Origin of the sequence: Ruminococcus flavefaciens, from assembly GCF_900143025.1 — a bacterium.
GTDB classification, from domain to species: domain Bacteria; phylum Bacillota; class Clostridia; order Oscillospirales; family Ruminococcaceae; genus Ruminococcus; species Ruminococcus flavefaciens_I.
In genome coordinates, this window is the sequence record NZ_FRCT01000001.1 from 345,608 (window position 1) to 403,278 (window position 57,671).

Sequence of the window (57,671 nt, forward strand, 5' to 3'; positions counted from 1 at the left end):
TTGGCTATTTTACGCATTATATCTTCATTCTGTATCTGCTTATCCTCAAGTGCGCATACTCTTTTTATCAGGTCGTTGATATTCAGGGCGAGGAGCTCGTTGGCGGCGTTCTGTTTATCGCCGAATTCCGTAAGCTTTTCGCCTGCCTTGAAGGTACCTATCTTCTCGTGGCCCGAAAAGGTACGCATTTTCTCGTTAGTAAGCTTCATATCAGACAATTTGTTCACTCCTTATCTTAGGCTCTTTTGCTTTTATGGTTCTGTTCCGATAGAAGTACCATAGGACATGAGCTTTTTTCTCCAGTAGTCAAGAGTATCCTTTATAGTCTGCTCCATAGTTATTTCGGCGCACCAGCCTGTATCTGCATGAATGTGCGAAACATCGGGTTCTATAAGCGGTATATCCGAAGCTCTCATACGTGCAGGGTCACGTTTTACCTCTATAGGCTGGTTTGCGTAGGAAAGGGCGGTATCCAAGATATACTGTATCTCAACAGCCTTTCCTCTGCCTACGTTGTAAACGCTTCCGCTCACGCCCTTTTCGCCTAAAAGCCTGTAAGCTCTTACAACATCGCGGACATCTGTGAAATCGCGCTTTGCAGAGAGATTTCCAACACTTATGACAGGCTCTTTCATGCCCTTTTCTATCTCTGCTATCTGACGGCAGAAATCCGAGATAACGAAGATATTGCTCTGTGCAGGACCTGAGTGGTTGAAGGCGCGGACAAGTATGATATCCATTTTGTACGCACGGGCGTATATCTTGCCAAGCATATCCTGACAAGCCTTTGTAGCGGCGTAGATATTTCCCGGGTTAAGGGGCTCTGACTCCGAAAGGGGACAGGCTCCCTCGCGTATATAGCCGTATTCCTCGCCTGAGCCGATGAGAACAAGTCTCATATCCTTTCTTTCGGCATCGCGGACGGCTTCAAGTACATTTATCGAGCCGACTACGTTTATCTCAGCTGTGAGCTGAGGACGTTTCCACGAAACGGATACGGAGCTCTGAGCGGCAAGATGATACACCACATCGGGCTTGATATCGTCAAGGAGCGGCGATATATCTTCTTTTTTCAGTATATCAAGAGGGTATGTGAAACATTCCTCTTTTATTTCTTCATTTGGCAGACAGGTCGCGTGTACTTCCCAGCCTGCGGCTTTAAGCTCTCTTATGAGATATCCTCCCACAAAGCCTGCCGCACCTATTATAAGTGCTTTCATAAGTCCGCCTCCTTATTTTTTTCGTCTTTGGTACTATCCTTTAAGAATATCGTACAATCTTCCGATTATTGCTTTTTCGTTGAATTCGTTCTTTACGCGCTCTGCGGCAGCTCTGCCGTATTTTTCGCGGAGCTCTCTATCCTCGGCAAGGGTATTTATTGCCTGTGCCAGAGACTTTGGCGATGACGGGGGAACTGTCAGTCCTGTCTGTCCGTTTATGCTGACGTAGGGGACTCCTGATTTAAGAGCGGTATTTATTACGGGCTTGCCGTAGACCATAGCTTCAAGCTGTACTATGCCGAATGCCTCGCTTGGAGCAACCGACGGCAGTACGAAGATATCGCAGTCCGCATAAGCCTGTCGGAGTTCTTCGTCGGGGAGAAATCCGAGGAAATGGACTTTCTGCTCCATATTATGTGAGCTTACGAAGTTTCTGAGCTGGTCGCCAAGCTCTCCTGTACCTGCTATGAAAAGCTCGCAGTCCTTTACCTTTGTGAAGGCTTTGAGCAATACGTCTACGCCCTTATAATAGACAAGCCTTCCCGTGAAAAACACCTTTACACAGCTCTTGTCAGTGGCTTTTTCCGTGAGTATGCTGCGGCGCGGTACAGCGAGGTAGTCCTCGGGAGTTATGCCGTAGGGCAGAACCTTGCATTTATGGCTGTATTTATTGAGATAAAGGGAATGTTTAACGTGTCCCTCTGTAGCGGTCAGAATGACATCTGCTCTTTTCAGCAGGTAGCGCATGAAGGGCTTGTAGAAAAACATCAGCTTTTTCTGCTTTACTATGTCGCTGTGCCATGATACGACCACCTTGCCCTTGAAGCCCGACAGCAGAAGTGCTGCATCTGCAAGGGGGAATGGTACGTGGATATGCACAACATCGGCTTTTGCAGCCATTCTTCTGAAATGCTTTATAAATGAAATGGACAGGGGACATGAAAAGTAAGTGCCGAGGCTTCCTGCTCTCAGCAGCTCTACACCGTTCATTTTCTCCCTGATGGCCTTGCCCCTTCCGTCACGACAGACAAGAGCCTTCAGGCTTACATCGTCAAGCTTTGTAAGCTCCTCGGAATACTGCCTGATAAGGGTCTCGATACCGCCTGTATGGGGAAAATAAGCTTTATTGACTTCAAGAATTCGCAGTTTTTTACTCATTTTACAAGCTCCCTGTAGACTTCCATAAGCATTTCAGCCGAACGCTCCCATGTGAAGCCTTTTGCTCTTTCGAGACCTTTTTCGCTTAGCTCTTTTCTTAGCTTTTCATCGCTGTAGAGCCTGTAAAGTCCCTGTGCGATGCTTTTTACCGAATAAGCGTCGCATATTACGGCGCAGTCGCCTGTGACCTCGGGGAGAGAAGCTTCTCCCGAAGCAAGCACGGGTACACCGCAAGCCATCGCTTCAAGGGGAGGCATACCAAATCCCTCGTAGATAGACGGGAAAACGAATGCAAGTGCGCCGCACATCAGCGGATTCATGTCCTCTGAGGGGACGTATTTTGTGAAGATTATATTCTCTGTCATACCCAGTCTCTCTACGCGGCTGTATATGCCGTCATTGAGCCAGCCCTTGCCGCCTGCAAGCACCAGTTTGGGAGCTTTTTCGCCTACCTTCTTCGCAAAGGCGGCGTAGGCGGAAATGAGCCTTTCAAGGTTCTTTCGGGGCTCGATAGTGCCTAAATAGAGGAAATAATCTCCCTCTATCTCCAGTGACTTCTTCACCTCGGGTATGCGTTCGGGAGTCTCGCAGGGGTGAAACCTTTCAAGGTCAACACCGCAGGGAACTACCCTTATTTTATGTTCGTGCTGAGGAAAATATTTGATTATCTCAGCTTTTGAGAATTCGGAATCCGTAACGATAAGGTCTGCACGTTTCAATGAGCGTTTCAGTCCCGAGACAAGCATGAAGCGGGTACGTCCGCGGACTGTTTCGGGGAAAGCCTTGTAGACCATATCATGTACCGTGACCACCTTTTTTCCGTGTACAAACGGAGGCACGATGTAGTTGAAAAAGTGAGTTATATCTGATCTTCTGCCAAAAAAGAAAGAATAGGGGATAGGGAAGAACGTAGTAAGCAGACGGTAAAGATAGCCCGAAAAGCTTGTAGTATTGAGCTTTATCTGCTTTCCGCCGAAGTCTCTTACGCGCTTTTCGCGTTCCTTGTCGCCGCTTGTAAAGACACTGTATTCGTATCGGTTTTCGGGGTGGAGCTTTGCAAGAGTCCGGGTCTGTCCCACCTCGCACCAGCCTATTCCCGTTATTTTATCGCTGCATATCGGTACAGCATCGAAGGTGATATTCATAATAGCTCCTGTTTATCTGCTCAATATAAGCAGATATATCGTAAAAATAAGCATTCCTGCCAATAAAGCGAGGAATATGCAGAAATAAGAGATACAGCCTATAAGAGAATATTTCTGTACATAGACAGTGCTTGTGTCCTCCCTGTCATAGAGAAGAGTCAAAGGCTGTTTTTTCATTTTGCGTGAAGCCGCTGCAAAATCGCAGACAGATTCCTCATGGTACACTCCGTCCTCGGTGGTATAGCCGAATATAGCCTGAGAATTCCTGCCGTATATCTGCCACCGCAGGAACCTGCCCTCGGTGCGCAAGCCCTCTTTTTCCAGTTTTATGCATTTTTTCAGGCTGAAAAACGATGAAATCGTCATTGCCAGCATAAATCCGTTGAAAGCTGCGGCAATAGCTATAGCAGGGCTGAAAATAAAGCCTATGGCTGTAAGAAGTGCTGCGCAGCTAATGGTCAGCAGTACTATCTTCACCATTCTTTTGGGCTGTTTTACCGCGAAATATACCACAGGTATGCTGATAATGGCGAGCATGACTATATCTCCCCATATTTTGGGATCAATGAAAAATGCAGGTATGGTCAGTGCTGCGATAACTCCCAGCACGAGAAAAAGTGCGGAAAGTGCGCCCTTCGGATCATTTATTAGCAGCTTTATGTAACATCTCAAAAGAAAACCAATGAGCACTAAGCTCGGTATAGCAGCAAGTGCTATCAAGCCATAGTCCTCCACAGCTTCACTGAGCCATTCTCCAAAGCCTGATAAACAGATAAGAAACAGCATAGCTTTTAATTACAGCATTACCTTGTTTGCGATCTCTTTTTCAAGCTCTCTGATGTATTCGTCCACATCGCGTATGGAAAATCCCGATGCAGGCAGGAAAAGGCACTTTGCCTTTTTCATTGGCATATGTCTTATTTTCAGAAGCTCTGCGTTTATGGCTGCATCTGACATAATAGCACTGTCTATAGCTGTGATAAGACAGGTGTAAGCGTCGATTTTTGCAAGAACGTCATCCTTATTGTAACCGCCCAATGCGGTTTTGAAATAGATCTCATTTCCCATAAAAACGCTCCTTTCAGAAGGCGTCGTCTGTTTTTATTTGAATGCTTTTGCGATCCCCTTTTCCAGGTCTGCAATGTAGGCGTCGGTGTCCTCTATCGAGAAACCGATCTTGCCGAAAAATCCGCCCTTTTCCTTGAAAAGCGGCTGCTGGTGGATAAGCTCCAGTTCAGCCTTTGCCTTATCCTGCGGCAAACCGTTCTGCATTGCGGTTATAAGAATGTTGTAAGCGTCAAGTTTTTCAATGAAGGACTGCTTATTATAGCCGCCCTTCTGGTCTCTTAAAATATCAAGTTCCATATTATATTGTACTCCCTTTATCATATCTACAGCTTACCGAGCCCCCTGTCAAAAGCCGATATCACACGGCTTTTCGGTCAGCTGTTACTTTATGTGGTTATGTTTGCGGTATGTTGCTAAAAGGAAAAATTGCCAATAAATATAATTATTATTTGCCTTCAAGAGCAGTCATTATCTGTGCATCAAGCTTCTCTATGAGCCTGTCTACTTGTTCAACGGAATAGCCGTATTTGCTGAAGAAGCCGCCTTTAACTCTTTTGAGCGGAAGCTGCCTGAGCCTTTCAAGATGAGGCAGCATTTTTGCGGCGATAGTTTTCGGATCTTTTGCGAAATCTACGAACATATCATATGCTTCGAGCTTTCTTAAAACCGATCTTTCGGTATAGCCGCCCTCTTCCTTTTCAAGCGATTCCTTTATATTAGCAAACCGAATCTGCATTAGCCAAGTATTTCCTTGACCTTTATTTCGTTCTGAACAAGCTCAAGGTCGTTCTTTACCATGCGCTCTACAAGCTGTGAGAAGTCTATTTCACGCTTCCAGCCGAGAACCTTTTCAGCCTTTGAAGGATCGCCGAGAAGGATATCTACCTCAGCAGGACGGAAGAACTTCTTGTTTACCTTTACGATAGTCTTGCCGTTTGCCTTGTTTATACCTATTTCGTCAACACCTGTGCCCTTCCACTCAACTTCGATGCCAACGTGCTTGAATGCAGTCTCAACGAATTCGCGGACAGTTCTTGTCTCGTTTGTAGCGATTACATAGTCATCGGGCTTGTCCTGCTGGAGCATGAGCCACATAGCGCGTACATAGTCCTTTGAGTGGCCCCAGTCACGCTTTGAGTCCATATTTCCGAGCTCCATGTACTCCTGTACGCCCAGCTTGATACGTGCGGCAGCGTCTGTTATCTTACGTGTAACGAACTCGATGCCGCGGCGTTCAGACTCGTGGTTGAAGAGTATGCCAGAGCAGGCAAAAAGACCGTAGCTCTCGCGGTAGTTCTTTGTTATCCAGTGACCGTAGAGCTTAGCTACGCCGTATGGGCTTCTTGGGTAGAAAGGAGTTGTCTCCTTCTGAGGAGTTTCCTGTACAAGTCCGAACATTTCGGAAGTAGAAGCCTGATAGAAGCGAGCCTCGGGCTTTACGATGCGGATAGCCTCCAGCATATTTGTAACGCCGAGAGCGTCTATGTCAGCAGTGCCGAGAGGAGTATCCCAGCTTGTAGCTACGAAGGACTGAGCAGCAAGGTTGTAGACCTCGTCAGCCTGTGATATCTTCATAGCGGATATAAGTGAAACAGGGTCTGTCATATCTGCGTAGATAAGGTTGACCTTGTCCTTGAGGTGAGCGATGTTGCCGTAGTCAACGGTAGCCTTTCTTCTCCAGATACCGTATACATTATAGCCCTTTTCGAGAAGGAGCTCTGCAAGGTAAGAGCCGTCCTGACCTGTGATACCTGTTATAAGTGCGTTTTTCATTTATTATATCTCCTTTAAACTAATTCGTTCCTGTTCTGCTCTTTGAGCTGTGCGATGACCTTTTTAACGTCCTGAGTATTGTTCTTTGAGCATACCAGCAGTACATCGTCAGTATCAACGATGATAAGGTCTCTTGTGCCTACAGCGGCAACAAGGCGTTTTCCGCCGCATACAGTTGTACGCTTTGAATCTATGGTGATTACATCGCCGTCGATGTAGTTGTTTTCGTCATCGGTCTCGTTTATACGTTCAACAGCCAGCCAGCTTCCAACGTCGTCCCAGCCGAAGCTTCCGGGGATAGTGTAGATATGCTTTGCCTTCTCCATAATGCCGAAGTCTACTGACTCGCTTCTGAAGGCTGTAAATTCCTTTACGAGGACTTCGTTGAACTCAGGTGTGCCGTAAGCCTGTCCTATGCGGACTGCGCCCTCATAGATATCGGGCATGAGAGACTGCATATTGAACATGATAGAGGAGAGCTTCCATACGAACATACCGCTGTTCCAGAGGTACTTGCCTGATGCAAGGTACTCCTTTGCAGTCGCAAGGTCGGGCTTTTCCACAAAACGCTCAACGGCGTATACATCGCCCTTTTCTTCACCGAAATTGATGTAGCCGTAGCCTGTTTCGGGATATTCGGGGGTGATGCCGATAGTAACAAGACGCTTGCCTTTTTCGGCAGCCCTGATAGCTTTTTTAAGTGTATTTATATAGATATCCTCATAACCGATGAGGTGGTCTGAGGGCAGTACAAGCATTACTGCGTCCTCGTATTTTCTGTTTATTACAGCTGCTGCAAAGGCGATGCAGGGAGCTGTATTTCTTGCGCAGGGCTCTGCGAGTATATTTTCACGCGGTATATTCGGGAGCTGTTCCAGTACAAGGTCGATGTAAGCTGCATTTGTAACGATATAGATATCCTCAGCCTCAACTATTGGTGCAAGTCTTTTTACAGTTTTCTGTATCATGGTCTCGCCGTCTCTTGTCAGTGAGAGGAACTGCTTTGGACAAGCATTGCGGCTTTTCGGCCAGAAGCGTTCTCCTCTTCCGCCTGCCATGATAACTGCGGTGGTTTTCATTTTGTGTCCTCCTTTTGGGTTATGTTCTTCGGCATGAGAAGGTTTTCCGCAGTTTCTGCGTTATTCTTCGGAGGGAAGAACATTGTCTTTATAGTCATAAGTATTATCTGAAGGTCAAGACGTATTGAGTAGTTTTCAATGTACATCAGATCCATTTTCAGCTTGTCATATGGAGTTGTATCGTATGCGCCCGTGACCTGTGCATAGCCTGTGAGACCTGCCTTGACTTTGAGTCTGAAGCCGAATTCGGGCATTTCCTTTTTGTATTCCTCGGTAAGCTCGGGACGCTCGGGGCGCGGTCCTACAACGGACATATCACCCTTGAGGATATTGAGGAGCTGAGGGAACTCGTCGATACGGAATTTTCTCAGTATCTTGCCCACAGGGGTTATACGGTCGTCCTCCTCGGAAGCAAGGCGGGGCTTGCCGTCCTTTTCTGCGTCAACTATCATGCTGCGGAATTTATACACATAGAATTCCTTGCCGTTAAGGGTAAGACGCTTCTGCTTGTAGAATACAGGACCTCTGTCGTAGAGCTTTACGGCGATTGCCGATATGAGCATGAACGGAGCAGCAGGTATCAGCGCAACAAGGGAGAATAAAATGTCGAAAATGCGCTTTACAAGCTGCTGCTCGAAGTCGAGGCCGTAATTGCGGCAGAGCATGAGAGGAGTATCGAAAAGACGTATATCGTCTGCTCCTCTTATTATAATATCTGAGATTTTCGGTGCTATATACGCACGTTTTGAGTGCTCGAAGCAGAATTTAAGGTAGTCGTTGCGCTGTTCGGCAGGGATATCGCAGACGATAGCTCCCTCGTACTTCATAATGAGCTCCTTGACTTTTTCTTCGGGCTCGTTTATGCTTATAGACTCGCAAATCATGTACTTGTCCACGCGCTGACTCATTTTGAGCACAAGTGAAGCCGCCTGATGACTGCCGTAGATGATGACCAGCTTTCGGGGAGGATACATCATAAAATATATCTTTCCCGCCAGAAGCGTCCATATGGCTATCGCGCCCAGATCGACGCAGGTCATATACACCACGGGTGGGACGGGCATGAAGCGTCGTCCTATAAGGCTGATGACGAAATACGACACCACATTAACGCATATCATGGATATCATTTGTGAGTACAGCATATCGGTCTTTTTCAGGTAGCCAAGCTTGAAGCCGCCGTAGGCTCTGAAAAAGAGCCATACCAGCAGGCAGTATATGGCGATTAGCACCCAGTTTCCTCGCCTGTAGTAAGGCAGTACTATCTGCTCGCTGTAGTGTCTGTACCATACAAAGGCAAATATCCCTGTGATTATGCACAGCAGGAACATTGCCGAGATGAAAGTTACAAATCTTTTATATAAGTCTCTGTTTTTGTTCATAATCCTTTATCCGTCAGTTATCGGACATGAGTCTCCTTCGGGTTTGTTTTTTATATTTCTTAATAATATGCCGTTTTTAACGACACAAAATCATTATAGCAAATCGTCAGAGTTATGTCAATACGAATTGACGGATTTGGCAAAAAACGACCGACTTTTATGGCTTTTTGCACAATAAATATCAGCACTCGGCAATGGTGCAGTCGGGGTAGTAATGAGCGATGATGTCGCGCCAGCTTTTTCCTTCCTCCGCCATAGCGTTTGCACCGTACTGGCTCATTCCTACGCCGTGACCGTAGCCTTTGGTGGTGAAAATCGCGGTATCGCCTTCAATACGTACATCAAAGCTTGCAGAGCGAAGGGAAAGGGCGTTCCTTATATCGTTTCCCGTAACGGATTTTCCGCCTGCTTCGGCTGAAAGGACTGTACCTGCGTCGGAGGTGGTCTTTATCTGTATCCATTCCGACATATCATCACCGAGGGATATGTCCTCAAAGGCAGATTCAATGGCATTTTTCAGCTCGTCCCGTGAAAGCTTCTTTTCTTCGCGGAATTTTGGTGCGGTCAGGTCGGAGCGGCTGTCAACTTCAACGAGGTAGTCAACATGAGTGCCCCATATGTTTTCTGCGCTTTCCGTATAGCCTGCCGACATGGAGTGGAAAGCGGCTATGATAGGTGCATCATCATATGTGATTATGTACGGCAGCACCTCGTCTACAGCGGCGGATATTTTGCTGTAGCTTTCCTCGAATTTGCCGCCGAAACGCTCACGAGCCTGTTCCTTTGTGAAAAAGCCCTGATATACTGCGGTATCATTGGAGAAATCGGCTCCTTTGAGCTCGGGAGTAGGTGAGGCTTTTTCACGCAGGCGCTGTCTTTCTGCGTAGGTGTGAGCGGCGGCAGCCTGAGCTTTCAGGGCTTCCTCATGGAATGATGCAGGCATTTCTGCGCAGACGGCTCCGATGACGTAGTCACGGACAGAGACTTCAAGCACTTTTCCGCTTTCGATATCCAGTACCTTGTACGGCTGGTCTGAGCATATAGCTTTATGTGCAGCTTTATCGGCTGAAAGACCAACTTCATTGGTTGTTATCTGTACGGTATCATCGGGCATCGCTCCTTTGCCGTAAATGCAGGCAGGCAGCACGGGGATAAGCGCAGCTGCGGCGGTGAGCAGCAGTGCGGCAGCAGGATATTTTTTCATAAGCTTCTCCTTTGGTCACAGTGTATAAGAACATTTGTTTTGAACATCGGTTTATATACGAAATAACATTTGACATTAAAAGGAATATGGTGTATAATTAATAATGAATATGTTTTAGGAGTGTGATCATAATGCCTTCATTCATTTCAGGGGCTAATATTACAGATTTATGCGGCAGACTTGCTGATAATACCGCTATAGATCCAAAACTTTATGAAAAATATCACGTTAAGAGAGGACTCCGCAACAGTGACGGTACAGGTGTTATGGCAGGCATAACCAATATCTGTAATGTTCACGGTTATGTTATGAATGAGGGAGAAAGAGAGCCTATCCCCGGACAGCTCATATACAGAGGATATAATATCAACGATCTTGTTGCCAATGTTGAAGAGGACGACCGCTTCGGATATGAGGAGACGGCTTTCCTTCTGCTTTTCGGTCATCTCCCGAACGTGAAGGAGCTGAAGACCTTCAGTTCATACATTTCAGTAAAAAGAGACCTCCCCAACGGCTTCGTTGAGGATATGATACTCAAAGCACCGTCAAAGAACATAATGAACAAGCTGGCACGTTCTGTTCTGGCTCTGTATTCCTACGATGACGAGTGCGAGAACAAGGGGCTCGAAAACGAGATGCGCACGGCTGTAAGCCTTGTCGCAAAGCTGCCTGTCATCATGGCTAACGCTTATCAGGTAAAGCGCAGAGTTTTCGACAACCAGAGCATGATAATGCACCCCATAAACTATGAGGAAAACACAGCACAGTGTATCCTTTCGCTTTTGCGTCCCGACAGACAGTACACAAAGGACGAGGCACAGATGCTTGACCGTCTCCTCATGTTACAGGCTGAGCACGGCGGCGGAAACAACTCCACATTTACCTGCCGCGTACTTACTTCATCGGGTACAGACCCATATTCTGCTTATTCTTCGGCTATATGCTCACTGAAGGGACCTCGCCACGGCGGTGCTAACCTTCAGGTCATAAATATGCTGGACAATTTCAAGGCAAATATCAAGAACTGGGAAAATGAGGGCGAAGTCGCAGATTATATACGCAAGACTATCCGCAAGGAGACCAACGACCATTCAGGTCTTATTTACGGTATGGGTCACGCTGTATATACTATCTCGGATCCCCGTGCAGTTATCTTGAAGAAGAAGGCGTTCGAGCTTGCAAAGGGCAAGGATATCGAGGCTGAATTCAGACTCCTCGAAACTATCGAGCGTCTTACTCCCGAGATATTCCTCGAAATGAAGGGCAGCACAAAGACTATGTGTGCAAATGTTGATATGTATTCCGGTCTGGTGTACAGAATGTTGGGTATCCCTGATGAGCTCTTTACTCCGCTTTTCGCTATCGCTCGTATGGCAGGCTGGGCAGCTCACCGCATGGAGGAGATACTCACAGGCGGAAGGATAATCCGTCCTGCATACAAGGCTATCGCAAAGGAAAAGGAATATATAAAGCTCGAAGAGCGTGAATGATATTACTTATGAAAAAAATTTCATTGCTGTCGGTGGCTGCGCTTACAGCGTCAATGCTGAGCAGCTGTACATTCGGTGCGAGCATAGATACGCTGATGGCTCCGCCAAAGCTCAGTGTGGAGCAGGAGCAGATATACTCTGCACTGACTACCGCACACGGAACAGCTATAAGCCTTAAATACCCGAAAACGGGAAAGTACCTCTCCGCCTTTATAGTCGAGGATATCGACGGCGACGGAGGAAATGAGGCTCTGGTGTTCTATGAGAGAAAGGACCATGCAGCCGATGAAAATCCGCTGCGTATAAATATACTCGATAAGAAAGATTACAAATGGAGCTCGGTATGGGACGATGCTGCCGACGGCAGCGAGATAGAAAAGGTCATGATATCAAAGCTGGGCTCGAATGACCGCATCAACCTTATCATCGGCACAAGTATGATAAACCGTTCCGAAAAGAACGTTTCCATATACAACTATGCCGACGGAAGGCTTACAAAGCCGCCTACATTTTCGGCTTCATATTCGTTCATTGACGTAAAAGACCTTGATATGGACAACGAGTATGAGTTCCTGCGGCTCACAAAGGCTTCAAGCGATGCGCCTGCGCTGGCTGAGGTCTACAAGCTTGACAAAAACGGCAAGTATCTGAAAAAGAAGCTGGAGCTCAGCGAGAAGTTCAGCGAGTTCGACAACATAAGCTACGGCAAGGTCGGTGATTCCGAAATGGGCATATACATCGACGCTCTGTCGGGTACAGGATATGTTCAGACCGACGTTCTTTACATGAAGGACGGTGCTCTGAAAAAGGTCTTTGAGACTTCCGAGGAGTCTGAGGAAACTATACGTCCCGCAGGTTTTTCCTGCTTTGACGTTGACGGCGACGGAACTCTTGAGATACCCGGACAGGTGATAGCTCCATGTTATGAGACTTCAGCCGAAGGCGAGCAGCTGAAGCTGACTGAATGGAAGCACATAAACAGCAATTATATGCTTGAAAAGCAGTATACCTCGTATTACAGCCTCAACGACGGATATATCTTTATTTTTCCCGAAAAATGGGAGAATAAGGTCACTGTAAAACGAGATGTAGTAAATGATGAGATGGTTTTCTGTACATATAACGAAAACGGTACGGGAAGGGAGCTTCTGCGTATTTTCTGTGCAGAGGACCAGCCGTCCCGTGAGGACCGTATCTCGGGCGGATATATGCTCATGCATTCAAAGGGCGAATTGTCGTACCTTGCGTATATCCCTTCTCCCGATACAGGCAATGACGGTCTCGGGATAACGCCAGCAGAAGCTGCTATAGGCTTCAGATTCAGAGATTGATATACTACTTACTCATTCAAAGGAGTGAAATATATGAAACGTATACTTATATGCGAGGACGAGGATACTATCCGCGAATTCGTTGTCATAAACCTTAAACGTGCAGGCTACGATGTAGTAGATGTAAACTGCGGTGAAGCGGCTCTCAAGACCTTTGAGGCTGAACACGGCAATTTCGATATCGTACTGCTGGATATTATGATGCCGGGTATTGACGGCTTTACAGTCTGCAAGAAGATACGTGAGAAAAGCTCGACTATCGGCATAATAATGCTTACCGCAAGGACTCAGGAAATGGACAAGGTAAGCGGTCTTATGATAGGTGCCGATGATTATATTACAAAGCCCTTTTCACCCTCGGAGCTTACTGCCCGCGTTGACGCTATATACAGGCGCGTGTGCATGAGCTTTATCAAGAATGAAAAGCAGTCTGTCATCGAGAGCGGACCTTTCGTGCTCAACCTCAAGAGCCGCACAGTCACAAAGGACGGTGCTCCCATTGAGCTTACACAGGTAGAGTATCAGATACTGGAATACTTTATGAACAACAAGAATACCGCTCTTGACCGCGCAAGCATACTCAACCATATATGGGGCGAGAGCTATTACGGCGATGATAAGATAGTCGATGTAAATATCAGACGTATACGCATGAAAATAGAGGAAGAACCGTCAAGCCCCAAATACATCATTACTATATGGGGCTATGGATATAAGTGGAATGACGTTCAGTAATGGCTAAAAAGAGTATCACAAAGCGATGGATATTCAACAACCTGGGCGTTGTTGTACTCGCACTTCTGGTCATAGACATGGCTATAGTCTATGCGATACAGAATTATTTCTACAGCTCTGCACGACAGTATATCGTGTCAAAGCTGAATGCTGTCACAAGTATACTCAGTATGCATTCTCAGGACAGCTCGACGAATTTTTCGTCGGAAATGAGAAATATGCTTGAGACCTTCAATGAAAAGGACAAGATAGAGCTTATGGCTGTAAACTCAAAGGGACGAGTAGTCCTTACCTCCTCGGGATTTTCTCCCGATGCGGACGATGTCATGCCTGATTATGTAAAGGCTATGGAGTCGGGGGAGGGCTATCATGTTTACAGGCTGGGCGGCGGTGAAAAGGTGCTTGCGGTATCAATGCCCATATCTTCAATGAGCAGTGAGTACAGCGCAGTGAGAATGGTAACATCTCTCACCGATATTGACAACACCATAAAGACCTATACAGCCGCTGTAACTATCGTATGCCTTATCATTATCCTGATAATCGTAATAACGGGTCTGTACTTTGCAGGCTCTATCGTAAGACCTATCCGACAGATAAGCGGCATCGCCCGTAAATACGCTATGGGAGACTTCTCCACGCGAATAGACAACGACAGCGATGACGAGATAGGCGACCTCTGTACTGCCATAAACAATATGGCGGACGAGCTTTCAACTGCCGAGGCTATGAAGAATGAATTCATTTCCTCTGTGTCACATGAGCTTAGAACCCCACTTACAGCTATAAAGGGATGGGCTGAAACTCTTATGATAGACGGCGGCGGCAGTCCTGACACCATGAAAAAGGGCGTCAAGGTAATAGTTAACGAGACTGAGCGTCTGTCGCAGATGGTGGAGGAGCTTCTTGACTTCTCCCGTATGCAGAACGGACACTTCACTCTCCAGAATGCAAATATGGATATCCTCGCCGAGCTTGGTGACGCTGTGCTCATATACAGCGACAAGGCAAGGCGTGAAGATAAAAAGATAATCTATGACGAGCCTGAGATGCTCCCATTCGTTTTCGGAGACAAGAACCGTATCAGGCAGGTGTTCATAAATGTTATCGACAACGCTGTAAAGTATTCCTCAGCAGGGGATACGGTTACAATAAAAGCCTATGAATCAGGCGACAGCGTTATAGTATCCGTTACGGATACAGGTCTTGGCATAAAGCAGACCGACCTTGCAAAGGTAAAAACAAAATTCTACAAGGCAAATCACACACGCCGCGGCTCGGGTATCGGTCTTGCGGTTGCAGACGAGATAATAAGTATGCACGGCGGCAGGCTCGACATCGACAGCGAGGGCGAGGGCAAGGGTACTAAGGTCACTATAACTCTCCCTGCGGTAAAGTCGTAAGGCGACAGGCATTACTATTTTCAATAAGGTGAAAAAATGGGAAATAATACTAATTCAGAAACAAAGGAAAAATTCAAATCCAAGATAGGCGGTCAGGCACTGGTCGAGGGCATAATGATGCTGGGACCGAATACAGGCGCTATGGCTTGCAGACTTCCCGACGGTACTATAGACCTTGAAACATGGGAAGAAAACAACGGAAAGAACGCCCCGTGGTACAGAAAGGTACCCCTTGTGCGAGGCTGTACAAGCTTCGTTATATCCCTTGTCAAGGGCTATAAGTACATGATGAAGTCCGCAGAAAAGCAGATGGTGGACGATGAGGACGACGACAAGAAGAAAGACACTAAGAATAAGAAATCAGATGTTCCAGAAAAGGCAATAGCTGACGCAGAAGCTGCTGCCGAAGCTGCCGCAGATACGGATATTGCGGAGAATAAAGCCGATACTGCCGAAAAAGCTGAAAACAGCGGCGAAAAGAAGACAGAGAAGGAAAAGGACACAGTTACCGATATATTCATGTATTTAGGCATACTTCTCGGTGTTGCAATGGCAATAGGACTTTTCGTGTTCCTGCCTAAGTGGCTGGTGGGACTTATCCCGTCTATCAAGGAGCACCGTATAGTACGCTCTCTCCTTGAAGGTATAGTGAAGATAGTGCTCTTTGTGCTGTATATGTACCTTGTGAGCCTTATGAAGGATATCAAAAGGCAGTATATGTACCATGGCGCAGAGCATAAGACTATAGCCTGCCATGAGGCAGAGCTCCCCCTTACTGTGGAAAATGTCCGCAAGCAGACACGCTTCCACAAACGCTGCGGCACAAGCTTCATATTCATCGTGCTTATCGTAAGCATACTTGTTATGTGCCTTGTACCGTTTACAGTCACATGGCAGCGTATCGTAGCATCACTGGTACTTCTTCCCCTTGTTGTGGGAATTTCATATGAGTGTATACGTCTGGCAGGAAATAACGATAATACCTTTACAAGGATATTGTCCGCACCCGGACTGGCTATGCAGCGCATAACCACCCGCGAGCCCGACGACAGCATGATAGAGATAGCTATTGCAGCTATGAAGCCTTGTATCCCCGAGGATAAGGAGGAGGACAAGTGGTAAGCCGCGGAGAGCTTTTCACAGAATGCCGCAGTCTTATCGCAGCCCGCGATGAGGATACGGCAGACTTTGATACCACCTGTATCTTTCAGGACCTGCTTGGTGACAAAAATCCCATGTTTCTCCCGAAAGAGCCTGTACCCGATGATAAAGCGGCAGAGATACGCTCCCTTGCGAAAAGACGCTCTGAGGGCTATCCCTTGCAGTATCTTCTCGGACAGTGGGAGTTCTGGGGCTGCAATTTCAAGGTGGGCGAGGGTGTACTTATACCCCGCCCCGATACGGAAACTCTTGTGGAGCAGGTGCTGGATATCTGCCGCAGGGAAAAGCTTAAAGCACCGAAAATAGCCGATCTTTGCAGCGGAAGCGGCTGTATCGCGGTGGCTCTGAAAAAGGAACTTCCCGATGCTGAGGTTTACGCTGTTGAGCTTTCGGATAAGGCACTTGGATATTTAAAGCAGAATACTGCCGCAAACGGCTGCGGTGACATACACATTATAAAAGGAGATGTGCTGAAAAGAGAGACCGCAATGTCTCTTATGGGACTTGATATCCTTGTCAGCAATCCCCCATATCTGACCTCTCAGGACATGAGTGAGCTTCAGACCGAGGTCACTTATGAGCCTGCCTCCGCACTTTTCGGCGGCGAGGACGGGCTCGGCTTCTACAGAGCTATGACGGAGTTGTGGAAAATGTCCGTTAAGGAGGGCGGCTTCATCGCCTATGAGTTCGGCATGGGGCAGCACGATGATGTAAAGGCTATACTTGAAAAAAACAGCTTCACAGATGTGGAGTTCAGAAAGGACGGCGGCGGTATAATAAGAACAGCTGCCGCACGTAATATAATAGTAAACAAACCTGCAATAATGTAACAGATCGGAGGAAATACCAATGGCAAAGAAGGAGCTTGCAAAAAAGCCCACTGTTGTTAGAGTTACTACAAAAGAGGATAAAAAGACTGCTCTTGAGGGAGCGCTCAAACAGATAGAAAAGAAATACGGTGCAGGCGCAGTAATGCGTCTTGGTCAGACTAAGACACTGAATGTTGCTGCTATACCCACAGGCTCTATGACTCTTGATATGGCACTGGGAATAGGCGGTGTGCCACGCGGACGTATCGTTGAGATATACGGACCTGAAAGCTCAGGTAAGACTACAGTTGCCCTTTCGATAGTCGCTCAGGCTCAGAAGGCTGGCGGCGAGGCTGCTTTCATCGACGTTGAGCACGCTCTCGATCCTGTATACGCCAAGGCTCTTGGTGTAAATATAGACGATCTCCTTGTATCACAGCCTGACAGCGGTGAGCAGGCACTTGAAATTGCAGAGGCTCTTATCCGTTCGGGTGCTATCGACGTTATCGTACTTGACTCTATCGCAGCTATGACTACCCGTGCCGAGATCGACGGTGAAATGGGTGACCTGCACGTAGGACAGCTTGCAAGACTTATGTCACAGGCTATGAGAAAGCTTACAGCAGCTATCTCAAAGTCGAACTGTGTTGCTATATTCATAAACCAGATCCGTGAAAAGATCGGCGTAATGTACGGAAATCCCGAGACTACCCCGGGCGGACGCGCTCTGAAGTTCTATTCATCTGTCCGTATCGAGGTAAGAAAGGGTGAGGTGCTAAAATCGGGCACAGATGTTATCGGCGCAACTACAAAGTGCAAGATAGTAAAGAACAAGGTGGCTCCACCTTTCAAGGAATGTCAGTTCGACCTCATGTATGGTACGGGCATATCCCGTACAGGCGAGGTGCTTGACCTTGCTGTTGACCTCGATATCATCAAGAAGGGCGGCTCATGGTTCAGCTATAAGGATCAGAAGCTTGGACAGGGACGCGATAACGTCAAGGAGCTGCTCCAGAATGACGAGAACCTTATGAAGGAGATCGAGGAGCAGATACTCGCCCATAAGGACGAGCTTGATAATGCGGCTCCTAAAAAGAGCAGCAAGAAGGAAAGTACAGATGCTGATGATTCAAAGGCTGAGAGCGTTGAGGCTGTTGACAGCGAAGATGTTCTCGCAAGCTTTGACGAGGATTTCGAGGAGTTCACTCCTGCTGAGGAATAATGAAGATAACCTCGGTCACGCGATATAAGGGCTCCACATATGAAGCGGAGCTTGATGACGGGCGGAAGCTGTATCTCCATGCGGATATAATCACCGATTTCGGCATACACGCAGGTATGGAGACTGAACGCGATACCCTCAGAAAGATAATATACGCTTCAAATTTTCGCAGAGCCTATCAGCGGGCACTTTATCTGCTGGATTACAGAGATTATACTTATTCGGAAATGTATAAGAAGCTCATGGAAAACTATAAAAGCGCACCGCTGTGTACGGCGGTGATGAAAAGGCTGACTGAGCACGGCTTTATAGATGATGCGAGATATGCCGAGCGCATGGCGCGTAAGCTTGTTGAAGTAAAAAGATACGGCTACAGGCGCTCAAAGCGCGAGATAATGCAGAAGGGCATAGATCAGTTTATAGCCGAGGACGCTCTCACGCCGTATTCCGATGTGTTTTATGAGAATATACTGGAGCTTCTGCGCACTAAACATTCCCGATATCTCACAGATCGTGAGGATAGAAAATCAATAGAAAAGGTCAAAAGTGCTCTTGTGCGGTACGGCTATGATTTTACCGAGATAAACCGTGCTGTGAAGGAATATTTCGAGAGCACCGATGTACCTGAGGAGGATAACTGATATGGCGATCAAGGTGGGTATGGTATCCCTTGGCTGTTCAAAAAATCTTGTAGACTCAGAGCGTATGCTCTATAAGCTGAAAAGTCACGGATATCAGCTTGTAACTGAGCCGGGACTTGCAGATGTTGCGGTAGTCAATACCTGCGGCTTTATAAAGTCTGCAAAGGAAGAGGCTATAGATACCATTCTTGAACTTGGAAAACTCAAAGAAGAGGGAACGCTGAAAAAGATCATCATAACAGGCTGTCTCGTTGAGAGATATAAGGAGGAGGCTGCCGAGCAGTTCCCCGAGGCAGATGCTGTTATAGGCATTGGAGATACCAAGGATATAGTCGATATTCTCGATCATGTCCTTGCAGGTGAGCATTGTGTACACTTTGCTCCAAAGCTTGAAGCAGAGCTCAGCGGCGAAAGGATAATATCCACACTGCCGTTCTTCACATATCTTAAAGTAGCCGAGGGCTGCTCAAACTGCTGCACTTACTGCGCTATACCTCTTATCAGAGGCAAATTCCGAAGCGTACCAATGGAAGATGTGCTGAAGGAAGCACGTTTCCTTGCGGAAAACGGAGTTACAGAGCTTGTAGTCATAGCGCAGGATACCGCACTTTACGGCAAAGACCTTTACGGTGAGCCGAAGCTTGCGGAGCTCCTTACCGAGCTTTGCAAAATAGACGGGCTCCGCTGGATACGTACTCTTTACTGCTATCCCGAGCGCATAACGGACGAGCTCCTTGATGTAATAGCAAGAGAAGATAAGATAGTAAAGTATCTTGAAATACCCATACAGCACTGCAATGGCGATATACTCAAGCGTATGAACCGCTGGGGCGATACGGAAAAGCTTGAAGCCCTCTTTGCTCATATAAGAGAAAAAGTCCCGAATATAATACTCAGGACGACACTTATCACGGGATTTCCCGGTGAGACAAAGGAACAGTTTGAGGAGCTTGCGGAATTTGTAAAGAGAGTCCGCTTTGACAGGCTCGGTTGTTTTGCATATTCCCGCGAAGAAGGTACAAAGGCGTATGACTTCCCCGATCAGATCGACGAGGAGACCGCCGCTCACCGTGCAGATATAATCATGGAGCAGCAAATGCTCATAAGCTGTGAAAATAACGAAAAGCATATGGACGCGGAGCTTACCGCAGTCGTGGAGGGCTTTGATAAATTCGGTGAATGTTGGTTCGGCAGAACCGCACTTGACGCTCCCGACATAGACGGAAAGGTGTTCTTCACATCTGAGACACCACTTGAGATCGGTAAATATGTAAAAATAAGGATCACCGATACGCTTGATTATGATTTGATAGGAGAGGTGATAGACTAATGAACCTTCCAAATAAGCTGACTCTTCTCCGAGTCATACTTATTCCGTTTTTCCTGCTGTTTATGTATATAGACATTCCGCTGCACTATGGCATAGCTCTGCTGATATTCTCGGCGGCTTCCATAACAGATGCTCTTGACGGAAAAATAGCACGAAAACGCAATCTTGTAACAAATTTCGGAAAATTTCTCGATCCTCTGGCTGATAAAGTGCTTGTAATAGCGGCTCTTACGGTATTCGTAGAGCTTTCAGAGGTAAAAATGGGAGCTATACCGCTGATAATAATAACGGCGCGTGAGTTCATGGTCTCAGGTTTGAGACTTCTCGCAGCCAACAGCGGGATAGTAGTCGCTGCAGGTATATGGGGTAAGCTGAAAACAGCTTTTACAATGGCAGCGATAGTTGCGATACTCTTCTGGCTTTGTCTTTGCTTTGATTTCAGTATCGGCTTCCCGGAATCATTCAGAAAAGCGATAGACGATATAGTTATCCCTGTCCTTATCTGGATCTCAACTGTTCTCACTGTTATATCGGGAGCAGTCTATCTTAAGGGTTATTGGCATCTTATAGATTCCGATAAATAAACATACCAAAATGATATACTAAGGATTATTGAAAGGATTTTGACTATGAAACAATGTGCAGGATACGTAAAGTATTTAGTAGCGATCAAAGAATTATCTGAAGCAGACGAGTATGTTCGCTGTGTGAACATATCCAAGCATCTGGGAGTATCCAGACCCAGCGTCAGCAAGATGCTGAGATGTCTGGCTAACAGCGGATATGTTTATGAGGATTACTGCAACAGCGTAGTGCTTACTCCCGAGGGTGAAAAGGCGGTGGAAGAGATATTCTCGACATTCAACGAGGTAAATACCTTTTTCCATAAGTTCCTGAAGCTCTCAAAGGAGGAATCGCATGAGCAGGCAATAAAGTTCATAACTGATTTTCCTCAGGACACCTGTGAACGGCTTAGAAAGGTCGTAAGACGTACTTTAAAGAAAAAAGATGCATAAAAACAAAACGGTACTCTTTTGAGTACCGTTTTTTTATGTTATCTATAATGTAAGTTTACATCAGTTCGCAGATAAGATTTGAGAACTCAACAGGATTTTCTATGCTCATGCCTTCGATAAGGAGTGCCTGATCGTAGAGGAGCTTTGCATACTTGCCCAGCTTGTCCTTGTCGCCGCTTTCGTTGAGAGCCTTCAGCTTGCCGAATATCTCATGGTCAGGATTGATCTCGAGGACGCGCTGTGCGTGTATCTTCTGGTCTGTAGGCATTGAGTTGAGTACCTTCTCCATTTCGAGAGATATCTCGCCTTCACTTGTAAGGCATACAGGATGAGATTTAAGTCTCTGAGAAAGAGCAACCTTAGTTACCTTGCCGTCGAGAGCGGTTTTAAGCTCATCGAGGAGACTTGCACTTTCCTCCTCCTTAGCTTTGAGCTCCTCCTTCTTTTCGGGAGTTTCAAGACCGAGGTCGTCAGCGGATACAGACTTGAATTCCTTATCCTTATACTTCATAAGTGACTTTATTGCAAATTCGTCAATATTGTCTGTGAGATAGAGTATCTCGAAGCCGTTTTCCTTAACAAGCTCTGTCTGTGGGAGCTGTTCGATACGTGCAGCACTTTCGCCTGTAGCGTAGTAGATGTACTTCTGATCCTCGCGCATAGCTGTAACGTACTCGTCAAGAGTTACAAGCTTCTGCTCGTTTGAGGAAGTGAACAGAAGGAGATCCTGTAACTTCTCCTTGTTCATGCCGAAGTCGCTGTATATACCGTATTTGAGCTGTAAGCCGAATGCCTTCCAGAACTCCTCATACTTCTCACGCTCATTTTTGAGCATCTTTTTCAGCTCGTTGCTTACAGTCTTCTCGATGCTCTTTGCAATAGCCTTGAGCTGTCTGTCGTGCTGGAGCATCTCACGGGAGATATTCAGAGAAAGATCCTCTGAGTCTACAAGACCCTTTACGAAGCTGAAATAATCAGGGAGCAGGTCTGCGCACTTATCCATGATAAGAACGCCGTTTGAGTAGAGCTGCAAGCCCTTTTCGTACTCCTTGGAGTAGTAATCGAATGGAGCCTTTGACGGGATATAGAGCAGTGCGTTGTATGCAGGCATCTCGTTGCTGATGTGAGAATACTTCAGCGGCTCGTTGTAATCAAAGAACTTCTCGGTATAGAAGTGCTTGTAATCCTCTTCTTTAAGCTCATTCTTGTTCTTTTTCCAGAGAGGAGTCATGCTGTTGAGAGTTTCAACTTCGATGTAGTCCTCATATTCAAGGGGCTTCTTAGCTTCCTTTTCCTCTTCGGTCTGCTCCTTTGGACGGCTGTGGGATACTTCCATTTTGATAGGGAAGCGGATATAGTCGGAATACTTGCTTACAAGTGACTTTATCCTGTACTGGTCGAGGAACTCGCCGTAGTTCTCATCGTCTGTATCGTCAAGGAGTTCAAGGATTATCTCAGTACCTGCACTCTTCTTGTCAGCTTCTGTGATAGTGTAGCCGTCAACGCCCTCAGACTCCCACTGGTAAGCCTTATCGCTGCCGTAAGCCTTGGATATTACAGTTACTTTCTTGGCAACCATGAATGCTGAGTAGAAGCCTACGCCGAACTGTCCGATTATTTGATTATCCTCTTCAAGCTTGTTCTCATTCTTGAACTTGAAGGAACCGCTGTTTGCGATAGTACCGAGGTTGTTTTCAAGCTCTTCCTCGGTCATACCGATACCGTTATCGGTGATTTTAAGTGTACGGCTGTCCTTGTCTGCGGATATCCATATTGCGAAATCGTCTTTATTGAGACCGACCTTGTCGTCGGTAAGAGATTTGAAATACAGCTTATCAATAGCGTCACTGGCGTTTGAGATAAGCTCACGGAGAAATATCTCTTTATGAGTGTAGATCGAGTGGATCATCATATCGAGCAGTCTTTTGGACTCTGCTTTGAACTGTTTGGTTTCCATTAAAAACATCTCCATAGTGAAATTAGCACTCTGCTTATCAGAGTGCTAAATAAAGTATATATCTTTTAAAGGGGCAAAGTCAAGGAAAAGGAGAAATGTTTACAATTTGTTCATATTTATCCTCGATTAATCTTGACAAATCCCTGCACTATAGTATATAATAGTTTAAGAACTAAGAACTAAGAACTAAGAACTAAGAACTAAGAACTAAGAACTAAGAACTAAGAACTAAGAACTAAGAACTAAGAACTAAGAACTAATAACTTAAAGGCATAGCAGTCAGAGTAGCTTTTTTGCGGACTTGCAGAGAGTGTGCGGCAGGTGTGAGCACATAGTCGGGAGAAGTGAAGTGCGGCTGTCAGCTTCGGCAGGGAAGCGCGAAAGCGTGTGTATCTGTCGGCGTTTCGTCCGCGTTAAGGATAAGATGAGTTCAAGACGGAGTGGAAACGAGCATTTGCGCCTCCGAGGGTAATACCTCGGGGGCTTTTATTTTTTGGGTACAAAAGGAGGGCAGATATGAATATAATAAAATATCCGTCCGCTGAAGCTGTGAATGAAGCAGTAAAAGCTGACAGCAGACTTCTCGGAGCTGTAAGCCTTGACGGAAGCACGGCTTATGTAGGTGCCGCCGATACCGTAGGCGACCATATAGCGCTTCTTGAAGCCTTTGGCGAGGAAAGTCCTTCGGGCTTTTTCAGGCTCAGCTTTGACAGCCTCACAGCCGAGTGGACTTTTTCATGTCCGCGGAAGTATAAAGGCATAACTGATGACAAGGAGCGTATTGACGCTTACTACCGTGACGGACTGCGTGTTATACCAGAGTTTCTGGTGATGTTCGGCTACTTTTCAAAGCTAAAAATAAAGAACCCACCACCTGAGATATGGGAGATATGAATAGCCTTTAGCTTTGTAGGTGCGGCGTTCCGCCGCCCGATAATATGTAAAAATTGTAGGGGACGGCGTCCTCGACGTCCCGAAATCAATTGGCTTTGTAGGGGCGCACAGTGTGCGCCCGATAAATATGCAATAAACCTGCGGACGCACACTGTGCGTCCCTATGCGGGAAAATTTGTAGGGGGCGCAGGCTCTGCGCTCCGAAAAATAGATTTTTGGAGGAAGAAAAATGCAGCTTTACAATTCATTATCACACAAAAAGGAAGAATTCGTACCGCATGAAGAAGGAAAGGTGAATATGTACACCTGTGGACCTACTGTGTACCACTATGCGCATATCGGCAACCTGAGAAGCTATATCATGGAGGACATACTCGAAAAGTATCTTCGCTTTACAGGCTATGATGTAAAACGCGTTATGAACATCACTGATGTAGGACACCTTACCAGTGACGGCGATACAGGTGACGACAAGATGCTCAAGGGCGCAAAGCGCGAGCACAAGACAGTAATGGAGATAGCAAAGTTCTACACAGACGCTTTCTTTGACGACTGCAAGAAGCTGAATATCAAGACACCTGATGTAGTCGTACCTGCTACTACTTATATAGATGAGTTTATCCGCGTTATCATCAGTCTTATGGACAAGGGCTACGCATACGAAGCAGGCGGAAATATATACTTTGATACTTCAAAGCTTGAAAAGTACTACGTATTCAACGATTTCAACGAGGAGGACCTTGCTGTAGGAGTCCGCGAGGGCGTTGAGGCTGACGAGAACAAGCGCAACAAGGCTGACTTCGTACTCTGGTTCACAAAGTCAAAATTCGACGATCAGGAGCTCAAATGGGACAGCCCGTGGGGCGTAGGCTATCCGGGCTGGCATATCGAGTGCTCATGCATCAGCATGAAGAATAACGGCGAATACCTCGATATCCACTGCGGCGGCATAGACAATGCTTTCCCTCACCATACCAACGAGATAGCACAGTCTGAGGCTTATCTTGGACATAAGTGGTGCAACTACTGGTTCCATGTACTTCACCTTAACACAAACAGCGGCAAGATGAGCAAGAGCAAGGGCGAGTTCCTCACAGTATCTCTCCTTGAAGAAAAGGGCTACAAGCCTGTTATATACCGTTTCTTCTGCCTGCTTTCACACTACAGAAAGTCACTGGTATTCTCATGGGAGAACCTTGACAATGCAGTAACTGCATACAATAAGCTCATTGAGAAGATAGCTCCTCTCACAAAGGAGAATGGCGGAGATATCGACAAGGCTGAGTACGACCGTCTTATGAAGGACTTCACAGACGCTCTCGACAACGATATCAATACAGCTATGGGCATTACCGTACTTTACGATGTACTGAAATCCAAGGCAAATGCGGCTACAAAGCTTGCGCTTATCAATGAATTCGACAAAGTCCTCGGACTTGACCTTGCTGCCAATGCAAAGGAGCTTGCAGAAAATGCCGATGCTGCTTCTGACGATATACCTGCTGAGGTACTTGAACTTGTTGAACAGCGTAAGGCTGCACGTAAGGACAAGAATTTCGCACTTGCAGACGAGCTCCGCGACAAGATAGCAGCACTTGGCTATGAGGTAAAGGAGACCCGTCAGGGCACGGAGATCAATAAGCTTTAAATCAGAAATTAGGAATTAGGAATGCGGAATTCGGAATTATCGGTGTACGTTTTATGACGGACGAAGCATAAACTTCAAATCGATCGCCGTCAGGCGATACAACAATTCCTAATTTCTAATTACGAATTCCGAATTAAATAAACGGAACGGAGAATATCCAATGGCACGACTCTATCCACTTTTCAGCTCCAGCAAGGGCAATTCCTCGTTTATCGGAACTGAAAAAGGCGGAATACTCATAGACTGCGGAGTTAGTTTCAGGCGGCTGTGCAACGCCCTTGAAGTGAACAACATACCGCTGAGTGCGGTACAGGGTGTATTCATAACCCACGAGCACTCGGACCATGTTGCAGGACTTACTATGCTGACCAAGAAAACGGGACTTCCCGTATACGGTCAGAAGCGCACTTTGCAAAGGCTCTGCGATGGCGGAAAAATAGCGGTAAGCTCCCACGTCATAGACATAACAGGAAAGAAGATAAGCTGCGGCGGCAGTGAGGTCAGCTGCTTCAATACTCCTCACGATGCTATACAGAGCTGCGGCTACAGGATACATACAGAGGACGATAAATACTGCGCCGTATGCACCGACCTGGGACACGTTACTCCCGAGGTGGACGAAGCTCTTAAAGGCTGCCGAATGGTGCTCATAGAAGCGAATTACGATGACTATATGCTGCGTACAGGTCCATATCCTCTTTATTTAAAGGAGAGGATACTTTCGCCCATTGGTCATCTTTCAAATGACGACTGTGCAGTACAGGTAAGAAAGATGATAGAGCGGGGCACTACTCATATCCTGCTGGGACATCTCAGCCAGGACAACAATCATCCGCAAATGGCTGACAGTACGGTGCAGCGCGGACTCAGCGGCTTTACAAGGGGCAGGGACTATCTTCTCGGAGTAGCTCCCGTTGAAACTAAGGGAGGAGCAGTGGTGTTCTGATGAATATTGTACTTATTGTTATAGGCAAGCTTAAAGAGGAATATCTTCGCAGTGCCTGTGCAGAATATATAAAGCGTCTGGGAAGATACTGCACATTCGAGCTCCATGAGCTTGACGAGTGCAGGCTCAGCGATGACCCGTCCGAAAAGGAGATAGCTTCTGCACTTAAAAAGGAAGCCGAGCAGATAAAGCGTTACGCAAAGGGCATGATAGTACCTATGTGCATAGAGGGTAAGCAGCTTTCAAGCCCCGAGCTTTCTGAAAAAATAACAGAGGCAGGAGTCAGCGGACAGAGTACGGTCACATTCATAATCGGAAGCTCCTTCGGACTTGCTCCCGAGATAAAGTCAATGGGCACACTGAAGCTTTCTATGTCGAAAATGACCTTCCCTCACCAGCTTGCAAGGGTAATGCTCTTAGAGCAGATATACCGCGCTTTCCAGATAGCAGAGGGCGGAAAATACCATAAGTAAAAAGGACAGCTTCGGCTGTCCTTTTTTAGCCGTTAGCCCTTAGTTATTAGCCTGTAGGGGAGGCGTTTCGCCGCCCGAAATTTCCGAAAAACTTAATGAACCCGTTGTAGGGAACGCCGTCCCTCTACAGTTCTCAATTCTTAAAGTTAATTTGTTGCTTACGGACTGCCAAAGGCAGCCCCTACGATCTTAGCTCTTAATAAAACTTGACAGCAAAATGCGCTTGTGATATAATTAAAAGATACTATGGATTTTTATGCGCATTTTACGGAAAATGCCGTTTCTGCGCTTTTTCAAGGAGCAATAAATGAGTACGATAAAAGAGCTGTATGCATACAGACAGATGATATTCAGCCTTGTGAAAAAGGATCTCCGCGGCCGCTATAAGGGCTCTGTACTGGGCTTTCTGTGGACGTTCATAAACCCTCTTTTCCAGCTGATAGTCTACACGATAGTTTTCTCGAAGATACTTCCGAACAACATTGACAAGTATTATCTATACCTGTTCGTTGCACTGATACCGTGGATATTCTTCTCATCGTCCATAACGGTAGGTGCAGCGTCGATAGTGGCGCAGAAGGATCTGGTCAAGAAGATATACTTCCCGCGAATGGTAATACCAATATCCTATGTTACAAGCTGCTTTGTGAATATGCTGCTGTGCTTCATAGTAATATTCGCGGTTATAATCGTTACGGGCGCAGGGATAAACTTCCTTGCGGTACTGACTCTGCCCGTGATAATGATAGTGGAGTATATATTCGCACTGGGAATGGCTATGCTTACATCGGCTGTGACCGTATATTTCAGGGACTTAGAGCATATCCTCGGCATAGTATCAATGGCGTGGATGTACCTTACACCTGTTGTATACTCAAAGTCGATAGTCCCCGACAGATACCTGCCGCTGTTCAATCTCAATCCTATGACACATATTATAGACTGCTACAGAACAGTGCTCTATGATAAGCAGGTACCCGACCTTACGACACTTCTCTGGGCAGCAGGTCTGGGAGTATTCTTCCTTATATTCGGTGTAATTGTATTCAACAAGCTTCAGAAGCACTTTGCGGAGGAACTGTAATGGCAGAAAATGAAATTGCAATAGAGGTCAGGGATATCACCAAGAGCTTCAAGGTGTATCTCGACAAGGGCGCACAGCTTAAAGAACGCCTGCTTTTCCGCAAGCGCAGCCGCTATGAGGAGCGCAAGGTGCTCCGCGGCATAAGCTTTGACGTAAAAAGAGGAGAGGCTATCGGACTTATCGGGCATAACGGCTGCGGTAAGAGCACAACGCTGAAGCTTCTCACAAGGATAATGTACCCCGACAGCGGCACTATAAAGCTGAAAGGCAGAGTTTCAAGTCTTATCGAGCTTGGAGCAGGCTTCCACCCCGATATGAGCGGCAGGGAGAATATCTATACCAATGCTGCCATATTCGGACTTACCAAAAAGGAAATAGATGCCCGACTTGACGATATAGTCGAGTTTTCGGAGCTTGCGGACTTTATCGACAATCCTGTGCGAACATATTCCTCGGGAATGTATATGCGACTTGCCTTTTCCGTGGCTATAAACGTTGATGCGGATATACTCCTCATCGACGAGATACTTGCCGTGGGAGATGCAAATTTCCAGGCGAAATGCTTCAACAAGCTGAGAGAGATAAAGGCGCAGGGTACAACTATAGTAATAGTATCACATTCACTCGGACAGATAGAGCAGATATGCGACCGTTCCATATGGATACATGAGGGTCTCATCAAGGCTGAGGGACCTCCAAAGGAGATAGACCTTGAATACCTTGATTATATGAGCAGAAAGCGTCAGGAGCTTATGAAAGCGGCTGAGGCGGCAGATGAAAAAGAGGAGACCACCGAGGAGGAGCAGGGTAAACGCTGGGGAAGCGGACAGGCTCGCATAAAGCGAGTACGTTCATTTGCAGCCGACGGCACAGAGCAGAGCGTGTTCCGTATTGGCGAGGATATAAAGCTGGTAGTGGACTACACCGTAAAAAAGCCTGTAGACGATGCTGTATTTGGCGTGGGAGTATTCGACCTCAACGGTACGCAGTGCTACGGTACGAATACAAGGATAGACAAGGTGCCTGATTTTGTGCTTGATAAGGACGGCACAGTTGAGATACTGCTGAAAAAGGTCATGCTGCTCGGCGGTGCCTACAATCTTGATATAGCAATAGAACAGGGCGAAGGCATACCTGTTGATTATTACAGACAGGCGCATAAAATTGAGATGATATCGGCAGAGGGAGATGCGGGAGTATTCCGCATCGAACACACATGGAATTTCCAGAGGTAAAATATGAGCTATTTATCGCAGTTTATAGAGAGTGCAAGACATCAGAAGGGCATAAAGGGAAAAATAAAGAGAAAGCTTTTCGGCGGTATTTATTCCGCCCTTGAAGTAGCAGACAAGGAATTGTCGGAAAAGAGCAGCTTCCTTGACGATAATGCGCAGCGCATAAGGGACGAATTTGAGCCTACCTGCGTCAACGTAAGGAACAATAACGCCATTATCGAGCGCCTTACCAGCGAAAATGAGCTTATGAAGGCAAAGATAGCAGGCCTTGAAAAGAAGCTGAAATCAGCTCCTGCGGCAACTGTTGTACAGACTGAAGGTGCAGCTCCTGCTGCGGCGGCAGTAGCTTCTGTTTCTGCGGAAAGCGGCTCTGACTATGAGGATATCGACTATTTCGACTTCGAGAACCATTTCCGCGGCTCTATCGAGAGCATAAAGAAGTCACAGGAGTTTTACCTTAAATTCTTCCGTGACAAGAAAAAGGTGCTGGATATAGGCTGCGGCAGGGGAGAATTCCTTTCTCTCATGCAGGATAACGGTATTACAGCAGAGGGCGTGGATATATACGAGCCCTATGTGGAATACTGCAATATGAAGGGGCTGAAAGCCTCCTGCGGCGACGGTGCGGATTTCCTTGCACATACCGAAGGCATTGACGGCATTTTTGTCGGTCAGGTAGTTGAGCATCTAAAGCCTCATCAGATAATACAGCTCTGCAATACAGCCTATGAGCGCCTTGAAGAGGGCGGCTGTATCATCATTGAGACCCCAAATCCCACATCGCTCTCGATATATACCAATGCATTTTACATCGACCCCTCACATATAAAGCCTGTTCACCCTCTGACTATGCAGTATTACCTTGAAAAAGCAGGCTTTAAGGACATCGGGATAATATACACCGAAAACAGCAGACCTCCCTTTGAGATACCCGAGCTTAAATGCGAAGGCGATACCGAGGAATTCAACAAGGCAATGAAAAAGGTTTCGGAGATGCTGTTCGGAAGTCAGGATTATGCAGTTGTTGCGACCAAGAAAGGATAAATCATGGAAAACGAAAAGATAAATATAGAGGAAATAATGGCTGAGATAAAGCGCGGCATAAAGGAGCAGGGACTTACTGCGGATATGCTGAGCTTTGAAGATGTGCCCTTCAAAAAGACAGCTCAGGGCGGTTCAGCTTCCGAAGCCCTTGACTATATTACCTCTCATTACTATATACAGCCCTACAAGGAGCTCAAAGGCAATCCGATAAAGGTATTCATCAAGAAGATCATACGTAAAATGGTTAAGTTCTACGTAGAGCCTGTGGTATTTGAGCAGAATGATTTCAACGCAAATGCAGTGACCGTTATGAAGTCTGTAGCTGACAGCAAGTCCTCAGACCTCAGCGGCAGAGTTGAGACGCTTGAGCTTGCAAACAAGGAGCTCATCATGCGCCTTGACAGGCTTGAACGCGAGAACAGCGAGCTTCGCAGCAGACTTGACAGGGAGAATGTATAATGCGAGTAGTACAGCTTCTTCCCACCCTCTCATTCGGTGACGCCATAGGCAATGATACAATAGCCTTAAAGGGCGTTATCAGCGAAATGGGCTATACTACAGACATTTACGCCGAGAATATAGATAAAAGGCTTCCCGAGGGCATAGCACAGAAGGCGGACAAGCTCCGCGACCTTAAAAAGGACGATGTGCTTATTTATCACAAATCCACGGGTACAGACCTTACCTTCAAGATAGACAATTACAAGTGCCGCAGGATAATGGTATACCATAATATCACTCCTCCAGAGTTCTTCCGTCCCTACAGTACGGCAGCCACACAGCTCACCGAGCACGGCTACAAGGGAGTGGAGTATCTCCGCGACAAGATAGACTATGTGCTTGCGGTGTCGGCTTATAACAGGTCTGAGCTCGTAAAAATGGGCTATACCTGCCCTATGGATATAAGACCCATACTCATAAAGTTCGACGACTACAGACAGACTCCCGACGAAGCTACTATAAAGAAGTACAGCGACGGCAAGAAAAATCTTGTTTTCGTTGGCAGGATAGCTCCGAACAAGAAGCAGGAGAACGTTATCAGAGCTTTTTACTGCTACAAGAAGCTAAATCCCGAGTCAAGACTCATACTTGTAGGCTCTTCAACAGGCATGGAAAACTATTACGAGCGCCTTGTGAAGTATGCAAACGCACTTGGCATAGGCGATGATGTTATATTCCCGGGACATATCAAATTCAGCGAGATACTGGCGTATTACCGCCTTGCAGACGCATTTGTCTGTATGAGTGAGCACGAGGGCTTCTGCGTACCTCTTGTAGAGGCGATGTTCTTTGATGTTCCCGTAATAGCCTATGATACCAGCGCGATATCGGACACTCTCGGCGGAAGCGGTGTGCTTCTGGATAATAACGATCCTGTATTTGCGGCGGCAGTTATAGACAGGGTGCTCAAAGACGAAAAGCTCCGCGAGAGCATTATCGAGGGACAGCGCAGAAGGCTTGAGGACTTCTCATACGAGCGCATAAAAGCCACATTCGAGAAAGAGCTTACAGATTTTATAAACGGCAAAAAAGCCTGAATAAAGGATACAGAAATGAAAAAGATAGGTTTTGTTATTCCGTGGTACAGTGAAAAGATACCAGGCGGAGCAGAAATGGAGCTTCGCGGACTTACCACACATCTGCATGAAGCAGGCGTTGAGGTGGAAATGCTCAGTACCTGCGTAAAGGAGTTTTCTGCGGACTGGAATGAGAATTATTTCAATGAGGGCGTGGACAGTGTACACGGTTTCCCTATAAGAAGATTTAAGATAAGAAAGCGCAATGTACAGGCGTTTGACGCAGTAAATGCCAAGCTTATGAAGAATATGCCCGTATCTGCCGACGAGCAGAAGGTATATACCGACGAAAACGTGAACAGTCCCGAATTATGCGAATATATCAGGACTCACAGCGATGAATACAGCCTTTTCGTGTTCATACCCTATATGTTCGGAACTACCTTTCACGGCTTGCAGGTATGCCCCGAAAAATCGGTGCTCATACCATGCTTCCATGACGAGTCCTACGTGTATATGGACAGATTCAAGCCTGTATTCCAGAATATCGGCGGTATAATCTACCACGCAAAGCCCGAATACGACCTTGCAAACCGCGTATTCGATATGAGCCGCGTAAAGCAGGGCTGTCTCGGCGAGGGCGTATACACTGACCTTACCAGCGATGCATCTGCTTTCCGCAGTAAATTCGGCATTGACAGTCCTTTTATCATCTATGCAGGACGCAAGGACGAGGGAAAGAACGTCCACACTCTTGTGAAGTATTTCTCGGAGTACGTAAAACGCCGTGATACCGACCTTAAACTTATACTCATAGGCGGCGGAAACATCGAACTCCCGTCAGAGCTTGTGAAGCAGAAACGCATAATCGACTTAGGCTTCATAGACCTACAGGACAAGTATAACGCTCAGGCGGCAGCCGAGTTTTTATGCCAGCCCTCGAAAAATGAGAGCTTTTCCCTTGTTATCATGGAAAGCTGGCTCTGCGGCAGACCTGTGTTGGTACACAGCGGCTGTGCAGTTACGCGAAATTTCGCATCTGAGTCCAACGGCGGACTTTATTTCGGCGATTATTTCGAGTTTGAGGGCTGTACCGACTGGTTCCTGAAAAATAAGGATAAAGCGGCACAGATGGGCGAAAACGGCAGAAGCTACGTCCGCAGCAATTTTGCATGGGACGTTATCGTTGATAAATACATGAAGTTTTTCAGAGAAGTTAGCGGAGATAAGGAATAATGAAGAGGATAGCACTTGTCAATCAGAGATACGGACTGGAAGTCAACGGCGGCTCTGAATATTATACCCGTCTTATTGCAGAGCGTCTTACAGGGGAATTCGAGGTAGATGTCATCACCACAAAAGCCCTTGAATATACCACATGGGAGAACCATTATACAGCCGATGAGGAAGATATCAACGGTGTAAGAGTTCTCCGTTTTCCTGTTGAAAAGACGAGAGCAAAGGATTTCAACGACTTCAACGGAAAGTATCTCAGGTCGGGCAATTACAATGTTGAAACAGAGGCGGTATGGTTTGAAAAGCAGGGACCCTATTCACCTGCGGCAATAAACTATATCCGCGAAAACAAGGATAAATACGATGTATTCATCTTTGTTACCTATCTCTACTACCTCACAGTAAAGGGACTTCCCGAGGTGGCAGACAAGGCTGTATTCATACCTACAGCCCACGAAGAGCCATTTATCCACTTCAAGACCTATGAGAAATTCTTCAATCTGCCCAAGGCTTATGTATTCCTTACCGATGAGGAAAAGGCGCTTGTGCAGGGGCTTTTCCACTGTGAAAATATCCCTTGCCGCGTAATGGGTACGGGAGTAGAAGTGCCCTGCGAGCCTGATGAAGCAGGCTTCCGCAGTAAATTCGGCATAGAGGGCGATTACATCATATACGTAGGACGTATCGACGAGGGAAAGGACTGTCCTACTATGTTCAAATACTTCCTTGAATACAAGAAACGCCGTCCCGACAGCACATTGAAGCTTGTGCTCATGGGCAAGCCCGTGTGCGAGATACCCAAGCACAAGGACATAATAAGTCTCGGCTTTGTCAGCGAGGAGGACAAATTCAGCGGTATATCAGGCGCAAAATGCCTTATACTCCCCTCGAAATTCGAGAGCCTGTCCATATCCGTCCTTGAGGCTATGACCCTTTCCGTACCCGTTATCGTAAACGGCATATGCGAGGTGCTGAAAGGTCACTGCATAAAGAGCAACGGCGGACTTTACTACATGAACTACTTTGAATTTGAAGGAATAATCGACTATATATTCTCCCACGATGCGGAATATGCACAGCTGCGCAGAAATGCGGAAGCATATGTTGAAAAGAACTACCGCTGGGAAGTAATAATGCGTAATTTCAGCGAACTTATCAATAAAATCTGCGAGGAGTGAATATAAATAATGCTGTTTACTGCGGTCTGCTTTATCGGAGTCGTATTCTCCGTGCTCAGTGCTGTAATATGGTTCAAAAAGAAGAATATCATTGAGGGAACGGTAATGGGTGTCGTAATGTGGTTCTTTGCGCATATATTTGCCAGCATGGGACTCTTTGTCATCGACAAGTATACCATTTATCGTGCAGGCTGCGGAGCATTGGCGATAAGCGCGGCTGTTATGCTGCTTGTGCTTTTTCTGCGAAGGAGCAAGCCTTTCAGATGGCGGCATATCTTCAAGAATGATTTTTCCATAAAGGAAATGCTTGTCCCCATAATAGTATGTATCCTTGCTGTGCCATTCGTTTCGCAGAAAAACGACTATTTCGGCATGGGACAGGATCAGGGAGTATACCAGACACAGGCTATACTCTTTATGAACGGCGATACAAAGCGTCAGAAGGATATTTCCGAGTATCACGACCTTGAAATGGATCAGGAGCGTGAGCAGTTCAGAAAGGACGTACAGGCTCATCTTCGCGGTTATGATGTGCCCGATGAGAATTATCCTGATACCGTATACGACAGGAGCATAAGTCCTGTATCGGGAATTATCCACGGTATACCGACTTATTCCGCACTTCTTGCCATGTGGGGCACACTTTTCGGCATGAGCAGTATGCAGGGCTTTGAAACACTTCTTTTCATATGCCTTATCTTCATCGTATACTTCATATGCCGCAATCTGAAGCTGAAGCCTGTGGCTTGTGCCTGCGGCTGTGCAGCAGCGGCATTTGCTCCCGTTATAATATGGGCTGCAAAGGCGTCGCTTACAGAGATGCTCCTTACGCTTCTGCCCGTGACTTTCCTTTACTTTATGACAGATGACGATGACCCGAAGCACAAATGGCTTTCGGTGATACCCATAGCGGTATTCGGCTGTTATCATGTGTCAATATATACCATGATACCCATGTTCGTGCTGATATACGGCGGTATGTATGTGTTCACAAGAGAGCGTCAGTACGCAGTGCTCATGCCTGTGACCATACTCGGCTATCTTGCAAGTTACTTTATGATGAGGCAGATACAGCCTTTCTACACCATGAACAACTACAGTCCCGTATTTGTGGGAGGCATCGGCGTAAACAATATCACCGTGGTGGTCTGCGCACTTTCAGCAGGTGCAGCTGTGGCAGCTGTACTGTTTGCGGTCATAGTGAAAAAGCACACGAAAAAGGATTTCAGCGGCATAAAGTTCAGCCGTGACACAGCAGCTTCAAAGGGATTTATCCTGCTTATGAGACTTCTTGTGATACTGCCCTGTGCATATATCATTGCAAGGGCGTTTATGAAGTACAGCAGCTGGAATGAAGCAAATCACCTTGCATTATGGGGCTTTGCAGGCAATGCAGGACTCCTTCTCATGCCTCTGGGCATGGTATTTGCGGTAATATACGCGAAATACTTCGCAGAGCGCAAGTCAAGACTGGTTCTTTTCATAATGTTCTTCTATTGCATACTTGTTTACTCCTCATTCCTGAGATACGATATACAGTATTATTACTACTATTCACGCTATCTCACACCTTTCATTCCTGTGGCAGTCATATTCAGTGTTGCCGCACTTGACCGTGCAGGGGGAAAGGTACTCATACCTGTTACAGCCCTCGGACTTATGTATGTTGAGAAGTTTGACAGATATCTCATGCTCAACAAAGACGATTCACGTATGGAATGGAGCATTATCGAGGATATCACGGATTTCGTGGACGAAAGCGACTGTGTGGTCATCTCTCCCACCTATGCTTCAAGACTCTGGCTGCCCGTAAAGAGCATGACAGGCGCTAAGGTAATGGTGGAGGATGCCGAAGATGCAGAGCAGATAGACAGACTCACCGCAAGATACGGCAGAGTTATCATGATAACCGAAAAAAATCTTGACGAAGCCGACCACACGGCACTTTATTCCAATAAGCTCCACCATATCGAAGATGACATGGTGAACACAGGAAAGATACTTCCGTTTGCACGCAGCTTCTGGGTAACTGAGGAGGATATCAGAGTATTCTCCTACGATAAATACCGATTTATGTATACTGCAGCAGGGGACTATGCAAAAATGAGCGGAGTTTCGCAGCTTGAAAGCTTTTTCTGCTGGACAGACAGCGAAAAAGCACAGATAGAGTGCGGACTTTTCCCCGGGGATTACGATATAACTATGGAATTCGGCTGCGGACTTCCCCTTGATAAAATGGGAAAAGACCGCGTTGAGGTAACACTTCTTATGAACGGCGAGAAAATAGGCACACAGGCTATAACTCCCGAGAATAACGGCAAACCGCTCCGCTTTGAAGTGGACAGTGAGCAGATAGAGGACGGAGAAAATATCCTTGAGATACAGAGTCCGCTGTGGAGTGCTTCCGTATCAAATCCTGCTGATTCCCGTCAGCTTGGAATAGCGATACAGTCGGTACGCTTTTCACCTGCAACTTGATAGAAAGGAACGTAAATATGAAGCTTATCATTCAGATACCATGCTATAACGAGGAGGAAACACTGGAGCTGGCTTATAACGACCTTCCCAGACATATCGACGGTATCGACACCATTGAATACCTTATCATAAATGACGGAAGCAAGGATAATACAGCAGCAAAAGCCCGTGAGCTCGGCTTTCATCATATAGTATCATTCAAGCGCAACAAGGGCCTTGCGAAGGGCTTTATGGCAGGTATCGACGCTTGTCTGCATCTTGGTGCGGATATAATCGTAAATACCGACGCTGACAATCAGTACTGCGGTGCGGATATCGAGAAGATAGTCCGCCCCATACTCGACCAGAAAGCCGATATCGTAATAGGTGAGAGACCTATCGACGAGACAGAGCATTTCTCCTGGAAAAAGAAGAAGTTCCAGCACCTGGGAAGCTGGGTAGTGCGCGTTGCTTCGGGAACCGATATCCCCGATGCTCCCAGCGGCTTCAGAGCCTATTCCCGTGAGGCGGCGCTGAGACTCAATGTTGTCAACGAGTACACCTATACCCTTGAAACTATCATACAGGCAGGAAATAACAAGACCGCCATGACCTCAGTGCCTATAAGGACTAATCCCGAGACAAGACCTTCAAGGCTTTTCTCGAGTATGTGGCGCTACATGAAGCGTTCTTCAACAGTTATAACCCGTTCCTTCGTTATGTATAAGCCCCTTAAATTCTTTATGTCTATCGGATTTGTACTCATGTTTTTTGGTGCGATACTGGGTGTGCGCTTCCTCATACTCATGGCAATGGGCGACGGCGACGGACATATACAGTCCCTTATCCTTACAGCAATACTCATTATGATGGGCTTCCAGACCATTACAATAGGACTTCTGGGAGACACTATCTCTGCAAACAGAAAGCTCCTTGAGGACGTTCAGTACAGAGTGAGAAAAATTGAATGTGGCAAGAGCGATGAGGAGAAGAAGAATGAAGAAAATTAAACTGCTGTATATCACAAGAAAGTATCCTCCTGCTGTGGGCGGAATGGAAAATTTCAGCTATAATCTCTACAATAACTTTGATCCTTCAAAGGTAGATGCGGATATAATCTCACTTGGAAAGTCACAGAAGCATCTGGTGTGGTTCCTGCCATATTCTCTGCTGAAAACAGTGTTCAAGGCAGGAAAATACGATGTTATCTTTGTGGGAGATGCGCTTCTCAGTTCGGTGGGCTTCTTCACGAAGCTTTTTCACCCCCGCAAAAAAGTGGTAGTCAACGTTTTCGGACTGGATATCACATTTAAAAACAAGCTCTATCAGCTTTATCTCAAGCTTTTCTACAATAAATTCGACAAGTATATATCTATCAGCCGCGAGACCGATGAGACCTTCCGCAAGCGCGGCGGAAAGCGCTCCTGCGTTATAAACTGCGGTGTGGATACGGAGCAGTTCAGCGGCGAATGTGCGGATTACGGCGAGATATGCAGAAAAAACGGCATATCCGAGGACGATACCGTTATTATCACCGTTGGAAGACTTGTAAAGCGCAAGGGCGTTGACTGGTTTGTACGAAATGTAATGCCTTCCCTTAAAGATGAAAAGGTAAAGTACCTCATAGTCGGCGACGGCGAGGACCGCGAGACTATAGCCGAGGGTATCGAAAAGTACGGACTCGGCGACAAGGTGAAGATGCTTGGCAGAGTCGAGACAGCTGAGCTCAATGCGGTATACACTCACGCAGACGCGTTCATAATGCCTAATATCCATGTAGAAGGTGATATGGAGGGATTCGGGCTCGTTGCAGTTGAGGCAAGTCTTGCAGGTCTGGCTGTGTTCGCTTCGGGAATAGAGGGCATACGTGATGCGGTCATCGACGGCAAAAACGGCTGGATAATGGAGAGCGGAAATGCTCAGCAGTATGCAGATAGGATAAAAGACCTCTGCGCACACCGCGATGAATACAGACAAAAGGCTGCTGAATACAGCCGATATACCCGTGATACCTACTCATGGAAGTCCATATGCGCAAAGTACGTGTGCTTATTTGAAAAGCTGCTGGGAAAAGGTAAGAAATGAAGAAGATAATAAAGATCATCGGCAATATCGTAATGATAGCCGCTCTTGCCTTTGTGGTAAAGAAGCTTCTTGATATGGACATAAGTCTGTCACAGTTCCGTGATATAAAGGTGATATCGGCACTTGTGCTGTGTTTGCTGATAACGGCTGTGATAATCATATTCTCATGTTATCCGTGGCTGGTGTTCACAAGGTCGCTTTCGGGGCGGAAGATACCTTTTTCAACGGCTATGCCTGTGTATACTCAGTCCAATCTGTACAAGTATCTCCCCGGAAACGTATTCCAGTACGTGGGAAGAAATCAGCTTGCGGCTGATATGGATATAAGTCATGTGGACGTAGCCTGTGCAACTGTGCTGGACGTTCTGTTCTGCGTGTTCTGGACGGCGGTCATATCCGTTGTTATGCTTGGCGGACGAATAGCCGAGCTTATGGCAAAATATGGGCGAAATCTTCTTATCGTAGGTGCAGTGGGGATATTGCTCGTGATACTTCTCATACTCGCGGTAAGGCTTAAATTCAGGGACAAGTTCAAGGCTTATATATCACGCTATTCAAAGGCGTTTGCAAAGGGAAACAGACCCATGCTGCTCCGTGGAGCATTCTATTATCTGCTCCAGAATTCAGTATCGGCGGCTATGTACTTTGTGTGCCTTAGTCTTATAGTACCGCAGGCGAAAACAGGGGAGCTGATAGCTCTAACGGGAGCTTTCATGTTCGCGTGGATAATAGGCTTTGTTACGCCCGGAGCTCCCGGAGGTATCGGCATACGCGAGGGCGTTATGCTCTTTGTGTGCGGAGACAAATTCGCGGACAGGATAGTGCTGTTCGTACTGGTTATGCGTATAGCGTCCATAGGAGCAGATGTGGCGGCATTTATAATCGGCAAGATATTCGGCGCAAAAGCTGAAAGAACTAAGAGCTAAGAACTAAGTAGGGCGAATTCAGTTCGCCCTTTTTAATGCATAATTATAAATTCGGAATTAGGAATGCGGAATTCGGAATTATTGTGTCCGCTTTGCGGACGGATTTGAATGTGTAGGGACTGCCTTTCTATAATAGGGCTGAAAAAGGCTGAAAATCAATGGAAAACCATTGATTATTGAAAAAATTTTTTTCAGTTCTCTGTTTTACACAAAGATTTGTGCTTGGTATTGTGCATTATTATTGTGAGTCGTGAGTAGAAAGTAGTGTAGGGGCGGCGTTCCGCCGCCCGCAGAATAACTGTAAATAACTCTATAACGCAAGAAAAAGCAGTCCATTCGGACTGCTTTTGTATTTCCTTTAATAGTATTATTGCGGACTGCCAAAGGCAGCCCCTACAGGCTAAAGGTTTGTGGGACGTTGAGGACGCCGTCCCCTACATTATGCGCCGTAGACCTGTGATGCTATATCCACGGTCTGTTTTGCGTCCTTTGCGTAGTAAGTAGCATTTATCTGCTCGGCGTAGGAGGCCGTGAGAACGGCTCCGCCCACAACGGTCTTGCATTCGGGGTACTTTTCGTTGAGCTGTTTTATAGTCTCAGCCATAGCACCGAGGGTAGTAGTCATAAGTGCGGAAAGTCCCACAAGGCTGACCTTGTTTTCTATAGCGGCATTTACGATAGTTTCGGGAGGTACGTCCTTGCCGAGGTCTATGACCGTGAAGCCGTAGCTGTCAAGGAGAACCTTTACGATATTCTTGCCGATATCGTGTATATCGCCGTGTACAGTGGCAAGTACCACCTTGCCTTTTGATACGCTCTCGCTGTTTGCGGCTGAGAGCCTTGTCTTTATTACCTCGAAGCAAGCCTGAGCCGCTTCGGCTGTGAGTATGAGCTGGGGCAGGAATATCTTGCCCTTTTCAAACTTAGCGCCTGCATTGTCCAGCGCGGGGATAAGATAGCCGTTGATTATCTCCATAGGGTCAACGGTGTACATAAGCTCCTCGGCAGCCTTTACAGCCTGATTTTTCAGACCGTTCTCAACTGCATACATTATATCGGGAGCTCCTTTGTCCTGCGCAGGAGCGGGAGCTTTCGGAGCGTTGTCGTCCTGTGCGTATATGCTTATGAAATCAGCGGAATTTCGGTCAATTCCCGCAAGCAGTCTGTAGGCTCTTACAGCTCCGATAATTCCCTCGATATTCGGGTTTATGATAGGCAGGGTAAGTCCGCTGTGGAGAGCCATAGTCAGGAATGTGCGGGTTATGAGCTCGCGGTTAGGCAGACCGAAGGAAATATTCGATACACCGAGCACGGTATTGAGTCCAAGCTCGGTTTTTACCCTGTGGAGAGCGTTGAGAGTCTCCATAACGCCGTCCTGCTCGGCAGAAGCCGTAAGGGTAAGGCAGTCGATGAAAACGTCCTCTTTTGGTATGCCGTACTCCATAGCCCTGTGGAGTATCTTCTCCGCGATAGCAAAACGTCCGTCGGCGGTTTTCGGTATGCCGCCCTTATCGAGAGCCAGTCCCACCACGGAAGCACCGTACTTCTTTACAAGTGGGAGTATGGCTTCGAGGGACTCGTCCTCGCCGTTTACGGAGTTTACGATAGGCTTGCCGTTGTATACTCTCAGACCTGCTTCCAGTACCTCGGGGATAGTGGAGTCAAGCTGCAATGGGGTATCGCATATGCTCTGGATAGCCTTTACGGCAGTTACCATCATTTCCTTTTCGTCAATACCCGGGAGTCCCACGTTTACGTCGAGTATCTCTGCGCCTGCGTGTATCTGCTCCACAGCCTGACTGAGAATGTAGTCCACATCGTGAGCAAGGAGAGCCTCCTTGAAGCGCTTTTTGCCCGTAGGATTGATACGTTCGCCGATAACTCGGGGCTGATTTATGTTGATGCAGTTCACGGCAGAACAGGCTATGCTTGCGCGGACTATCTTTCTTGTCTGACGTTCCATGCCCGAAAGAGCTTCTATCATAGCGGATATGTGCTGAGGAGTAGTTCCGCAGCAGCCGCCGAATATCGTCACGCCTGCATTTGCCAGCTTTACGGCGCTTGCAGCAAAGTCATCGGGGTCAACGTTGTATTCGTTGGTAACAGGGTCGGGGAGACCTGCATTAGGCTTGGCTATAACGGGGAGAGTGGTAAGTGAGCATATCCTGTCGAGAACAGGGAAAAGCTCCTCAGGTCCGAGGGAGCAGTTTACGCCGATAGCGTCTGCGCCCAGACCTTCAAGCACAGCTACCATACATTCGGGAGATACACCTGTAAAGGTACGCATATTCTCCTCAAAGGTCATAGTTACGAGAATAGGCTTGTCCGAGTTTTCCTTTGCAGCGAGCACAGCGGCTTTTACCTCGTAAAGGTCGGTCATGGTCTCGATGACTATTAAATCGGCGTCACCGCCTGCGATGACGAGCTCCTTGTATACGTCATAGGCTTCCTCGAATTTAAGAGTGCCCGCAGGTTCGAGAAGCTGACCTATAGGACCAAGATCAAGGGCTACAAGAGCCTTTCCTGCGGCAGCCTTTTTTGCGTTGGCAACGCCTGCGGAAACTATCTCATCAACGGTATGACCGCTTTTTGCCAGTTTGAAGCGGTTTGCGCCGAAGGTATTGGCGTAGATTATGTCAGAACCGCTTTCGACGTAAAGGCGGTGTATCTTCATTATAGCCTCGGGGTCTGTGATATTCAGAAGCTCGGGAACGTGCTCGGTCTTGATGCCGTGAGCCTGAAGCATAGTGCCCATGCCGCCGTCCAGAAAGACGAAGCTGTTATTTTCAAGCAGTGAAAAGAATTTATCGGACATTTTTAACTCCTTTTAGGAAAAAGTTTCATTTTTGAAGGTGCCTATGCAGCGGAAGAAATCAAGGTTCTCCTCGAGGTCGCGGAGCACGGCTTCAACATTTGGGTCGGTCATTTTTCCGCTGAAATCGAGGAAGAACATGACATTGAAGCTTCCGTCGCGGATAGGACGGCTCTCGATCCTGAGAAGGTTCATATTGTTTACGTAGAATTTGGTCAGCAGACGGTAAAGACTACCTTCCTTATGGGGGATAGTGAGCATTACGGATACCGCATCGGAGTCCTCTGCTACCTGCATATCCTTTGCTATGACTATGAACTGTGTGCGGTTGATAGTGCAGTCTGCAATATTTTTTTCGATTATTTCAAGTCCTAGCTTTTCGGCGCAGTCAACGGAGCATATAGCTGCGATAGGCTCGCTGCTGTTAAGGACTTTTTCCGCAGCAGTAGCGGTATTGCTGTATTCATGTTTTTTCAGACCTGTTTTGCTGAGGAATACCTCACACTGCGAAAGTGCCTGTCTGTGGGAGTAAACACAGGTGATATCCTCTAATTTAGTGCCTTTTTTTGCTGCAAGGCAGTGATTTATCTCCAAAGTCACCATTTTTACGATGTAGAACGGGTAGTTTGCCATAAGGTCATATGTGCTGTCAACAGAGCCTGCGGTTGAATTCTGAACAGGGAGCACACCATAGTCCGCTTCACCTGACTGTACAGCCTTGAAAACCTCCTCGAATGACGGATAGAAGGTGAATTCCCTGTCTCCGAAGACCTTTTTTGCAGCAGCCTCGGAATTAGCTCCCGAAGTGCCCTGACAGCCTATTTTCTTAGCTCCTGCGAAGTCAGGAGCAGTATATTTATAGTTCCTGTTTTCTGCAAGAATAGTGCGGTTCTGCAATATCTTGCTGATGTCCATGATAGTTGTGAAGAGGGCAGAGGTGCCCTTTTCGAGGTTCTTGTCGTTTGTCAGCTCTACGATACGGTCGATGATCTGCTGCTCGCGTCCGCCCTGAAAGACGGGCATATTATGCTCCTTTTTGTAATCTGCCACACCCCTGCAAAGCTCCATGCGCTTCATAAAGAGTGAAAGAATCTCGCTGTCTACATTGTCGATGCCGTCGCGAAGCTGTTTAAGATCCATAAAAAATACCTCCGATTTCAGCCTTTAGCCTTTAGCCGTTAGCGTATGAAGGCTAATGGCAAAGGGCTAAGGACTCAATTGATATACCTCACATATTATATCATCTTTTTTTGTAGAAATCAATAAAAAACAGGTAAATATATTGCAAAATACACTTGACCTGTGGTATAATGATAAGGAATATAGTGAGAAGCTATATCCATGTGAACTTTTTAACGAACTGATAGGTAAAAAATATTGAAAAATGTCAGAATACTGGGGATAGACCCCGGTTATGCAATAGTCGGATTCGGAGTTCTGGATTACGACGGCATAAGATTTACTCCTGTTGAATACGGTGCTGTGCTCACCGAGGCAGGAACGCCCTTTCCCGAACGTTTAAGGGCGATACATGAGGATATAGAGTTTATCTTCAACAAGTTCAAGCCCGATTGTATGGCGGTGGAAAGGCTTTATTTCACCACAAACCAGAAAACGGCGATAGATGTTGCGCAGGCGAGGGGCATAACCGTTCTTTCGGCGGCAACAAGGAATATCCCCGTTGCGGAGTATACTCCCTTACAGGTGAAGCAGTCGGTAGTAGGCTATGGCAAGGCTGAAAAGAAGCAGGTAATGGAAATGACAAGACAGCTCCTCGGACTTGCACAGATACCAAAGCCCGATGACGCTGCGGACGCTCTTGCTATAGCCATATGTCACGGACACAGTACAAGATTTGATTTCAGATAAAGGAACAGAAAGATATGATATACAGCGTAAGAGGAAGGCTTACGGTCAAGGAGCTTGGCTTTGCGGTCATCGAGTGCGCAGGCGTTGGATACGGCTGCAAGACCTCGTATAATACCATTTCAAGGCTTGGCGAGATCGGAAGCGAGGAAATGCTTTATACTTACCTTTACGTAAGGGAAGATGTGGTGGAACTTTTCGGATTTGCCACATTGCAGGAGCTCAGCTGCTTCAAGCTGCTCATTTCCGTATCGGGAGTAGGTCCGAAGGCGGCTACTTCCATACTTTCAGACGTTACCCCCGAGAGGTTTGCACTTCTTGTAGCTTCGGGCGATAGCAAGGCATTCACAAAGACAAAGGGAATAGGTGCAAAGACTGCTCAGAGAATAGTCCTTGAATTAAAGGACAAGATATCCTCAGAGTCTATCAGCGGCAGCATAAGCGGTGATGCCGCACAGTTTGCGAATATATCGTCAGCGGCAGCTTCCTCGTCGGTATCGGAGGCTCTCGAAGCCCTCATGGTGCTGGGCTATACTCAGGGAGAAACAGCTCCCATACTCGGAAAGCTTGACCCGACACTTAGTACGCAGGACCTTATCAAGGAGACACTGCGGTTAATGGCGGCAAAGAACACGCGCTAAATTCAGAAGATAGGAAGGTTACTGTTATGATGAATCTTGACGAATTGCTGAAAGCGGCAATAAAAGACCCTTCAAAGCGTTCATTGTTTTTGCAGACTCTCATAAAAAGCGACGTCTATGTCATCTGCAAGAACCCCGTTAAGCAGGAGCGCGACCGCTCAGAGGGCGGTATCCAGCTGGAGCTGGTAACTACCCAGAACCCCGACGGCGACCTGTTTATCCCGTTTTTCACAAGCTATCGTGCATTACAGCAGTTTGCAAAGCGTTATGTTGACTGCTACAAGATAAACTGCCTGAGACTCTTTGACCTCATACAGTCGGTATCCGCCGTTCTCAACCCGAATTCCTACGGCAAGGAGTTCTCGTCCCATGAGATAAAGAGTATTCTAATGATAGCCCGAAATCTCAAGATAAAGGCTATATCCTACAATGAGGCGGATATCATAAACTATCGCCGCTGTGAACATGATGTGAACCATATCATAAAGGCTGCAAGCAAATTCCTTTCAAAGCAGCCCAATGTTGACAGAGCATTCATCATGGAGATGATAAAGGGCTGCGAAAATCCGCAGATACTCATTGTCCTCGATATGATGGGAAGTACAAGAAAGCTGTTCGTACCGCTTTCAAAGTATCTTTCAAAAACAGTAAAGGCTAACGAGCATCTTTGCTTTATAAGCTATGAACAGGATATGGGCAAGAAGGCTGCTGAGACAGTTGAGCCGTTCTATGTCCGCAAGAAGAGATTTTTCGAGAAATAATTCAGAGGTGTTTTTTTGATACAGACAGAGGATATGGAGTTCGCTCCCAGAATAATCACTCCCGAAAATACTATGGAGGACAGCGATGCTGAGATAAGTCTGCGTCCGCAGACGCTCCACGAGTATATAGGACAGGACAAGGTGAAGGAAAACCTCGCCATATACATCGAAGCTGCAAAGCGCAGGAGCGAACCTCTCGACCATGTGCTGCTGTATGGACCTCCCGGATTGGGAAAGACCACACTTTCGTCTATTATCGCCCATGAGCTTGGTGTAAATCTCCGTGTTACCACGGGTCCTGCCATTGAAAAGCCCGGCGACCTTGTATCGCTGCTGACGAGTCTGTCAGACAACGATGTGCTTTTCATTGACGAGATACACCGCCTTTCACGCGCCGTAGAGGAGATACTTTACCCTGCTCTTGAGGACAGAGTTATAGATATAATTATTGGAAAAGGACCGTCTGCACGTTCTATACGCATGGACCTGAAACCCTTCACCCTTATCGGCGCAACAACGAGAGCAGGACAGCTTTCAGCTCCGCTTCGTGACCGATTTGGCGTAATACAGAGACTTGAGCTTTACACAAAGGAGCAGCTTACCGACATTGTAAGAAGAAGCTCCATGATACTTGGCATACCCTGTACAAGCGACGGAGCTGCCGAAATTGCGGGCAGAGCAAGAGGCACACCGCGTATCGCAAACCGTCTGCTGAAAAGAGTCCGTGATTTTGCCGATGTTATGGGCAACGGCGAGATAACTCAGGAGATAGCCTCCATAGCTCTCAGCAGGCTGGATATCGACGCTCTCGGACTTGACGGACTTGACAGGCGTATGCTTGAAATGATAATCAAGGGATACGGCGGCGGACCTGTTGGACTGGAAACACTTGCCTCGGCGATAAACGAGGAAAGCGTTACCCTGGAAGATATCTGCGAGCCGTTTCTCATGCAGCTTGGTTTTCTGGGAAGGACTCCGAGAGGAAGAGTTGCCACAAGGCTTGCCTACGAGCATCTTGGCATAGCTCCTCCCGAGCAGGCATCATCAGCAGACGACGGACAGATGACCTTTTGACATTTTTCCCGTTTAACGGGACTGGGGGAATGAAAAATGTTGATAAAAGGATCCAGCGAATACAACTTCAAGTACAATTCTGAAATTACCGAGCAGCCTCCCTTTGGTCAGATGATAAACGGACAGGGCGAGGGTGCTGTTTCAAAGCTGCGCTACGGTATATGCTTTATGAGCTTCAACGGCTGTGAGGTCATTGCTGTCCATAACGCTCTTGTATACCTTAAAAAGCCGCAGAAGATAAAGGACGTTGCCTACTATATGGAACGTTTCCGTGTGCTCATGGGATTTTTCGGCTGCAATGCCTTCAGTCTCGGAAAGGCGCTGAATTATTTCGATGCACAGTTCGAGAAGGTAAAATCTCCCGATGACGCACAGGCTTTTATCATCACGTTCTGGACTAAGGTACCGTTTTTATCCTCGATACATACCGTATTCTGTACAAGAGAGAAGGACGGACGCATACGCGTGTATAACAGGTACAACAGCTGTACCTATGCGCCTATCTGCGGCACTCTCGAGGAGATAATCGGCAAACGCCGACCTATCGCAGTATACAAGATAGTTTGAAGCTTATCTTTATCAGGCGACTTATCAACTCTCAACTCTCAACTCTAAACTTACATAAGGGAGACTATTCAATGGCTAAATTATTCGGAACTGACGGTTCGAGAGGTATTGCGGTGACCGACCTCACCTGCGAGCTTGCCATGCAGACGGGAAGAGCTGCTGCGCTTGTGCTTGCGAAAAAGGACGGGGCTAAAACTAAAATACTCATTGGCAAGGACACGAGAGTTTCTTCCGATGCCCTTGAAGCCGCGGTATGTGCAGGCATATGCTCCGTCGGGGCAGATGCAGAGCTGCTGGGAATAGTTCCTACGCCTGCGCTCTCCTACCTTATAGGTGTGCATGAGGCTGACGGCGGTATAATGATATCGGGAAGCCATAACAGTGCCGAATATAATGGCTTGAAGCTGTTTTCGGCAAAGGGTCTCAAGCTTATGGAAGAAGACGAGGACGAGATAGAGCGGCTGGTCTTTGCTCCGTCAGGTGAGATAAAGCTCAGCGAGCCCGAGAATGTAGGGCGTATACTCCACGGCGAAGATGCGGTGAGAGAATACATAGATCATATAAAAAGCGTAGTTACTACCGACCTAAGCGGTCTTAAAGTCGCACTTGACTGTGCAAACGGATGTGCGGCATATACAGCGGAAAGGCTTTTTTCCGAGCTTGGTGCCGAGGTGCTGGTCATAGCTGATAAGCCTAACGGCACTAATATAAACAAGGACTGCGGCAGCACCCATGTACATCATCTTATGGAGTATGTGGTGGAAAACGGCTGCGACTGCGGACTTGCCTTCGACGGCGATGCAGACCGCTGCATAGCTGTTGACGAGAATGGCTGTCTTATCGACGGCGACAGGCTTTTGGCAATATTTGCCGAAAAGTTGAAAAGCAGGGGACTCCTTGACAATGATACGGCAGTGGTCACTGCCATGAGCGGTCTCGGACTGAGAAAATATGCAGCTGCACATGATATTAAGCTTGTAAGCTCGGGTGCAGGCAAGAGATACGTACTTGAGCGTATGCTGGAGGGCGGATATAAGCTGGGCGGCGAGCCCAACGGTCATATCATCTTCCTTGACGAGGCAGGTACAGGCGACGGACAGCTCACAGGTGCGCGGCTGCTTGAAATACTTAAAAACGACAATGTGAAGCTCAGCGGACTTGCAGGAGATATGCCCGCATATCCGCAGGTAAAGCTGAATGTAAAGATACACCCTCATTACAAGGAGCTTTGGAAAAACGAAAAGAGCATAACCGAGCTTATCGAGAAATACGATAAGGAGCTCTGCGGCGAAGGCAGGATAATGGTGCGCGAAAGCGGAAAAGAGCCTATCGTGCGAATACTTATCGAGGGCTGCGATTTCGGACGCATAAACGATATGGCTGTGGATATTGCACAGCATATCAAGGAAAGCTGCGCATACAAGATCTGAGCGCAGACAATTCTATAAGGAGCATTTACTTTGAGAACTGCAAATAACTGGAAAGATTATAAGATATTGGATACATCAGGCGGAGAAAAGCTGGAAACATGGGGCAATGTGAGCCTTGTGCGCCCCGACCCGCAGATAATATGGAACACCGACCGCACCGATCCTCTATGGAAAAATGCGGACGGTCACTACCACCGCTCAAACCAGGGCGGCGGTAAATGGGAATTCCGCAAGAGACTTCCCGAAAGCTGGAATATCAGCTACGGCGACCTTACCTTCAATATACGCCCCACAGGCTTCAAGCATACGGGACTTTTCCCCGAGCAGGCTGTAAACTGGGACTATATGGCTGATAAGATACGCAATGCAGGCAGAGAGATAAATGTCCTCAACCTGTTCGCTTATACGGGTGGAGCTACCCTTGCCTGTGCAGCAGCAGGGGCTTCTGTATGCCATGTTGACGCTTCAAAGGGCATGGTACAGTGGGCAAGAGACAACGCCGCAGCTTCGGGGCTTACCGAAAAGCCTATACGCTGGATAGTGGACGACTGCGAGAAGTTCATAGCCCGTGAGATACGCCGCGGACGCAAGTACGATGCGGTAGTCATGGACCCTCCAAGCTATGGCAGAGGACCGGGAGGAGAGGTATGGAAGCTTGAAAACTGCGTTTACGACCTTGTGAAGCTCTGTTCGGGAGTTCTTTCCGATGATCCGCTGTTTTTCCTGATAAACAGCTATACCACAGGACTTTCTCCGTCTGTAATGGGCTATATACTGGGAACTGTTCTCACTGATAAATTCGGCGGCAAAGTGAGCTTTGACGAAATAGGACTTCCCGTAAAGTCCACGGGAATGACTCTCCCATGCGGCTCCACCGCTATCTGGGAGAAATAGCCTGTAGGGGAACGCCGTTACGGCGTTCCGAGTCATTAGCCCTTAGGAAGCGGCTTTGCCGCTTGTAGGTGGCGATGCCTACATCGCCCGTGCTTAACGAACAAATTACAAGTGCCTATATAGGGATAATAATGTTAGTCTGAAAAAGCTTTTATGATATAGGAGAATAAAATGGCAAAAGACGAAAGATTTGTAAGAATTTACTCACAGGGAAAAATTACTATTTCTGAAATATGGGTAGATGTAGTCACAGGTGTGAACTATGTTTACCATGCAGCAGGCTATTCAGGCGGACTTGCTCCGCTGCTTGACAAGGACGGCAAGCCTGTTATATCATCGCCTGCGGAGATAGAAGCATTTAAGAAATAAGGATAGAATATGAAAAAAACATTGATAGCACTTGCTGCTGCGGCAATGGCATTAACTGCTGTATCATGCGGCGAAAAGGAAAAAGGCACTTCTTCGGAGGGCGTTAACGCAGAAACAACTATCGAAGTATCGGCAGGCGAGCTGATGAAAGATATTTCGGAAAGAGCTGCTGTTGAAAAAGCAGATATGACTGCCAAGCCGACCGAAAAGTGCGATATTCCGGACGATTGGAAAGAATTGACAGTTGACGGTCTTAAAATACGTGTTCCTTCAGGTGTGGAGGAGCTTAATGCTGATCCGGGTATGAGGAGATTTGGCGATGAGACCAAAGGATTGTACTTGACAACTTCAGCTGCCGTAGAATACGATGGCGGAGTATTATTCAGCGCATTAAATCCCGACACAAGTGAAGAAAAGGTCCGACAGGCTTTTTCGGAACTCGGTATAGAGTATAACGGCACAAGGCTTTCATTTTTGAAGGCGGCACTTTCTATTACAAGTGCTGATAAGACTGATGAAAATGCGGAAGCATTTGAAACAGCGATCAAAGCAAAGGGCGGCGAATTCGACTTTGCTGATGAAGTATATGTATCAGAGTCTGACGGGCATCAGATATATATAATACTTGATAAAAAATTCTTTAAAAGTGATGTAGTTTCTTTGACGGTGTATTATTTTGTTGATGAAAAAACTGCATATACAGTTGGAATCAATGCAGGTACAATGGAAGAAGCTTTACAGATAGCGACTAATTTAAGTCTTGCTTAAAGAACAGGGATAAATATGGAAAATATAATCGAAATAAAAGGTCTCCATTTTGCCTACGAGTCCGATGACGAGGAAAAGAAGCCCGTCGAGGTACTCAAGGGCATAGACCTTGACATAAAAAAGGGCGAGTTCGTAGCGGTGCTTGGGCACAACGGCTGCGGTAAATCCACCCTTGCAAAGCATATTAACGCCATACTGCTCCCCACAGAGGGTACAGTAACGGTGGACGGCATCGACACAAAGGACGAGGAAAGGCTTTTTGACCTGCGCCAGTGCGCGGGCATGGTATTCCAGAATCCCGATAACCAGATAGTGTCCTCCATAGTCGAGGAGGACGTAGCCTTTGCACTGGAAAACTTGGGCGTACCCTATGAGGAAATGCGCAGACGAGTGGACGAGAGCTTAAAAGCTGTGGGTATGTACGATTACAGACTACATTCACCAAGCCAGCTTTCGGGCGGTCAGAAGCAGCGCGTAGCCATTGCAGGCGTTATCGCCATGCAGCCCAAGTGCATAATCCTCGATGAGCCTACAGCTATGCTGGACCCGCAGGGACGCAAGGAAGTACTTGCGACTATACACCGCATGAACCGCGAGCAGGGCATAACCATAGTCCTTATAACTCACTATATGAACGAGGCTGCGGACTGCGACCGCGTTGTGGTAATGGACAAGGGACTGGTAGTCCTTGACGATGTGCCCGAGAAGGTATTCTCACAGGTGGACAAGCTGAAAGCAATAGGACTCGATGTGCCGCAGGTAACAGAACTTGCGTGGGAATTACGAAAGGCAGGCTGCGATATATCTCCCGAGATAATCTCGGAGGAGGAATGTGTTGCGGCGATAGAAAAGCTTTTTGCAGAATGAGCAGCGCGGCTGCTTACAGGAAAGAAAAGGAGAATAGAATTGGCTATCCTTGAAACACAGGAGCTTACATACACCTACAGCGTGGGAACACCTTTTGAAAAGACCGCTGTAGACCATGTGAGCTTAAAAATAGAAGAGGGCGAAATGGTGGGCGTAATGGGTCACACAGGCTCGGGAAAATCCACGCTCATACAGCATTTCAACGGACTTCTCAGACCGACATCGGGAAAGGTGCTCCTTGACGGAAAAGACATATGGGCAGATAAGGATAAGATACGCGATGTACGCTTTAAGGTGGGACTTGTATTCCAGTACCCCGAATACCAGATATTCGAGGAGAACGTATTCAAGGACATCGCCTTTGGTCCTAAGAATATGGGACTTGACGAAGCCGAGATAAAACGCCGCGTATACGAAACAGCCAATGATATCGGTCTGTCTGAGGAGCTTCTTGAGCGTTCGCCCTTCGAGCTTTCGGGCGGTCAGAAACGCCGTGTTGCTATTGCAGGCGTAATGGCTATGGAGCCGAGAGTGCTTATACTCGATGAGCCCACCGCAGGTCTTGACCCTGCGGGCAGAGACAAGATACTGAGCCATATAAAAAGCTATCACGAGCGCACTAAGAATACCATACTCATAGTATCTCATAGTATGGAGGATATAGCTACCTTTGCCGACAAGATACTTGTAATGAGCAAGGCTAAGCTCTTCTGCTATGACGAGACAGTGAATGTATTCGCAAGAGCTGACGAGATAGCGCAGATAGGGCTTGATGTTCCCCAGATAACGAAGGTATTCGGAGAGCTACGACGCAGAGGTCTTGACTTCGGAAAAGAGGTCTATACCGTGGGATATGCCCGAGACCTGCTTCTGAAACAGCTTAAAGAACGGGGGAACGGTCCATGCTGAGAGATATAACCATAGGACAGTACTTCCCCGGTGACAGCATAATACACAAGCTTGACCCAAGATTTAAGATAGTTATAACGCTTCTATATATCATAATGCTGTTTTCAGGCGGAAATTACATCTGCCTTGCAGTAGGCGCGTTTTTCACCTTCGGAGCCATACTCCTTTCGCGGATACCGCTGAAAATGTTCTTCAAGAGCGTTAAGCCGCTTGTGATATTCCTTGTGATAACGGCTTTTCTGAATTTGTTCCTTATGACCACGGGCGATGTGCTGTGGGAATGGAAATTCCTGAAAATAACCGATAAAGGACTCGAAACCAGTATATTTATGATAGTAAGGATAGCTCTTCTCGTTATGGGAAGCTCTCTCCTGACATATACTACCTCGCCTATTACGCTTACAGACGCAATAGAGCGGCTGCTCTCGCCGCTGAGGAAGATAAAATTCCCTGTACATGAGCTTGCTATGATGATGTCTATAGCACTCAGATTTATCCCCACACTTATAGAAGAAACAGATAAGATAATGTCAGCACAAAAGGCAAGAGGTGCGGAAATAGATACAGGAAGCTTTACAACGAGAGCAAAGAACCTCATATCCATACTTGTTCCGCTGTTCATATCCGCATTCAGACGTGCGGACGAGCTTGCGACAGCTATGGAGTGCCGCTGTTATCACGGCGGTGAGGGAAGAACAAGATTGAGACAGCTCAAGTCTGCTCCGAGGGACTATATCGCCCTTGCAGTAACGATATTCTTCCTTGTACTGGTAATAGTACTTGGCAGATTATTCTGAGCGGAACACGAGAAAGGATAAAGATGGACAAAGAAGAAAGACGAGCCGCAAGGCACAGAAGGCTTGAGCGGTTCAGAAAAGGAAAATTTCACAGGATACTGTACGAAAAGGGAGTTCTTTACTTCCTGCTTTCGTTCCTTATCCCGTTTTCCATAATGCTCTATGCATTCGGCATATACGGAGTTCACCCCTTTGGTGACAGGCAGATACTTGTTGTAGACCTTTGGCATCAGTACTACCCGTTTTTCAGGGTAGTCCGCGAGAAGCTGGTCAGCGGCGGTTCCTTCCTGTATTCATGGGAAAACGGAATGGGTACAAATTTCCTGTCGCTTATTTCGTATTATGCGGCAAGTCCGCTGAACTGGCTGTCGGTACTCTTTGACGACGACCATGTGCGCGACGCGCTGACATTCATACTGTGTGCGAAAATAGGCTTTGCAGGAGCGTTTTTCAGCTCGTTCCTGCGGTACACATTCAAACGCAGGGACTTTTCGATATGTATGTTCTCGGTGATGTACGCCCTTTGCAGCTATACGCTGGGCTATTACTGGAACGTAATGTGGTTCGATACCGTTGCGCTGTTCCCGCTTGCTATGCTGGGAATAGTTGCACTGTGCCGCGAGGGAAAATGGAAGATATTCACCTTTGCACTGGCGCTTTCACTTATTGCAAACTACTATATAGGTTATTTTACCTGTATTTTCTCGGTATTCATGTTTGCAGCCGCAAGCATAATCGAGTGCAGGGGCATAAAGGACTGGTTCAGAAAGCTGTTCCTGATGATACGCTCCTCGGTGCTGGGCATAGGTCTTGGCGGCTTCATGCTGCTGCCCGCTTATTACGGACTGAAACTCACCTACAGCGTAAACAACAATATGCCAAAGGAGATAAGCTATTACGAGGATTGGAAGAAGATATTTGCAAATCTCCTCTCCTATAATGCTCCTACAAAGGTAGACGGACTCCCCAATTTTGCCTGCGGAATGTTGGCTGTACTGCTTTTCGGAGTGTTCATATTCTCATTCGGCATAAAGATACGCGAGAAGATAGCGGCGCTGACTATGCTTGCGATAATAGCTGTAAGCTGTAATATGAATATCCTCAATTACATCTGGCACGGTTTCCATTTCACAAATCAGATACCCTACAGATTTGCGTTCATATTCTGCTTCGTGCTTGCTACGGCTGCGTTCAGAGCCTATGACGTTATGCTGAGCCGCGGTATAAAGATCTACCAGATAGTGCTCATGGTGGCAGGACCTGCCGCTGTACTGGTGCTGAACAAGCTTTCCAAGGGCGTTGACTATAAGTTTGAGGGAGCTGTCAAGAGCTCGGCTATAATAACAGGTGCATTCTGGCTCATATTCATAGCGGCTAAGATATTCCCGTTCAAGACAAAGGAAAAGCGCAATCTGCTTATGACGCTTGCACTTTCTGCGGCGGTATTCAGCGAATTCATAAGCAATGCACAGATGGGCGTTTCTACAGTTGATACGACGGGATACAGTGATTATCCCGCAAACAAAACTGAGGTGCGCCGGCTTCTTGACTATGAGAAGAAGCACGATAAGAGCAAATTCTACCGCACAGAGCTGACATATACATACACTCTCAATGACAGCGCACTCTACGGCTACCGCGGATTGTCGCAGTTCTCATCGGCGGCTAATGTATCAGTCACGACTATGTGCAAACGCCTTGGACTTTATGCATCTGAGGCAGGAAACAGATTTTACTACAGGACATCTACTCCCGTTGTGAATTCACTTCTGGGAATAAAATATCTCATAAAGAAAAACGGCGAGCTCAATACCGAGGACTGGGCTTTTGAGCACAAGGCTTCCGAGGGCAATGCCAATCTCTATGAGAACAAATATCCGCTTTCGCTGGGCTTTATGGTCAGCGAGGATATCCTTACTATGGAGGATAACGGCGGAGCAAATCCCTTTGAGTATCAGAATGATCTCATAAGGCTTGCTACAGGCATTGATAAGAAGCTTTTCGAGGCTCAGCCTGTTGCACTTGCAGAGTATGACGGTCTTGAGGTGACCAAGAACGGCTATGGTAACTATACCTTCAAAAATGAAACAGATCAGCCTACAGCAAGCGCTACCTACAGTTATGACTGTATCGACGGCAGTCACCTTTACGGCTATGCCAACGGTACAGGCGGTACCTGTGACTCACTGGAGATAAAGTGCGATGATGCGCTTATCGACAGCGGAAAGCTCATAGAGAGCTATCCTATTGGTTTCCCCATGGGAAACGGTCAGGAGGGAAGTACTTCCACAATAAGGATAACCTCTTCCGAAAAGCATAAATCAGGCAATTTCAAGCTAATGGTATATGCTGTAAGCGAAGCGGTATACAATGATGTCTACGGTGCTCTTGCAGATGAGCAGCTTGAGATAAAGCATTTCACCGATACAAAGATACGCGGCAGGATCAATGCGGCAGAGGACGGAGTAATGTTCCTGTCAATACCTTATGAAAAGGGCTGGAGCGTATATGTGGACGGTGAAAAAGCCGAGACCTTCAAGGTGCTTCAGGCTATGACAGGAGTAAAGGTAGGCAAGGGCAGCCACGATATCAGTATTGAGTATACACCCGAGGGCTTTGTTCTCGGTGTTACGGCAACTGTTACAAGTCTTGCACTCATACTGCTTATAATGGTATGCGAAAGACGGCGCAGACTGCGCAGGCACAGACATATGATGTATTCCGCTGTATCGCAGAATACAGGCAATGAAGTGATACCTTCGCCTTATAACAATAAGGCTGAGATATACGATCAGGTCAGCGAGGCATTAAGATCTGAGGATTTTGGCAGGGTCGAGGATACCGAGGTAGTTCTCTACGACGGCAGCGATCCTGCAAAAAAGGAGGCGGACGATGCGTAACCTTAAAGTGACGATCGCTTACAGGGGGACAAAATATCACGGCTTTCAGCGGCAGAGCAACGCCATAACGGTTCAGGAGGTGCTTGAGAGCAAGCTCTCGAAGGTGCTTAACGAGCCCGTTACGGTGACAGGTTGTTCGCGTACCGATACGGGAGTTCATGCGAATATGTTCTGCTTCAATGTAAAGACCAACAGCAAAATAAACTGTCTTGGCTTTTGCAGAGGAGTGAACGGCGAGCTTCCCGATGATATTTCAGTGCTCAGCTGTGAGGACGCCGCGGAAAGCTTTCATGCAAGGTTCGACTGCAAGGGCAAGGAATATATATATAAGATCCATTGCAGCGAATCGAAAAATCCCTTTGCGGCTGATCTCATGCTTCATTACAGAAGAAAATTTGATATCGAAGCCGCCCGCAGAGCTGCACAGTATTTCGTAGGAACCCACGATTTTTCGTCGTTTTGTGCTGACTGCACAAATGTTTCCACCACGGTAAGGACAATTTATTCTTTCAAAATAGAAAATAGTGGAGATTCTGTGATAATGCTTGTAAAAGGCAACGGTTTTTTGTATAATATGATTAGGATAATGGCAGGGACATTGTTAGATGTCAGCGAAAAGCGGATATCTCCCGATGATATCCCCGCTATCCTCGCCGCAAAAGACCGCCTGAAGGCAGGCAGAACGGCTATGGCTCACGGACTGTATCTGAACCGTGTGTTCTACAGTGAGGAGGAGCTGCTGAAAGAGATATGAGAACAAGGACAAGGAGGTATCAGCGTGCCGAAAATGTATGACGCCGATGATATCGTCGATCTGAAAAATCGAAAACGGCGGCGTAAAAGGCTGAGGCGGTTTATTTTGATACTGCTTACAGCAGCCATAGTAACGGGGCTTTATTTTACCCGTGATATGTGGTATAATAAATTAAGGGGCATAGGAGAGCAGTACAGGACTATCGTAAACTCAGGCAAGCTTGCGGAAGGAAATTTCCCTATCGAGGTCAGCGGAGGCGCTGATTATCAGCTGGAATTAACAGACAGCAAGATGATACTGATAAGCGATACCTACACATATTTCTATGATACTGACGGCGCACTTCTTAAAAAGCGTCAGCATACATATACAAATACAGTGCTCCGCGCAGCCGGAGGACGCGCACTGCTCTATG

Annotated in this window: 56 protein-coding genes (2 of these 56 running past the window's edge); 41 read left to right on the forward strand and 15 right to left on the reverse strand. The window is 46.9% G+C overall.

Going from position 1 to position 57,671, the window contains the following annotated elements; genetic code table 11:
* From BUB28_RS01615 to spoIID, 12 genes are all read right to left on the reverse strand, one after another.
* Window positions 1–209, reverse strand: the 5' portion of a protein-coding gene (locus tag BUB28_RS01615) for a hypothetical protein (protein ID WP_242939907.1). Its footprint begins 118 nt before the window's first position; the window shows 209 of its 327 coding nt (coding positions 1–209); it begins with the start codon at window positions 207–209; the stop codon falls past the left edge of the window.
* Between the two features lie 42 nt (window positions 210–251).
* Complete coding sequence (locus BUB28_RS01620; RefSeq protein WP_072948041.1) at window positions 252–1,220, reverse strand: GDP-mannose 4,6-dehydratase; 969 nt, start codon at window positions 1,218–1,220, stop codon at window positions 252–254.
* Between the two features lie 33 nt (window positions 1,221–1,253).
* Complete coding sequence (locus BUB28_RS01625) at window positions 1,254–2,378, reverse strand: glycosyltransferase (RefSeq protein ID WP_072948043.1); 1,125 nt, start codon at window positions 2,376–2,378, stop codon at window positions 1,254–1,256.
* On the reverse strand, window positions 2,375–3,523 hold the full coding sequence (locus tag BUB28_RS01630) for a glycosyltransferase family 4 protein (RefSeq protein ID WP_072948044.1): 1,149 nt from the start codon (window positions 3,521–3,523) through the stop codon (window positions 2,375–2,377). The genes BUB28_RS01625 and BUB28_RS01630 overlap by 4 nt, the downstream gene beginning before the upstream one ends.
* 12 nt (window positions 3,524–3,535) lie before the next feature.
* Entirely contained in the window at window positions 3,536–4,309 is a 774-nt protein-coding gene (locus tag BUB28_RS01635) for a hypothetical protein (RefSeq protein WP_139277493.1), read from the reverse strand.
* Between the two features lie 9 nt (window positions 4,310–4,318).
* Entirely contained in the window at window positions 4,319–4,591 is a 273-nt protein-coding gene (locus BUB28_RS01640; protein ID WP_072948048.1) for a hypothetical protein, read from the reverse strand.
* Window positions 4,592–4,624: 33 nt separating this feature from the next.
* Entirely contained in the window at window positions 4,625–4,888 is a 264-nt protein-coding gene (locus tag BUB28_RS01645) for a hypothetical protein (protein ID WP_072948239.1), read from the reverse strand.
* 148 nt (window positions 4,889–5,036) lie between these two features.
* Window positions 5,037–5,327: a hypothetical protein gene (locus tag BUB28_RS01650; protein ID WP_072948049.1), complete on the reverse strand. Its 291-nt coding sequence runs from the start codon at window positions 5,325–5,327 to the stop codon at window positions 5,037–5,039.
* Window positions 5,327–6,364 (reverse strand): GDP-mannose 4,6-dehydratase, encoded by a 1,038-nt coding sequence (gene gmd, locus BUB28_RS01655; protein ID WP_072948051.1) that lies wholly within the window; start codon window positions 6,362–6,364, stop codon window positions 5,327–5,329. Before gmd ends, BUB28_RS01650 begins: the two co-directional genes overlap by 1 nt.
* A 14-nt stretch (window positions 6,365–6,378) precedes the next feature.
* Entirely contained in the window at window positions 6,379–7,443 is a 1,065-nt protein-coding gene (locus BUB28_RS01660; protein ID WP_072948052.1) for a mannose-1-phosphate guanylyltransferase, read from the reverse strand.
* Window positions 7,440–8,825 (reverse strand): sugar transferase, encoded by a 1,386-nt coding sequence (locus tag BUB28_RS01665; protein ID WP_072948054.1) that lies wholly within the window; start codon window positions 8,823–8,825, stop codon window positions 7,440–7,442. The genes BUB28_RS01660 and BUB28_RS01665 overlap by 4 nt, the downstream gene beginning before the upstream one ends.
* A 181-nt stretch (window positions 8,826–9,006) precedes the next feature.
* On the reverse strand, window positions 9,007–10,029 hold the full coding sequence (gene spoIID, locus BUB28_RS01670) for a stage II sporulation protein D (protein ID WP_072948056.1): 1,023 nt from the start codon (window positions 10,027–10,029) through the stop codon (window positions 9,007–9,009).
* A 131-nt stretch (window positions 10,030–10,160) separates the two neighbouring features.
* On the opposite strand from spoIID, the gene BUB28_RS01675 reads away from it, so the two are divergent.
* The 11 genes from BUB28_RS01675 to BUB28_RS01725 are packed head-to-tail and all read left to right on the forward strand — an operon-like array spanning window position 10,161 to window position 21,167.
* Window positions 10,161–11,519 (forward strand): citrate synthase, encoded by a 1,359-nt coding sequence (locus tag BUB28_RS01675; protein ID WP_072948057.1) that lies wholly within the window; start codon window positions 10,161–10,163, stop codon window positions 11,517–11,519.
* Window positions 11,520–11,527: 8 nt separating this feature from the next.
* On the forward strand, window positions 11,528–12,850 hold the full coding sequence (locus tag BUB28_RS01680) for a hypothetical protein (RefSeq protein ID WP_139277494.1): 1,323 nt from the start codon (window positions 11,528–11,530) through the stop codon (window positions 12,848–12,850).
* A gap of 33 nt (window positions 12,851–12,883) precedes the next feature.
* A complete protein-coding gene (locus tag BUB28_RS01685; RefSeq protein WP_072948061.1) occupies window positions 12,884–13,585 on the forward strand; it encodes a response regulator transcription factor in 702 nt (233 codons plus the stop codon).
* On the forward strand, window positions 13,585–14,988 hold the full coding sequence (locus BUB28_RS01690; protein WP_072948063.1) for a sensor histidine kinase: 1,404 nt from the start codon (window positions 13,585–13,587) through the stop codon (window positions 14,986–14,988). Before BUB28_RS01685 ends, BUB28_RS01690 begins: the two co-directional genes overlap by 1 nt.
* Before the next feature lie 36 nt (window positions 14,989–15,024).
* Entirely contained in the window at window positions 15,025–16,110 is a 1,086-nt protein-coding gene (locus tag BUB28_RS01695) for a DUF1385 domain-containing protein (protein ID WP_072948064.1), read from the forward strand.
* Window positions 16,104–16,979, forward strand: coding sequence for a peptide chain release factor N(5)-glutamine methyltransferase (gene prmC, locus BUB28_RS01700; RefSeq protein ID WP_072948066.1), 876 nt, complete (start codon window positions 16,104–16,106; stop codon window positions 16,977–16,979). Before BUB28_RS01695 ends, prmC begins: the two co-directional genes overlap by 7 nt.
* A gap of 19 nt (window positions 16,980–16,998) precedes the next feature.
* Window positions 16,999–18,180 (forward strand): recombinase RecA, encoded by a 1,182-nt coding sequence (recA, locus tag BUB28_RS01705; RefSeq protein ID WP_072948067.1) that lies wholly within the window; start codon window positions 16,999–17,001, stop codon window positions 18,178–18,180.
* Window positions 18,180–18,821 carry a regulatory protein RecX gene (locus BUB28_RS01710; RefSeq protein WP_072948069.1) on the forward strand — a complete coding sequence of 214 codons (642 nt, stop codon included), beginning with the start codon at window positions 18,180–18,182 and terminating at the stop codon, window positions 18,819–18,821. The genes recA and BUB28_RS01710 overlap by 1 nt, the downstream gene beginning before the upstream one ends.
* A 1-nt stretch (window position 18,822) precedes the next feature.
* Window positions 18,823–20,151 (forward strand): 30S ribosomal protein S12 methylthiotransferase RimO, encoded by a 1,329-nt coding sequence (rimO, locus tag BUB28_RS01715; protein ID WP_072948071.1) that lies wholly within the window; start codon window positions 18,823–18,825, stop codon window positions 20,149–20,151.
* Window positions 20,151–20,735 carry a CDP-diacylglycerol--glycerol-3-phosphate 3-phosphatidyltransferase gene (gene pgsA / locus BUB28_RS01720; RefSeq protein WP_072948072.1) on the forward strand — a complete coding sequence of 195 codons (585 nt, stop codon included), beginning with the start codon at window positions 20,151–20,153 and terminating at the stop codon, window positions 20,733–20,735. Before rimO ends, pgsA begins: the two co-directional genes overlap by 1 nt.
* A 45-nt stretch (window positions 20,736–20,780) precedes the next feature.
* Window positions 20,781–21,167 (forward strand): metal-dependent transcriptional regulator, encoded by a 387-nt coding sequence (locus BUB28_RS01725; protein WP_072948074.1) that lies wholly within the window; start codon window positions 20,781–20,783, stop codon window positions 21,165–21,167.
* 55 nt (window positions 21,168–21,222) lie between these two features.
* Here BUB28_RS01725 and htpG read toward each other — a convergent pair whose 3' ends face one another.
* Entirely contained in the window at window positions 21,223–23,124 is a 1,902-nt protein-coding gene (gene htpG / locus BUB28_RS01730; protein ID WP_072948075.1) for a molecular chaperone HtpG, read from the reverse strand.
* A 516-nt stretch (window positions 23,125–23,640) separates the two neighbouring features.
* On the opposite strand from htpG, the gene BUB28_RS01735 reads away from it, so the two are divergent.
* The 15 genes from BUB28_RS01735 to BUB28_RS01805 all read left to right on the forward strand — a co-directional run bounded on the left by BUB28_RS01735 (window position 23,641) and on the right by BUB28_RS01805 (window position 39,847).
* Entirely contained in the window at window positions 23,641–24,018 is a 378-nt protein-coding gene (locus BUB28_RS01735; protein WP_072948077.1) for a hypothetical protein, read from the forward strand.
* Between the two features lie 229 nt (window positions 24,019–24,247).
* The gene (gene cysS / locus BUB28_RS01740) at window positions 24,248–25,666 is read left to right on the forward strand and encodes a cysteine--tRNA ligase (protein WP_072948079.1); all 1,419 of its coding nucleotides are present in this window, start codon (window positions 24,248–24,250) and stop codon (window positions 25,664–25,666) included.
* Between the two features lie 160 nt (window positions 25,667–25,826).
* Window positions 25,827–26,612 (forward strand): MBL fold metallo-hydrolase, encoded by a 786-nt coding sequence (locus BUB28_RS01745; protein WP_072948080.1) that lies wholly within the window; start codon window positions 25,827–25,829, stop codon window positions 26,610–26,612.
* Window positions 26,609–27,085, forward strand: coding sequence for a 23S rRNA (pseudouridine(1915)-N(3))-methyltransferase RlmH (gene rlmH / locus BUB28_RS01750; RefSeq protein ID WP_072948082.1), 477 nt, complete (start codon window positions 26,609–26,611; stop codon window positions 27,083–27,085). Before BUB28_RS01745 ends, rlmH begins: the two co-directional genes overlap by 4 nt.
* A 307-nt stretch (window positions 27,086–27,392) precedes the next feature.
* Window positions 27,393–28,169: an ABC transporter permease gene (locus BUB28_RS01755; protein ID WP_072948083.1), complete on the forward strand. Its 777-nt coding sequence runs from the start codon at window positions 27,393–27,395 to the stop codon at window positions 28,167–28,169.
* Window positions 28,169–29,404 carry an ABC transporter ATP-binding protein gene (locus BUB28_RS01760; protein WP_072948085.1) on the forward strand — a complete coding sequence of 412 codons (1,236 nt, stop codon included), beginning with the start codon at window positions 28,169–28,171 and terminating at the stop codon, window positions 29,402–29,404. The genes BUB28_RS01755 and BUB28_RS01760 overlap by 1 nt, the downstream gene beginning before the upstream one ends.
* A gap of 3 nt (window positions 29,405–29,407) precedes the next feature.
* On the forward strand, window positions 29,408–30,448 hold the full coding sequence (locus BUB28_RS01765; RefSeq protein ID WP_072948087.1) for a class I SAM-dependent methyltransferase: 1,041 nt from the start codon (window positions 29,408–29,410) through the stop codon (window positions 30,446–30,448).
* A 3-nt stretch (window positions 30,449–30,451) separates the two neighbouring features.
* Window positions 30,452–30,907: a coiled-coil domain-containing protein gene (locus BUB28_RS01770; RefSeq protein ID WP_072948089.1), complete on the forward strand. Its 456-nt coding sequence runs from the start codon at window positions 30,452–30,454 to the stop codon at window positions 30,905–30,907.
* A complete protein-coding gene (locus BUB28_RS01775; protein WP_072948091.1) occupies window positions 30,907–31,986 on the forward strand; it encodes a glycosyltransferase in 1,080 nt (359 codons plus the stop codon). The genes BUB28_RS01770 and BUB28_RS01775 overlap by 1 nt, the downstream gene beginning before the upstream one ends.
* Window positions 31,987–32,001: 15 nt before the next feature.
* Window positions 32,002–33,201 carry a glycosyltransferase family 4 protein gene (locus tag BUB28_RS01780; protein WP_072948093.1) on the forward strand — a complete coding sequence of 400 codons (1,200 nt, stop codon included), beginning with the start codon at window positions 32,002–32,004 and terminating at the stop codon, window positions 33,199–33,201.
* Complete coding sequence (locus BUB28_RS01785) at window positions 33,201–34,379, forward strand: glycosyltransferase family 4 protein (RefSeq protein ID WP_072948095.1); 1,179 nt, start codon at window positions 33,201–33,203, stop codon at window positions 34,377–34,379. Before BUB28_RS01780 ends, BUB28_RS01785 begins: the two co-directional genes overlap by 1 nt.
* A gap of 9 nt (window positions 34,380–34,388) precedes the next feature.
* Window positions 34,389–36,857, forward strand: a complete 2,469-nt coding sequence (locus BUB28_RS01790; protein WP_072948097.1) for a hypothetical protein — start codon at window positions 34,389–34,391, stop codon at window positions 36,855–36,857.
* A 17-nt stretch (window positions 36,858–36,874) separates the two neighbouring features.
* Window positions 36,875–37,846 carry a glycosyltransferase family 2 protein gene (locus BUB28_RS01795; RefSeq protein WP_072948098.1) on the forward strand — a complete coding sequence of 324 codons (972 nt, stop codon included), beginning with the start codon at window positions 36,875–36,877 and terminating at the stop codon, window positions 37,844–37,846.
* On the forward strand, window positions 37,833–38,921 hold the full coding sequence (locus tag BUB28_RS01800) for a glycosyltransferase family 4 protein (RefSeq protein ID WP_175547782.1): 1,089 nt from the start codon (window positions 37,833–37,835) through the stop codon (window positions 38,919–38,921). The genes BUB28_RS01795 and BUB28_RS01800 overlap by 14 nt, the downstream gene beginning before the upstream one ends.
* Window positions 38,918–39,847 (forward strand): lysylphosphatidylglycerol synthase domain-containing protein, encoded by a 930-nt coding sequence (locus tag BUB28_RS01805; protein ID WP_072948101.1) that lies wholly within the window; start codon window positions 38,918–38,920, stop codon window positions 39,845–39,847. Before BUB28_RS01800 ends, BUB28_RS01805 begins: the two co-directional genes overlap by 4 nt.
* A gap of 439 nt (window positions 39,848–40,286) precedes the next feature.
* Here the strand turns inward: BUB28_RS01805 and BUB28_RS01810 are convergent, their stop codons facing one another.
* Entirely contained in the window at window positions 40,287–42,662 is a 2,376-nt protein-coding gene (locus BUB28_RS01810) for a homocysteine S-methyltransferase family protein (RefSeq protein ID WP_072948103.1), read from the reverse strand.
* A gap of 12 nt (window positions 42,663–42,674) precedes the next feature.
* Window positions 42,675–43,799, reverse strand: coding sequence for a bifunctional chorismate mutase/prephenate dehydratase (locus BUB28_RS01815; protein WP_072948105.1), 1,125 nt, complete (start codon window positions 43,797–43,799; stop codon window positions 42,675–42,677).
* Between the two features lie 237 nt (window positions 43,800–44,036).
* Between BUB28_RS01815 and ruvC the strand changes: the two genes are divergently transcribed.
* The 15 genes from ruvC to BUB28_RS01890 form a co-directional block, all read left to right on the forward strand.
* On the forward strand, window positions 44,037–44,528 hold the full coding sequence (gene ruvC / locus BUB28_RS01820) for a crossover junction endodeoxyribonuclease RuvC (protein ID WP_072948106.1): 492 nt from the start codon (window positions 44,037–44,039) through the stop codon (window positions 44,526–44,528).
* Between the two features lie 14 nt (window positions 44,529–44,542).
* The gene (gene ruvA / locus BUB28_RS01825; RefSeq protein ID WP_072948108.1) at window positions 44,543–45,166 is read left to right on the forward strand and encodes a Holliday junction branch migration protein RuvA; all 624 of its coding nucleotides are present in this window, start codon (window positions 44,543–44,545) and stop codon (window positions 45,164–45,166) included.
* 26 nt (window positions 45,167–45,192) lie between these two features.
* On the forward strand, window positions 45,193–45,927 hold the full coding sequence (locus BUB28_RS01830; protein ID WP_242939902.1) for an enhanced serine sensitivity protein SseB: 735 nt from the start codon (window positions 45,193–45,195) through the stop codon (window positions 45,925–45,927).
* A 33-nt stretch (window positions 45,928–45,960) separates the two neighbouring features.
* The gene (ruvB, locus tag BUB28_RS01835) at window positions 45,961–47,001 is read left to right on the forward strand and encodes a Holliday junction branch migration DNA helicase RuvB (protein ID WP_072948245.1); all 1,041 of its coding nucleotides are present in this window, start codon (window positions 45,961–45,963) and stop codon (window positions 46,999–47,001) included.
* A 36-nt stretch (window positions 47,002–47,037) separates the two neighbouring features.
* Window positions 47,038–47,568, forward strand: coding sequence for a hypothetical protein (locus BUB28_RS01840; protein WP_072948109.1), 531 nt, complete (start codon window positions 47,038–47,040; stop codon window positions 47,566–47,568).
* A 71-nt stretch (window positions 47,569–47,639) separates the two neighbouring features.
* Window positions 47,640–48,998 carry a phosphoglucosamine mutase gene (gene glmM / locus BUB28_RS01845; protein ID WP_072948111.1) on the forward strand — a complete coding sequence of 453 codons (1,359 nt, stop codon included), beginning with the start codon at window positions 47,640–47,642 and terminating at the stop codon, window positions 48,996–48,998.
* 30 nt (window positions 48,999–49,028) lie between these two features.
* Window positions 49,029–49,892 carry a class I SAM-dependent methyltransferase gene (locus BUB28_RS01850; RefSeq protein WP_072948113.1) on the forward strand — a complete coding sequence of 288 codons (864 nt, stop codon included), beginning with the start codon at window positions 49,029–49,031 and terminating at the stop codon, window positions 49,890–49,892.
* A 171-nt stretch (window positions 49,893–50,063) separates the two neighbouring features.
* Complete coding sequence (locus tag BUB28_RS01855; protein ID WP_072948114.1) at window positions 50,064–50,261, forward strand: DUF6440 family protein; 198 nt, start codon at window positions 50,064–50,066, stop codon at window positions 50,259–50,261.
* A gap of 9 nt (window positions 50,262–50,270) precedes the next feature.
* The gene (locus tag BUB28_RS01860; protein ID WP_072948116.1) at window positions 50,271–51,029 is read left to right on the forward strand and encodes a hypothetical protein; all 759 of its coding nucleotides are present in this window, start codon (window positions 50,271–50,273) and stop codon (window positions 51,027–51,029) included.
* A gap of 15 nt (window positions 51,030–51,044) precedes the next feature.
* A complete protein-coding gene (locus tag BUB28_RS01865; RefSeq protein ID WP_072948117.1) occupies window positions 51,045–51,896 on the forward strand; it encodes an energy-coupling factor transporter ATPase in 852 nt (283 codons plus the stop codon).
* Between the two features lie 39 nt (window positions 51,897–51,935).
* Entirely contained in the window at window positions 51,936–52,805 is an 870-nt protein-coding gene (locus BUB28_RS01870) for an energy-coupling factor transporter ATPase (RefSeq protein WP_072948119.1), read from the forward strand.
* A complete protein-coding gene (locus BUB28_RS01875) occupies window positions 52,799–53,602 on the forward strand; it encodes an energy-coupling factor transporter transmembrane component T family protein (protein WP_072948121.1) in 804 nt (267 codons plus the stop codon). Before BUB28_RS01870 ends, BUB28_RS01875 begins: the two co-directional genes overlap by 7 nt.
* Before the next feature lie 23 nt (window positions 53,603–53,625).
* Complete coding sequence (locus tag BUB28_RS01880) at window positions 53,626–56,502, forward strand: YfhO family protein (RefSeq protein WP_072948123.1); 2,877 nt, start codon at window positions 53,626–53,628, stop codon at window positions 56,500–56,502.
* Entirely contained in the window at window positions 56,495–57,256 is a 762-nt protein-coding gene (gene truA, locus BUB28_RS01885) for a tRNA pseudouridine(38-40) synthase TruA (RefSeq protein ID WP_072948125.1), read from the forward strand. Before BUB28_RS01880 ends, truA begins: the two co-directional genes overlap by 8 nt.
* A gap of 33 nt (window positions 57,257–57,289) precedes the next feature.
* Window positions 57,290–57,671: the 5' portion of a DUF5711 family protein gene (locus BUB28_RS01890; RefSeq protein ID WP_242939908.1), read on the forward strand. The gene runs 782 nt beyond the window's last position; the window shows 382 of its 1,164 coding nt (coding positions 1–382); it begins with the start codon at window positions 57,290–57,292; the stop codon falls past the right edge of the window.

What these genes read in the sequence shown, in the direction of transcription:
- BUB28_RS01635 (WP_139277493.1), bottom strand. Translation starts at nt 4,309, where the DNA reads ATGCTGTTTCTTATCTGTTTATCAGGCTTTGGAGAATGGCTCAGTGAA.
- BUB28_RS01760 (WP_072948085.1), top strand. Translation starts at nt 28,169, where the DNA reads ATGGCAGAAAATGAAATTGCAATAGAGGTCAGGGATATCACCAAGAGC.
- BUB28_RS01855 (WP_072948114.1), top strand. Translation starts at nt 50,064, where the DNA reads ATGGCAAAAGACGAAAGATTTGTAAGAATTTACTCACAGGGAAAAATT.
- BUB28_RS01735 (WP_072948077.1), top strand. Translation starts at nt 23,641, where the DNA reads ATGAATATAATAAAATATCCGTCCGCTGAAGCTGTGAATGAAGCAGTA.
- BUB28_RS01625 (WP_072948043.1), bottom strand. Translation starts at nt 2,378, where the DNA reads ATGAGTAAAAAACTGCGAATTCTTGAAGTCAATAAAGCTTATTTTCCC.
- BUB28_RS01665 (WP_072948054.1), bottom strand. Translation starts at nt 8,825, where the DNA reads ATGAACAAAAACAGAGACTTATATAAAAGATTTGTAACTTTCATCTCG.
- BUB28_RS01805 (WP_072948101.1), top strand. Translation starts at nt 38,918, where the DNA reads ATGAAGAAGATAATAAAGATCATCGGCAATATCGTAATGATAGCCGCT.
- BUB28_RS01800 (WP_175547782.1), top strand. Translation starts at nt 37,833, where the DNA reads ATGAAGAAAATTAAACTGCTGTATATCACAAGAAAGTATCCTCCTGCT.
- BUB28_RS01620 (WP_072948041.1), bottom strand. Translation starts at nt 1,220, where the DNA reads ATGAAAGCACTTATAATAGGTGCGGCAGGCTTTGTGGGAGGATATCTC.
- BUB28_RS01790 (WP_072948097.1), top strand. Translation starts at nt 34,389, where the DNA reads ATGCTGTTTACTGCGGTCTGCTTTATCGGAGTCGTATTCTCCGTGCTC.
- BUB28_RS01660 (WP_072948052.1), bottom strand. Translation starts at nt 7,443, where the DNA reads ATGAAAACCACCGCAGTTATCATGGCAGGCGGAAGAGGAGAACGCTTC.
- glmM (WP_072948111.1), top strand. Translation starts at nt 47,640, where the DNA reads ATGGCTAAATTATTCGGAACTGACGGTTCGAGAGGTATTGCGGTGACC.
- BUB28_RS01815 (WP_072948105.1), bottom strand. Translation starts at nt 43,799, where the DNA reads ATGGATCTTAAACAGCTTCGCGACGGCATCGACAATGTAGACAGCGAG.
- BUB28_RS01770 (WP_072948089.1), top strand. Translation starts at nt 30,452, where the DNA reads ATGGAAAACGAAAAGATAAATATAGAGGAAATAATGGCTGAGATAAAG.
- BUB28_RS01645 (WP_072948239.1), bottom strand. Translation starts at nt 4,888, where the DNA reads ATGGAACTTGATATTTTAAGAGACCAGAAGGGCGGCTATAATAAGCAG.
- BUB28_RS01810 (WP_072948103.1), bottom strand. Translation starts at nt 42,662, where the DNA reads ATGTCCGATAAATTCTTTTCACTGCTTGAAAATAACAGCTTCGTCTTT.
- truA (WP_072948125.1), top strand. Translation starts at nt 56,495, where the DNA reads ATGCGTAACCTTAAAGTGACGATCGCTTACAGGGGGACAAAATATCAC.
- BUB28_RS01725 (WP_072948074.1), top strand. Translation starts at nt 20,781, where the DNA reads ATGAAACAATGTGCAGGATACGTAAAGTATTTAGTAGCGATCAAAGAA.
- ruvB (WP_072948245.1), top strand. Translation starts at nt 45,961, where the DNA reads ATGGAGTTCGCTCCCAGAATAATCACTCCCGAAAATACTATGGAGGAC.
- cysS (WP_072948079.1), top strand. Translation starts at nt 24,248, where the DNA reads ATGCAGCTTTACAATTCATTATCACACAAAAAGGAAGAATTCGTACCG.
- BUB28_RS01710 (WP_072948069.1), top strand. Translation starts at nt 18,180, where the DNA reads ATGAAGATAACCTCGGTCACGCGATATAAGGGCTCCACATATGAAGCG.
- spoIID (WP_072948056.1), bottom strand. Translation starts at nt 10,029, where the DNA reads ATGAAAAAATATCCTGCTGCCGCACTGCTGCTCACCGCCGCAGCTGCG.
- BUB28_RS01865 (WP_072948117.1), top strand. Translation starts at nt 51,045, where the DNA reads ATGGAAAATATAATCGAAATAAAAGGTCTCCATTTTGCCTACGAGTCC.
- BUB28_RS01690 (WP_072948063.1), top strand. Translation starts at nt 13,585, where the DNA reads ATGGCTAAAAAGAGTATCACAAAGCGATGGATATTCAACAACCTGGGC.
- BUB28_RS01785 (WP_072948095.1), top strand. Translation starts at nt 33,201, where the DNA reads ATGAAGAGGATAGCACTTGTCAATCAGAGATACGGACTGGAAGTCAAC.
- BUB28_RS01840 (WP_072948109.1), top strand. Translation starts at nt 47,038, where the DNA reads ATGTTGATAAAAGGATCCAGCGAATACAACTTCAAGTACAATTCTGAA.
- rimO (WP_072948071.1), top strand. Translation starts at nt 18,823, where the DNA reads ATGGCGATCAAGGTGGGTATGGTATCCCTTGGCTGTTCAAAAAATCTT.
- recA (WP_072948067.1), top strand. Translation starts at nt 16,999, where the DNA reads ATGGCAAAGAAGGAGCTTGCAAAAAAGCCCACTGTTGTTAGAGTTACT.
- BUB28_RS01680 (WP_139277494.1), top strand. Translation starts at nt 11,528, where the DNA reads ATGAAAAAAATTTCATTGCTGTCGGTGGCTGCGCTTACAGCGTCAATG.
- BUB28_RS01875 (WP_072948121.1), top strand. Translation starts at nt 52,799, where the DNA reads ATGCTGAGAGATATAACCATAGGACAGTACTTCCCCGGTGACAGCATA.
- BUB28_RS01695 (WP_072948064.1), top strand. Translation starts at nt 15,025, where the DNA reads ATGGGAAATAATACTAATTCAGAAACAAAGGAAAAATTCAAATCCAAG.
- BUB28_RS01880 (WP_072948123.1), top strand. Translation starts at nt 53,626, where the DNA reads ATGGACAAAGAAGAAAGACGAGCCGCAAGGCACAGAAGGCTTGAGCGG.
- gmd (WP_072948051.1), bottom strand. Translation starts at nt 6,364, where the DNA reads ATGAAAAACGCACTTATAACAGGTATCACAGGTCAGGACGGCTCTTAC.
- BUB28_RS01745 (WP_072948080.1), top strand. Translation starts at nt 25,827, where the DNA reads ATGGCACGACTCTATCCACTTTTCAGCTCCAGCAAGGGCAATTCCTCG.
- BUB28_RS01830 (WP_242939902.1), top strand. Translation starts at nt 45,193, where the DNA reads ATGATGAATCTTGACGAATTGCTGAAAGCGGCAATAAAAGACCCTTCA.
- htpG (WP_072948075.1), bottom strand. Translation starts at nt 23,124, where the DNA reads ATGGAAACCAAACAGTTCAAAGCAGAGTCCAAAAGACTGCTCGATATG.
- ruvA (WP_072948108.1), top strand. Translation starts at nt 44,543, where the DNA reads ATGATATACAGCGTAAGAGGAAGGCTTACGGTCAAGGAGCTTGGCTTT.
- BUB28_RS01765 (WP_072948087.1), top strand. Translation starts at nt 29,408, where the DNA reads ATGAGCTATTTATCGCAGTTTATAGAGAGTGCAAGACATCAGAAGGGC.
- BUB28_RS01685 (WP_072948061.1), top strand. Translation starts at nt 12,884, where the DNA reads ATGAAACGTATACTTATATGCGAGGACGAGGATACTATCCGCGAATTC.
- BUB28_RS01775 (WP_072948091.1), top strand. Translation starts at nt 30,907, where the DNA reads ATGCGAGTAGTACAGCTTCTTCCCACCCTCTCATTCGGTGACGCCATA.
- BUB28_RS01795 (WP_072948098.1), top strand. Translation starts at nt 36,875, where the DNA reads ATGAAGCTTATCATTCAGATACCATGCTATAACGAGGAGGAAACACTG.
- BUB28_RS01640 (WP_072948048.1), bottom strand. Translation starts at nt 4,591, where the DNA reads ATGGGAAATGAGATCTATTTCAAAACCGCATTGGGCGGTTACAATAAG.
- pgsA (WP_072948072.1), top strand. Translation starts at nt 20,151, where the DNA reads ATGAACCTTCCAAATAAGCTGACTCTTCTCCGAGTCATACTTATTCCG.
- BUB28_RS01860 (WP_072948116.1), top strand. Translation starts at nt 50,271, where the DNA reads ATGAAAAAAACATTGATAGCACTTGCTGCTGCGGCAATGGCATTAACT.
- BUB28_RS01755 (WP_072948083.1), top strand. Translation starts at nt 27,393, where the DNA reads ATGAGTACGATAAAAGAGCTGTATGCATACAGACAGATGATATTCAGC.
- BUB28_RS01675 (WP_072948057.1), top strand. Translation starts at nt 10,161, where the DNA reads ATGCCTTCATTCATTTCAGGGGCTAATATTACAGATTTATGCGGCAGA.
- BUB28_RS01650 (WP_072948049.1), bottom strand. Translation starts at nt 5,327, where the DNA reads ATGCAGATTCGGTTTGCTAATATAAAGGAATCGCTTGAAAAGGAAGAG.
- BUB28_RS01780 (WP_072948093.1), top strand. Translation starts at nt 32,002, where the DNA reads ATGAAAAAGATAGGTTTTGTTATTCCGTGGTACAGTGAAAAGATACCA.
- BUB28_RS01630 (WP_072948044.1), bottom strand. Translation starts at nt 3,523, where the DNA reads ATGAATATCACCTTCGATGCTGTACCGATATGCAGCGATAAAATAACG.